This window comes from Haloarcula sp. JP-Z28, from assembly GCF_011440255.1.
GTDB classification, from domain to species: Archaea; Halobacteriota; Halobacteria; order Halobacteriales; family Haloarculaceae; genus Haloarcula; species Haloarcula marismortui.
The window spans coordinates 1-46,413 of record NZ_JAAOHT010000025.1; the positions used below are offsets into that span (position 1 = coordinate 1).

A 46,413-nucleotide genomic window follows, 5' to 3' on the forward strand; every position below is an offset into this window, starting at 1 on the left:
CCCAGTATCGCGTGGGCGTTTCGCGTCGTGTTCTCGATAGTCGTGTTCCCGCAGACAGTCGAGAGACCGACAACATCGATTGCATCGTGACCGAGCGCCATCGCCAGCATGACCGCGTCGTCGCAGCCAGGGTCCGTATCAAAGAAGACTTTGCGTGACATACCTCCGAAATTCCGCCCATCGGGTCTTAAAGGCTGGTACGTACCGGATGTAACACGGAAGCACCGCTGTAGACAGACCTGTGGACGATCTGTCGGGCCATCGTCGCTACCACAATCGGTGTGTCGGAATGTGTGGCCGACAGATCAGGTGTGTCCGTCAACGCCGTCTTATACTGGCCAGGCGGTGTAATAGCAGGGGACAGCAAAGAGTAGGTCCATCCCCAGAGTCGAAATCCGAGCCACGGTTCGAAGGGACGAGGCGAAGTTGGTCGTTCATTACAGACAACAGTCAGTATCCGGAAATAGTACGTCTATCACAAATTTTAACTATATAGTCATAATACTGTACGGGAAGTGATGAACAGAAATCACATACGACCAGTACTACTCAGCGTACTACTCGTTCTGTCGGTTGTCAGCACCGGCTTCCTTGGAAGTGCCGCTGCTGTACCGAGCGAGCAAAACGAGTTGGTAACGGCGAATAGCCAGACAGCGACACAGACAGCCGCAGCTGGTGGGGCGACCTGTCAGCTTGACAGTAGCTGTCCAGTGCCTGATAATTCGGTCGATCTCAACAACAGTGGGGCCGGGGTCGACGTGTTGATCGACGGGAGTCATCAGGGCTCGACGTTCACGAAGTTCGCAAACCGACTCAGCGAACGCGGGTACGACGTCGACACGAAACGGTCGACGACCGGCGGGCTGACCTCGTGGAACAGTTCGGCCGCGAACGGGCTGTCGGACTACGACGTGGTCGTTATTCCCGTCCCTCAGACGGCCTATAGCGAGGCCGAACAGGATGCGATCGACGAATACGTCAGAAACGGCGGCAGCCTGTTCGTCGTCGGGGATTGGACCTCACCGCTACAGGGTCACGCCGGCAAGCTCAACGACATCACCAACCCGTACGGACTCCACTTCAACGGCGAGAGCGACAAGTGGCTCCGGAACATTCAGGACCCGACCAACAAGACAGTCGAAGACTACGAGTGGCGAGTTGTGCTCCACAACACGGGCCAGCATCCGATAATGAACAACGTGGACACCGTGGAGTACGACGGCGTCAGTCTCAACGTGACCGACACGGACAACGGGACGCAGGCCCCGTTGCTGTACGGTGACAGCGATACCTACGAGTACACTTACTCCACGACAGAGAAGGAGTACCCCCGTGGCGAGCGCATCGTTGGTGCGGCCGCGACGTGGGATATCGGTGACAACGGCCGCGTCGTCGCCTTCGGCAGTCAGAAGTCGCTCACGACGTATCTCACCGACGAGTGGCAGGCCGAACACCAGCAAACCGATACGCGGCCGTTCCTCTTCCGGACGGTGAAGTGGCTGGCCTCGTCGGGCCACGTCGAGCGACCGGACAAGCCGGTCGCCGTCACCGGCGAGCGAGTCAAGGGCGGCGAGACGCCAGCAAACGAGACGATTGTGCTGAAAAACAGCGAAGTTGCCGCCGCCATCGGTACCGAGACGAACGGACCCTTCGGCACGCTGCCGGGCGGTATCTACGACGCCAACGCGTACGGGCTGACGACCGACCAGATCGGTGTCGCCGAGTTCGCGTTCAACAACTTCGGGACGTGGCCCGTCTACGAGTCCTTCGAGCGCCAGAACGCAACCGGGCCAAACGGCGCGGCAGTCGTCACCGCGACTGGCCACGTCAGCACGAATCCGAACGTCTCGATTACGACGACGTACACGCTGCCAGCCAACTCCAGCCACATCTGGATCAACACCACGATGGAAAACGGCGGCGACCAGCGCCTCCCGATCAACGATTCCGAGCGCCTCCAGAGCGGGGCCGCACTGAGTTCCGAGGGGCAGTCGACCTGGCTCCCTGGCTCGGGAACGATCGAAGAGACGCGCTCGCCACCAGTGAGTGCCGACACGCTCGACCAGCCCTGGGCCGCGCTCACCGGTGACCGCGTGAGCTACGGTGTCTGGGGCGGGAACGGCTCATTTACCTCGTACACGGGGTCCACAACCTGGGTTGACCCGTGGCTCGAACACCGCCTCGACCCCGGCGAAACGCGGTCAGCGGAGTTCGCTTTCTTCGTCGGCGAAGATGGGTCAAGTAGCGCGACCAGCGAGTACTACAACAAGCAGCAGGGAACCGAGACAGGGACGGTGACCGGCAGCATCGAGAGTACGGACAACGAGTCCGTCTCACAGGCTACAGTCACCGCCTCGAAGGACGACCGTGCGTTCACCTACACCGTCGGCTCGGAGACCGGAACGTACGAACTCGAACTCCCCGCCGGCGAGTACACGCTGACGGCCGATGCCAGCGGGTTCGCAGCATCAGAGCCCAAGTCCGTCACCGTCAGCGGCGGCGAAACGACAACCGCCGACTTCGACTCGCTAGAAGGACCGGCTCCCGTCAACGTCACCGCAACGATAGACGACGAGGGCGAGGTCAGCCCCGCCGATGCCCGGATTACGGTGCTCGACGGCGGCACCGCGGTCCAGACCGTCTACACCCGGACGACGCCGGCCGGCACGGCCTCGTTCCAGCTCCCGCCCGGTAACTACACCTTGGTGTTCAACCACGGGACGGGCTACATCGCCGAGCCGGTCGAGAAGAACATCTCGGTGACGCCCGGCGAATCGGTCAGCGTCAACGCGACGTTCACCGAGGAACTCGACCCAAGCGAACGCAACTGGGTCGGCATCGACCCCCACGCCCACAGCAGCGTCAGCTTCGACGGCAAGACGCCCATCGACAACTTCGTCGCCATTCAGAAATCGGCGGGCGTTGACGCAGTGTTCATCTCCGACCACAACGCCATCGGCGGCTGGGGGTCGATGCAGTCACAGGCACAGGAGCGCGACATCATGTTCGTCCGGAGTGAGGAGATCACCACGGGCGACCTCGGGCACTTCAACCCCTATCCGCTGCACGGCGAGGAGATGATTGATTCCGACAGGACCCTCGTGGAGTTCATCGAGGAGTCCCGCAGCCGACACAACGCGACGGTGTTCCAGATCAACCATCCGGGTGACCGCTTCGTCAGCCTCGACAGCGCGCCCGGACAGCACGAGGAGTACCTCCCGATGGTCGACGCCATCGAGGCGTACAACGGCCCGTACGGCGAGTCCGACGCCGCGAGCGTGCAGGGGCTGTTCACCCTCTGGAACAACGGCTACGACATCACCGCGACCGGGGTCAGCGACGACCACTGTTCGCAGTGCTTCCCGGCGAAATACGGGAGCGCCCGCACCCGGGCATACGTCGAGGGGACCGTCACGCCTGACAAGTGGGCCCAGTCAGTGAAAGACGGGCACACGTACGCGACGTACGGTCCGGCCGTCGAGTTCACCGTCGAGGACAGGATGCCTGGCGAGACCGTGAACACGACCGCCGGGTCGTCCGTAGAGGCGTCCGCAACGGTCCGGAACCTCGACGAACTGGCCTACGCCGAGGTCATTCGGAACGGCACGACCGTTTCGAACGTCACGCTCGACGGCACGAACGACACCATGAGCACCGACGTTGATATCGACGGGAACGCGTGGGTCGCCTTCCGTGTCGTCGACGAAGACGGCGACCGAGCGCTGACTAGCCCAGTCTGGATTTCGGCCGGTCAGCAAGCCGAATCCGGGACTGACGGCAACGGCGAGTCCGGCGGAGCCACGGCGACTGCCGCGCCAGACACCGAGGGCGAGTCAGCAGCAACGGCGGTGGATGACACTGCAACCGCGGAGTCAGAGACGACCGCCGCGTCCGGACCCGGGTTCACCGCCGTCGTCACGCTGCTTGCACTCATCGGTGCAGCGCTGCTCGCAACGCGGCGGAGGACCTGAGCCATGCGGGACACCAGCCAGCGACGGAGTCGGCGTGGGTTCCTCGGAACCCTCGCGCTGGCTGCGGTGACCAGCGCCGGCTGTAGCAGCCTCGGCGGTACACAGAACGGCCAGCCGGGCGAGACCGGAGCTGGCGGCTCGGCGGCAACGTCCGAGACAAGTGAAACGCCCGCACAGGCAGGCGATGGGGCACACCACGACGAGGCGCACGGCCACACGCACACAGACGGCGGTCACGACCACGGCGATGGACACAGCCACGACGGTAGTGACGACGAAGCCGATATCGCTGCCGACACCGAACTCGCCGCGTTCGAATCCCACCTGCGCGAGTGGTTCGTCGATATTGACTCCCTCGCCGTCGAAGACAGTCGCATCAGGCTGACCTACGTCACGAAGAGCACGCGCAGCCACGAACTCGCGGCCGGCATCGAGACGGTCGTCGTCTCGTTCATCCAGGCGTACACGGACGACTGGGGGGTCGAAGGCCTCGACGCGGAGGTAATCGAGCCGTCCGGCGACGTGATGGGCTACTGGCGAACCGAATCGCGGTGGGTCGAACCGGTCGCCGAGGGCCACGAGACGCGGACCGCGCTGCTCGAACGGACGCTCGACACGTACCACGGCCGCCGCACGCGCGACCACGACCACGCTGAAACCGACCACAGCGGGACCGAAAGCACTCACCAGCACAACGGAACCGAGCACGCAGACCACTGACGGCAGCGGTGTAGTCACTGCCGTCACCGTCGTTCTGAGAACGGGAGAGAGTACGATTCGGTTCGAAAAACGCCGTGTCGTTGCTCAGACTTTCAGCAACGACAGCAGGCTGACGCCGACATCGAAGTACTCGATGAGGCGATAGCCGACGAGGATTCCGAGGATTCCCATGACACCGGCGAGGTTCGGCGGGGCCGGAATGGGAACATCCAGCAGTCCGAACACGACGCCGGTAGCGACGCCGGTCATCGTCGCGACGATGACGAGTGAGAGATTCATCGGTCGGTCACCACTGCTCTACAGCGAGGACCCACGCAATCGGGTGTCGAAGCGCCCCAAAAGCGGCCGACGGGTGTGTTTGAAATGTGTGCCATTGGTGGCATATAGAACGGATTCGAGCGGTAAGTATGCTCCTCATCAGGCCAGCAATGGTTGGGAGTAGCACACACCAACCGCAGATAGGTCTGTAATACCAAGAAGTATATCCAGCTATCCGAATAAGGTATTTTCGAGAGATACATACTCATTTTCTAGGTTTGTCTCTAGTATATCTAGCCACGTAGAGAGTGAAAAGCGGTAAGAGCGGTTTCACTGTAGACACTTATCCCATTATGTATGCAAATAATCTTGAAGTAGAAGGCTATAGGGATATATACGCACAGGCTGAATACCGCCAGAGGAGCAACCACGCTCAGTATCGTCCGGGAGGCTGGCGTTTATAACCAAGCCACGGGAAGTGATGACGATGCAAGCCGTTCAGTTCGACAGTCACGGCGACCGTGATGTGCTTGAGTATGGCGAGTTTCCCGACCCCGAACCGGGCCGCGATGAGGTGGTCATCGACGTGAAGGCGGCCGCGCTGAACCACCTCGACATCTGGACGCGGCGCGGGCTCCCCGGCATCGACCTCGAGATGCCACACATTCCGGGCAGTGACGCCGCGGGTGTTGTCGACGAGGTCGGCGACGGTGTCTCGCGGTTCGAACCGGGCGACCGGGTGGCCGTCCTCGCCGGCAAGAGCGGCGGCGGCGACGAGTTCAGTCGCAAGGGTGACCAGACACTCGCGCCGGACTTCCACATCATCGGCGAGCACGTCCGGGGTGTCCACAGCGAGTACGCCGCCGTGCCGGCGGAGAATCTCACCCCAGTCCCCGAGGGCGTCGACTGGGAGACAGCCGCCGCATCGCCGCTGGTGTTCCAGACCGCCTGGCGGATGCTGCGCGACCGCGGCGACCTGAAGGCCGGCGAGTCGGTACTGGTGCTCGGTGCGTCCGGCGGTGTGGGCCACGCCGCCGTCCAGATTGCCGACCACGCCGGCGCTGAGGTGTTCGCGACCGCCAGCAGCCAGGAGAAACTCGATTACGCCAAAGAACTGGGTGCGGACCATACAATCAACTACGAGGAGACGGACTTCGCGGGCGAGATTCGGGACCTGACCGACGGCCGCGGCGTCGACATGGTCGTCGACCACATCGGCGCACAGACCTGGCAGGACTCGCTCAAGAGCCTCGTCAAGGGCGGCCGGGTCGTCACCTGCGGGGCGACGACTGGCGGCAACCCGGAAACGGACATCAACCGCATCTTCTGGAATCAGTTGCAGGTCATCGGCTCGACGATGGCCACCCCAGGGCAGGCTGATGAAGTGCTGGATCTGGTCTGGCAGGGTGAGATGGAGCCGCGAGTCCGCGAGACGCTGCCGATGAGCGAAATCGCCCGGGCACACGAGATAATCGAGGACCGCGAAGGCTTCGGGAAGGTCGTGGTCGTTCCCGACAGCGAACTGTAGGTCCGCCCTTCGTTTTTGTCGTTACTCCGCTCCGAACCGAGCCGTCGCGAACGCCTCGAAGGGAGCCGAGTACTGCATCAGCATTGTGCCGAGAATACTCATGAGAAGGACGTATGCGACGGTAAACGAGTAGACGGCGTTTGCCAACTCGGTCGACAGTGACGTGCCTGCCCCGGTCAGGGCAACGGCGGCGATAATCAGGGAGAACTCACCACGAGTGACCATCCCGAGGCCGACACGCATTGACCGGCGCGGGGTGAGGGCGTACGCACGGCCACTCAGATAGCCCGACAGGATTTTTGTCGGTGTCGTGACGACGATAGCGGCGACGACGAGCCCTGCGACGCCGGCGAACAGTCGCGGGTCGGTCTCGACGCCGATCCAGAAGAAAAACACCGCCGCAAACGTGTCGCGGAGGGGCTCCAGCAGTCGTTCTAGCTTGTGCGTGTGAGTGGTCGGGGCGAAGGCCATCCCGATGAAGAACGCGGCGACGGCCTCGCTAACGCCGATGGCGAGGGCAAGTCCGGAGATGAAAACCGTGATACCGACGGCTCGCACCACAGTAAACTCGTTCGAGGTCGTCTGTAAGGCCCGCTCAAACCATGGCGTCCCGTAACGGGCCAGCAGCAGGAGCGCGACGATGAATGAGAGCGCGACGCCGACAGAGGTCGCGGCGGCCCCGAGGTCGGACCCACCGGTGACGAGCGCGGCGGCGATTGTGAGATACACCGCGATGAACAGGTCCTCGAACACGAGCGTCCCGAGCATTGGGTTGGCCTCGTCGTTGGCGATCCAGCCGAGGTCGATAAGCGACTTCGTGATGATAGCTGACGAGGAGATGTAAACGATGCCGGCGACCAGAAAGGCCGCAAGCGGGTCCCGAAACAGCGCGAACCCGAGCACGAGCCCGACACCGAAGTTGATGCCGAGGTCGATAGTCCCCGCTCTGGTGATGCGCTCCCAGCTGTCCAGCAGCCGGTCCAGATTGAACTCCAAGCCAAGGAAAAACAGCAGAAAGACGATACCGAGCTCCGCGCCGAGTTCGATAAACTCCGAGGATTCGACGACCGGAAGACCGTAGCCAGCGACGGCAACCTGCCCCGCGACAGACGGCGACAGTACCATCCCGATGACAATGTACAACGGGATCACCGACTTGTTCAGCCACACCGCGACGAGCGTAGCGGCTGCAACGGCGGCGAACAACACACCGATGCCGAGCAGGTCAGCCACGACAGCAGCCCCCCAGCGACTCGGTTCTGACCATCTACAGGTCCCCGGCCAAGAGCTTCTCAAATGACTCGCAGTTGTCGCGTTCGCCGATAACCACAACAGTGTCGCCGTCCTCGATTTCGACGGTCGACGTGGGGCCGGGAATGACATCGTCGCCGCGCTGTATCGCGACAACGGTGACGCCGGTTCGCTGGCCGACGTTAGCACCGGCCAGTGTCTCGCCGACCAGTGGCGAGTCCGCCTCGACCGCGTACCACTCGAGCAGCGTCCCTTCCGACAGCATCGTCTCGACGTGGCTGGATTCGACCGGCTGGAAGTACGCGCCTTCGAGTATCGTGCCGACCAGTCGGGCCATCCGGTCCGAGAGTTCGAGGAGTTTCTCGGAGTCGGCGTCCGCGCTCTCTTTCAGGTACAGTTCGCGAGTGCCCGTGTTGTGGGTCACGACGACCAGTTGCTGTCCACCGCCGATGTTTACCTCGTGTTTCTTTCCGACGCCGGGCAGGTCACTCTCGGTCACGTCCATACGCCGGGATTGCGTTCGACTGCGTATAAGCCTCTGTGCCCGGACCTCAGTTAGCGGGTCGCCGGCACCCGATAGGCGGGACCCAAAGGTATTAGTGGGTTCCTGCCAACGTTCAGGCAAGCCAACTTTCGCTAAAACAACTCAGCTTGTTTTAGCGTTGGGAGCTACCAATGCCACACGACACACTCCTGCTCATCGGTCGGGACACGTCACGCGCTACGCCCTTCGAGACACACGCTCGCCGCCTGCGCGAGCGCGGCGTAGCAACCGACGTGACGGTGCTGACCTACGACCACGAACCCCGTCGGGAGTTACGCGACGAACTGGTAGCCATCGATGCCGACCGCGTGTTCGCGCTGCCGATGACCGTCGCGCACGACCACTCAACAGTCACAGACGTGCCGGCGGCACTCGACGAAATCGACGCTGAAACGCACTACTGTGAACCAGTCGGTCGCAGCCCGCTACTGACCGAAGCGATCCGTGACCGTGCCGCCGCTGCGGTCCCGGAAGCCGCTGACTCCTCCGTCGCGCTCGTCGCCTTCGGCTCCAGCGGCAAACCGTATCAGCGGCAGGTGACGGAGTACCACGCCGAGCGCCTGCGCGAGCGCTCGGCCTTCGGCGAGGTCGAACCGTGCTATCTGCTCCAGAACCCGGCTGTCGAATGTGTCAGGTACAACCTCGCCCACGACCACGCTGTCGCCGTGCCGCTCTTTCTCGCGCCAACCGACGCGACCGAGTCACAGATCCCCGCCAAACTCGACCTCGATAGAGGCGGGCTCGCCTACACCGACACACTGGGTGACCACCCGCTCGTCACCGAGGCCGTCGCGACCGCCGTCGAGACGGCGCGGACGATGGCCGACACACGCACACCGCAGACCTTCGAGGCGACGCTGGCCGCAACAAACCGGCCGATGGCGACCGACGGCGAGGGTGATTAGGGCTGTCGCAGCGGCAGAACCGCGGACTCAGAACGAGAGGAAGCGATTTGTACCCACGGTACGTTCTGGCACATAGATGGTTCGCCGACGAGTAGCGCAGACGCGGGATCAGGTCAAAGAGAAGCTGGTGGCTGCGCTGATAGAAGACCACTCGCCGCGAGAAGTCGCGATGAGCTTCAGCGTCGGCGTGTTCCTCACCGCACTACCGACGCTTGGCACCGGCTTTATCGCCTTCCTCGTCCTCGCGTACCTGTTCAAACAGCTCAGCAAGGTCGCGCTGTTCGCGTCCGTCCTGATACTCAATCCGCCGGTCAAGTGGGGCGTGTACGCGTCGAGCTTCTGGCTCGGTAACCAGATTCTAGGGCCAGTGCCCGGCCTGTCGTTTGACGGTGTCTCTGTCTCGATGGGTAGCGACGTGCTGGTCCGACTATGGACAGGAAACGTCATTCTGGCCGTGATGTTCGCGGCTGTCGGGTACGTACTCGCGTTCCGGTTGATCAACGAGTACAGACGGCGACAGGCTGGGTCGGCTGCGGTCAGCTAATAGCGACTGTCGCAGTACGACCTCACTCCCGCCGCACGACAAACACCGAAAGATCCGAGAACCGTGTGTCGTCCTTGCTGTTGCCGCCAGCATCTTGCGCAAGGTCGCCGAGCGTCGTTGCGGTCCGAGCCTCGTCATCGTGGGTGAGCCGCTCGTAGACCAGCGCCGGTAGCTCGGGGTCGCTGCCGGCATCCAACAGTTCGGCTGCGATGTCTTCGGGCATCAGGTCGAAGGGGCGTGGCAGCACGAGCAGGTGTCGGTCGCCCGCATCGTTCCGAAGCCGGTCGAGATCGGATGAGAGGTCGCCGCTCTTGTGCAGCGTGACAAATGTCGTGTCCTCCATCGGCGTCCGAGCACGGCTGGCAGCGATCTGGAGCGAGGAGATGCCCGGCACGATACGAACCGGACGGTCGACGGCACGCTGGACCTTCCCCACGAACTGGTAGCCAGAGTGGTTCGGGTCGCCCATCGCGACCGCAGTCCCGCGCTCGCCGCCGGCCACGCGCTCGGCAAAGGCGTCCAGCGTGTCGAGTTCGTCCCGGTAACCACAGGTCAGGAGGTCCGCATCGGTCCGGTCGGCGACGAACTCGACGACTGTCTCGAAGCCGACGACAACGTCAGCCTCGCGGATCGCCTCCTCGCCGCGCGGCGTCAGGAAATCGAGGTTGCCCGGGCCGATGCCGACGGCGTGGACCGGCCGGTCGGCGTCGGGGTCCTCGGGCGCGCTCGCCGCAATATCGGCTGGGTCCGGTCCCGAATCGAGGTCGTAGTCGTCGTTCTCAGTCATCTATGGAGACCACTCCATCGCGGCTCACGGGTCGTTTCTCCCCGCTCACTCGTCCCGAGGGGGGAGGTCATAGATCGACCACCCCCTCTCGCACGTCCGACGCAACGTGCACCAGTTCGTTCGTCAGCCCGGCGGCCAGCCCGCTCCCGCCGCGGCGGCCGACGTTCGTGATGGTCGGGACGCCATGTTCGGCGGCGACCTCGCGGAGCCGTTCCCGGCTCTCAGCAGCCTTGACGAAGCCGACAGGCGTGGCGACGACGACGGCCGGCCGAGTGCCGTCCTCAATACAATCTGCCAGCGCGAGCGCCGCTGTCGGGGCATTTCCCACGACGGCGATAGCGCCGTCGTAGACACCCTGTTTGTCGAGTTCGAGCACTGACGCGGCCGTGCGTGTCATCCCGGTTTCGGCGGCCAGCTCCGCGCCGTTGCCGATGGCCTTCTGAACTGGGCAGTCGTGGCCGCGGCCGGTGATGCCGGCCTTGACCATCGTGATGTCAGTGACGATGGGCTGTACGTCCAGCACGGCCCGCGCCCCCGCGCGGACCGGTTCGTCGTCGTCCGTCCCGGTGAACCGCATCAGGTGCTGGAACTCTGGGTCGCCGGTCGCGTGGACAGACTTCTGGCGAATGCGGTCGGCCAGCGTCTCGTCCGGGACGAGTTCGCGCACGCGGTCCATCGACGTCTCCGCGATGTCCATTGCGTTCGAGGTGGTCGCGCCAAGGTCGGCGTACTCCTCGAAGCCGTCGTCGCTGTTCGCGTCACCGTCTGTCGCATCGTCCGTGTTAGTCGTCATCTGAAGTCACCTCCTCGTCCTGCTCGCGGGTCGCACTGCTCCCCGCTCGCTCGTTCGGAGAGCCTCGCTCCGGACCCCCCGTCGCTCGGCTCTCCAGGTCACCGTCAACTTCCAGATTCAGGTCCCGCAGGCGGTCCCGGGTCTCGTCGTCGGCGTCCCAGAGCCCGCGGTCGATGGCTTCGAGTAGCGTGTCGGTGATCGAATCCAGCGCCCAGGGGTTCACGTCCCGGAGCCAGTCCTGTCGCTCCTCGTCAAAGGCGTAGCGCTCGGCCACGTCCTCCCAGAGGGTGTCGCTGACCACGTCGGTCGTGGCGTCCCAGCCCAGCACCACGTCGACCGTCGTCGAGAGGTCCCCAGCGCCCTTGTAGCCGTGTTCCTCCATCGAGTCGAGCCACGAGGGATTGAGCACGCGGGCGCGCATCGCCTTCCGGACTTTCTCCTCGTTGGTGTACACGTCGACGTTGTCCGGGTCCGAGGAGTCCCCGACATAGGAGTTCGGCTCCTCGCCGGCAATCTCCGTGACCGCGGAGATGAAGCCGCCGTGGAAGGCGTACCAGTCCGAGGAGTCGAACTCGTCTTGCTCGGCGGTGTCCTCGATTTTGACCGTCGCGTCGACAGAGGACAGACGGCGCTCGAATGCGTCGTGAGCGTCGCTCACTCGGCCGCGTGACCCCATCGCGTAGCCGCCCCACTGGACGTACACGTCGGCGAGGTCCGAGCGGTCGTCCCAGTTACCCTCGTCAACGGCCTTGTTCGTCCCGGCCCCGTAGCCGCCCGGCCGGGTCGTAAAGACGCGGTGTTTCGCCGCGCTCTCGGCGTCGCCCTCGTCCATGCCGTCGGCGACAAGGTCGTCGGTCTCCTCCTCGACGTGTTTCTTCACGTAGTTCATCTCGTGGGGTTCGTCGAGGTCGACAACGGCGTCGACGGCGTCGTGGACGACCCCCGCTGCCGCCGGGAACGCATCGCGGAACAGGCCGGAGACACGCGTCGTCACGTCGATACGCGGCCGGCCGAGTTCCTCGAGCGGAATCGGTTCCACGTCCTCGACGCGGCCGGCGTCGGACCAGATCGGTTCGACGCCCATCAGCGCGAGCACCTGTGCGATTGTCTCGCCGCGGGTCCGAACCGTCGGCGTGCCCCAGACGACGACGCCGATTTCCTCGGGGTACTCGCCTTCGTCCGTTTCATGGCGCTCCAGTACACCGTCGGCGACCTCGCTGCCCACGTCCCACGCCGTCTTGGCCGGGACCTTCCGCGGGTCCAGCGTGTAGAAGTTCCGGGCCGTCGGGAGCAGGTCGACGCCGCCGCGGGTCGGCGCGCCGGAGCCCCCCGGCGGGACGTACTCGCCCGCCAGCGCGTCGGCGGTGCGGGGAATCTCGTCGGCTGCGCCGGCCACCCGGGGGGCCGCCTCCTCGCAGATGTAGGCCAGCGCCTCGCGGAGGTCCTCGTGTGCGCCAGACCGCACGCGGGCATCCCCGAGCGGTTCGATGTCGACCACGAGAAGGTTCATATTCACCTCCGAGGTGTTGTCTTCGAGTTCGCTCTCGGGCACGTCGAAGTCGTGCTCGGCCAGCGTCCGGACGAGGTCTTTGCTGGTCTCGTGGACGTGGTCGGCGGCCTCAGCGTAGGTCATCCCCAGCGCCTCGTCGTACTCGCCGGGGGCGTTCCGGAGCTTGTCGTAGTCGACGCCCAGCACGCCAGCGACGCTCTCGCGCAGGGACGGCGCGCCGGGGTTCTCGAGGCGTGTGAGCGCGACCAGGTAGTCGACCAGTCGGTCGTCGGCCGGCGGCTCGCCCATCGTGTGCAGCCCCTTCCGGATCTGCGTCGTCTTCACGTCGGTGAGGTACTCGTGGACCCGTTCGACGAGGGCGTCAATGTCGAGGTCGTCGCCAGCCACGTCACCCTCAGCGAGCGTCGACCCGGCTTCGTCAGGGCCACGTACGTCGGCCTTCTCGTCGATTTCGCCGGCGATGCCGAGTTCGACGGCGAGGTCCAGTTCGTCGACGGTCTGGCGGAGCTGCTCGGCGAGGTGCTCGCCGTCGTCGGTCCGGGCGTCTTCCATGCCGGCCTCGCGGTAGCGGTCGGCCAGTTCTTCCAGGTCGGCCAAGTCGTCGTAGGTCCCGGCATTGGCCATCACCGGGGTCAGGTAGTCAACAATGGCGGCGTAGGAGCGCCGCTTCGCCTGCGTTCCCTCGCCGGGGTTGTTGACGATGTACGGGTAGACGTTCGGGATGTCGTCGATGAGCTGGTCCGGTGCGCTCTCGCCGTCCAGCCCGACAGTCTTGCCCGGCAGCCACTCCAGACTGCCGTGGGTCCCGAGGTGAACGACAGCGTCCGTCTCGTAGCTGTTGCGGAGCCAGCGGTAGAACGCGACGTAGTCGTGGGGCGGCTGGAGGTCCGAGTCGTGGTACACTTTCGAGGGGTCCATGCCGAACCCGCGTGGGGGCTGGACTGTCACGAGCACGTTGCCGAACTCCACGCCGGGAATTGCGAACGGGCGCTCGGGCGGGTCGCCCCACTCCTCAACGACGTTCTCACGGAAGTCGTCGTCAAGCATCTCGAACCACTCGCCGTACTGGGTCGGCGAGACGGTGTCGACGCTCAGCTCGCGCACGTCTTCGGGCGCAACCCAGCGGTCGTCGAGGGTCAGTTGGGCGGTCAAGCGCTCGACAAGCGACTGGCCGCTCTCGGGCATCGTATCACCGAGGTCATACCCGCGAGCATCCAGTTCCTCCAGCAGATTCACTGTACTCTCGGGCGAATCCAGCCCGAAGGCGGTCCCGATACCGTCGTCGCTGGGTGGGTAGTTGTGCAGAACGACGGCGACCTGCTTCTCGTCGTTCGGGGTGTGGCGCAGTTCGGCCCAGTTGACCGCCAGCCGCGCGACGTGGTCGATGCGGTCGTCGATGGGGAAGTGCTGTTTCGGCGCGCTCCCGATATCGGCGTCGTCGTCGGTCCGCTCCTTGCCCGAGATGGGGTGGGTGATGACGTTGCCGTCGAACTCCGGCAGCGCGACCGAAAGCGCGAGTTCGAAGCCCATCACGCCCGTATCGCTGCTGTCGTACCGGGACCGGGAGCGCATCGTCGTCACGGTCTGGATGACCGGAACGCCGAGTTTGTCGAGGAACACGTCCTCGGCGCTCTGGCCTTCGTCGTCGGCGCTGCGGCCGCGTTCGTCCATCGACAGCGAGAACATGAACGACGAGCAGACTGCATCGACCAGCGGGTTGCCGTCAGCATCGAGGAGCCACTCTTCAGTGACCTGTTCGGCGTTCCACTGGCCCTCGGCGTCGGTCGCCGGTTCACAGAATATCGGGAGCGCGTTCGCCCCGTGGGCCTCAATGGCCCGGACCTGCGCGTCGACGTAGCGGGTGTTCTCGTGTGTCCAGTGCGATTCGTAGAACCACACGGCGACCGTCGGTTTCGACGGGTCGAACGTCGCCCGCAGTTCGTCGATGCTTGCGCCCGGATGGTCAGGGTGATACACTCCTTCCGTTGGCAGTGTCACCGGCTCGTCGTAGGATGGGTCGGCGTCGCCGTACTGCGCCACGAGGTAGCGGAGGCAGTTGGCGACGTTGCTCGCCCCGCCCTTGTCGAGGTAGTCGTAGACGGTGTCGCGGTGCTCGTCCGGAACCGACGTGTCCTCGAAGGCGAAGGCGTCGCCCGTCGCTTTCACCACGAGCGGGACGCCGGCCTCGCGCAACCGCTCGACAGCGAGGTCGTAGCCGGGCATGCTGTCCTCGGCCCCGTGGAGCCAGAGGACGACGGCGTCGGCGTCGGTCAGTTCGTCGACGAACGCCTCGACCGCTGGCTCGTCGTCGAGGTCGCTCTCCGAGCGCACGACGAGGTCGGCGTCGACCTCGCCCGCGGCCCGCTGGACGGCCCCGAGTTCGTTCTCCGTCGCGGTGTAGAGTCCTAGCTGTGGCATAACGTTATTAAATCTCCGTTTGCACTAATACAAGTATGGTTGTATTCGGCGCGGGCAAAAAAGCTTCGCAGGGACCGACGTTCGCGGCCGTCGTCGGCCAGCGCGACCTCAAGGACGGCCTGCTCGCGGTCGCGACGGACGACGACCTCGACGGCCTGCTGGTCCGCGGCGAGAAGGGGACAGCGAAGTCGACGGCGGTGCGCGCGCTTGCCGACCTGCTGCCCGAGCAGCGCGCGGTCGCGGACTGCCCCTACGGCTGTCCGCCAGACCGGCCCGACGAGCAATGCGAGGACTGCCGGACACGCTCAGACCCGCCGGTCGAAACTCGTTCGGTTCCACTCGTGACGCTCCCCCTCGGTGCGACCCGGGACCGCGTCGTCGGCACGTTGTCGGTGGCCGACGCGCTCGACGGCGACCACGAGTTCGACCCCGGCCTGCTCGCCCGCGCGAACCGCGGCATCCTCTACGTGGACGAGGTGAATCTGCTCGACGACCATCTCGTGGACGTACTCCTCGACGCCGCCGCGAGCGGCCAAAACCGGGTCGAGCGCGATGGCGTCACCGTCACCCACCCCGCCGAGTTCACGCTCGTCGGGACGATGAACCCCGAAGAAGGCGACCTGCGCCCGCAGTTGCGGGACCGCTTCGCCCTGCAGACCGAGGTGTCTGCCTGCGAGGACCTAGAGGAGCGCGTCGCTATCATCGACCAGGCGCTCGGGGAAAGCGATGACGAGGAGAGGCAGACCGAACCGGACCGCGGTCCGGGCGAGCGCCTGCGGACCGCCCGCGACCTGCTCCCGGAGGTCGACCTCGCCCGCGAGTTCCGCGAACAGATCGCCGAACTCTGCCGGGACGCCGGCCTCGACGGCCACCGCGGCGATATCGCTACAGCGCGGGCGGCCAGAACCTTCGCCGCGCTGGACGGGCGGACGACAGTGCTCGAATCAGATATCGAACGCGCCGCCGAGTTCGCGCTCCCCAACCGGCTCACCTCCCGGCCCTTCGAGGACGCGCCGGACGTGGACGACGTGCTCGACGACCATTTCGAGGACGAGGAGGGCGAGGCTGAGGAGGAGTCCGCCGATGACGAAGAAAGCGGTGAGGAGGGGGGTGACGCGGACAGCGACGAGGAAGCGGGGGCCGGCGACGAGTCAGTAAACGACGGAGCCGATTCCGAAGGCGGTGAGGACGGAAGCGAACAGCAGGAGCAGCGCCCGGACGACAGCGGAGAATCCGGCGAGGACGGCGACGACGAGTCAGGCGAGCGCGGCGAGCAGCCGATGCCCGCTTCGGCCGACAGCGACGGCGAGCGGCAGGAAGCAGAGGCCGGCGACGGCGAAGGAGCGGCCGGAGACGACGGTGGGGAGGGGGAGTCCAACCAGTCCGACGACCCGGAAAACGCCACCCCGCTGCTGCCGGGCCAGTCCCGCGCCACAGTCGGCGACAGCGGCGCACCCGACGTGGATGCCCCGTCGGTCGACACAGACGGTGGGAACGCAAGCGGCCGTGCGAGCGCGACAGGGACGAAACGCGGTGCAACGGTCCGAACCGAGCGCGCCGGCCGGGACGATGAGGTCGACGCCGCAGCGTCGGTCCGGGCGGCGGCCAGTCGCGGGAGCGGCCGTGTCGAGTCACGTGACCTTCGGAAGTCCGTTCGTGCAGGCGACGCCGAGACGCTGGTGGTGTTCGCCGTCGACGCGAGCGCGTCGATGCGCCCGGCGATGAAAGCCGCAAAAGGCACAGTACTGGAACTGCTGAAAGACGCCTATCAGGCCCGCGACGAAGTCGCGTTCGTCACCTTCGCCGGCGAGGGCGCGGACGTGGTACTCCCGCCCACTGACAGCGTTTCGCTGGCGGCACGCCACCTGAAAGACCTCCCCACAGGCGACCGGACACCACTGCCGGACGGGCTGACGGCCGCCTGCGAAGTGCTCGACCGGGCGGACCCGGATGCCGGCGTCGTCATCGTCGTAACCGACGGGCGGGCGAACACCGCCGACGGGAGTCCGGTTGCAGCGACGAGAACCGCGGCGCGAACGCTCGGTGAAGCAGCCACCCGGACCATCGTCGTGAATGCCGGCGAAGCGGGCCGTGCTGGATTACTTGACCTCGTTGCAGAGGAAACGGACGCGTCAGTGGTCTCACTGGACGCGCTGACCGCGGAGCGCGTCGATGCCGTCGCCAGCGACCAGTAGCTCTTGGTCGGCGCTGTATCAGGCGGAAGTTTTACAATCTTACTTGTTCTTAAGACAAACGAGATTTCAATGCAGGATGACACTGATACCAAACACGCGACGGATAGCGTGTACGACCGTATCGAACGCGCCAGAGCATCCCTGACTGGCCCACAGATCGCCATCGCCGTCGCGCTGGTGGCGGCGCTCGGCTTCACGCTGCTGTTCGTGCAGGACCCAATGCTGCATGACTCACTGCACAACTTCCGCCACAGCGCCGGCATCACCTGCCACTGATGGCGACTGACTACCTCGAACGCGGCGCGATGGCCGGCGTGGCCGGCGGGCTGGTCTACGGCCTGTTCATCGCGACGGTCGGGAACGCCTTCACCGCTGGACTGGAGACATTCGAGCACAGCCACGGCGGGGGCGGCCCCGTCGTCTCCGAACTCACGACGACCGTCGTAAGCATCGGCGGCGGCGTCCTCTGGGGCCTGCTGTTCGGCGTTGCAGCGTTCGGGATGGTGTACTTCTTCCTCGAACCTGCAATCCCCGGCTCGGGCGCGACGAAGCGACTGGCGCTTGCGGGAGCCGGCTTTCTCACCGTCTCCGGCGCGCCGTGGCTCGTCTTGCCGCCACAGCCACCGGGCGTCGAGCAGGCGCTTGGGACAGAGACGCGCCTCGCCTGGTACGCCGGCCTGATGGCACTGGGGGCGCTGGTCGCAGTGCTCGCCGGGCTCGCGTATCAGCGGACAGCGCGCCACCACACCGCCATTCGACTCGGAGCCATGGCGCTGCCGCTCGCACTGCTCGCAGTTCCGGTCGCGCTCGCACCGGCAAACCCGGTCCACGGTGACGTGCCTGCCGCGCTCGTCGCGGCCTACCGCTGGACGGTCGTGTTCGGCCAGCTAGTGCTGTGGGCCACCATCGCTGGTGTACACACGTGGCTCGGCGAGAACGACACCGCGGCTGCGGACGAGCTGGACTATCCAGCGCCAGCAGACTGACGGAACGACACGATTCAGATTTTTCCGGCAACCGTCCCGAGATTCAGCGCCAGCCCGACGATAGCGACGACCGCGGCGATAACGAGGTTCGCCGTCGTCCCGCCGGCGCTGAACGGGGCCGTACCAGCCGACGCCAGTGCGCCGAACCCGATTCCGGCGACGACGAGCGCCACGCCGGCCAGCCCGACGAGCATCGTACCGGTCGGGCCGAACCGACCAGCCGACCGGTTCTCGTACCGCTCCAATGCGTCGTACATCGTCCCGGTGACCGTCTCCTCTAGGTCCGACATCTGTTCTGAGAGGTAGGTGTTCAGCGTCTCCTCGTGCTCGTCGAGTTCCGCGGCGCGCTCGGAAAGCTGCGCGTCGTACTCTGTCAGTTCGGCCTCGCGCTTGTCGAGGTCGGTCTCGCGGTCGTCAAGCGCGGCTTCGCGTTCATCGAGCCGGTACTCCCGTTCGTCCAGTTCCGCCTCTTGCCGGTCGAGTTCCTCCTCGCGGGCGTCACTCTTCTCTTCGCGCCGGTCGAGCTCTGCGCTCCGCTGATCGAGGCCCATCTCCCGTTCATTGAGCCGGCGCTGCATCTGCGCGAACTCCCGTTCGCGCTCGGTTGGGCGGTCGCCGACGGTGCTGTCGTCGGCGCTGTCGTCGACGGTGCTGTCGTCGTCGGCTTCGTAGTCCGCCGCCGGCTGTGCCTCCTCGTGGTCCGGGTCTGTGTTATCAGCCATACTGGGCTCCTATACCGAGACGCTAAGGCTATCGAACGGTTAGTTTGACACCACATAACACAGTAATCGGAGCCAAACCGGGGACAGCAAAAAGTCGTCTGGAGTGCCGTTACAGCCGAGATCGCTACGTCGACGCGTCAGCGACGGGTGTCTCGATTCGATACAATCGGTACGCGCCACGTTCGTGGCCCTCGTCGTGGTAAACGACCGGTTCCTCGACAGCAACAGCGGTCCCATCGGAGACTGCGGCTGCCGTCACGACGCCGTCGGTGTCCAACGTGTCGAGGGGGCCGTCGACAACATCGAACAGTCGAAGCGCGTGGTCGTCGGCGTCGCGGTCCCGGAAGTTCTGCGCGCCGGGAACGGCCAGCAGCGAGCCATCAGTTCCCAGTCCGCTAGCGAAGCCGCCCACGGGCGCGTCCCAGCGGCGGTCACCATCGAGCGAGACACCAGCGGCGGTGTGCTCGTTCGGGTGGCGGGCGTCCGTTTCACGGCCGTCCTCTGGATATGTGTTGCCGGTGACGAACACCGCGCCCTCGTCCGTCGCGTGGACGTGGTTCGGGTACGCGTAGACGGTGTCACCGGCCACGTCGGTCGGCGTCGCCAGTGGGACGCGCCAGCGCTCCCGGCCGCCGCTGTCGAGCCGGTAGCCGCGGTAATCGCCGTGGCTGGAGACAACAGCGCCGTCAGCCAGCAGCGCAACGTCGCCGACACGGCGCTGGCCGTCGGTCCCGGGGTCCCACATCCAGCGCGGGTCACCGTCGTCGGCGTCGAGGACGACGAGGCCGTGCTGGTGGTCGCCAGGACACCGGTTGTACGCGACGGCGACGCGGTTCTTGTCAGCATCGAGCGAGATGGGTGAGCCGTCGGTCCGGTATGTCCAGTCAATGGAGCCATCAGCTCCGAAGGCGTAGACGACGCTCTCGAAGTGGCGAAGGTCGTTCCCGTCGTCGTCGGTCCGGCGCTCGTACCGCCGGGCTGCGGCGTAGCAGCGGTCACCGTCGGTGGCGAGGCTGGCGACGAAAGGTAATAAGAAGCGCGTCTCCTGCTGGGCCCCGCCGAGGTCCCCGCGGGTTTCGTACCGCCATCGCAGGTCGCCGCCGGCATCGTGACAGCGGATCTCGCCGCGGACGCTGCGTTCGCCAGTGATGACACCGCCGTCGAAAGGCACCGCCGCGACGACACTCGGTTCGCCATCCGTGCCGTACTGCCAGCGCCGGTGTAGCGGCCCGGCGTCCGCCGATACGTCGAACGCCTGCAGGTCCCCATCAGCGGTGCCGACGACCGCGAGACCGCTGGTCAGCGTGACCGCCGAGCGGCGGCCCTGATGGCGCGAGCGGGCCGGCGCTACGTCCCCGAGGTCGGCGGTCGGGGCGCGCTGGCTACTCATCGACCGGGAAGGCCTCGTGAAGCACGTCGTGGGCCTCACCGAGCCCGGCGAGGACATCCTCGCCCTGCATGGTGATGCGCGACACCGCCCGCTCGGCGTCGCGGACGGCGACCAGTCGCCCCCGGAGGTAGTCGTACTCGGGGTCGTCTTCGGGGGTTGCGGCGATTTCCTCTTCGAGGTCCACGAGCGCGGCGTCGAGGTGGCGCTCGATGGCGGCGAGCGTCTTCGCGCCGGCGAGGGCCTCTATCGGGCCGGTCATGTGGCCCTCCAGCTCCTGTTCCGCGTGCTGGCGCGCGTGGTCGTCTTCGGTACCGAGAACGTTCATGAGACCCAGTCGGAGGGCCTCGATTTCGTAGCAGCTCATGTGTGTAGTGAATTGGGTGTGTGCTCAAAGGGTCTGGTCGACGAGTTCGCTTACGATGCGGTCGCGGTCCAGATGTGAGGAGACAATCTCGGCGGCGTCCTCGTCCTCAACGCCGCCGTACCAGACGCCGTCCGGGTAGACGGCGACCATGGGCCCCTCGCCACAGCGGCCAAGACACGACGACCGCGTGATGCGGGCGTCGCACTGGTCGCTGTCGCGGGCGGCCTGCCGCAGGCGTTCGAGGACCGCTGGCGCGCCGTCCTGAGCGCAGGTCTGGTTCGTGCAGACGGCGACGTGTTTTTCCGGGGCGTCGTGGACGTGGGGGTCGTCGTCGACGTTCTCGCGGTCGGCGTGTTCGGCCTGATGTGTCAGCGCCCGGAGCATCGCGCGAGCGCCGCCCTGGTCCTCCTCGTAGCCGTCGAGTTCGACCTTGTACTTGCAGGTGTCACAGGACATCTCGACGCTCCCGGTCCGGGCTTCCTGCCAGCGGTCGCCCAGCACGTCCAGCAGGCGCGTGTCGGTCCCGAGCGGTTCGCCCGGCGCGGCGTCGACGTAGGGGTATTCCTCGTCGAACTCGCGTGCACCGTCCTTGATGCGGCCGGTCAGCACGCCGTCCCCGAGCATGTACGGGATGACGACGACGGCATCGGGCCGCGTCTTGGCGATGTCGTGTAGCGTGTCATCGAGCAACGGCTCGGTGACGCCGATGAACGACGCCTCGACTCGCGAGAATTCGCGGCCCTCGTACAGCAGGCGGGAAAGCTTGTGCACGTCGGCGTTGGCGTCCGGGTCGCTGGAGCCACGGGCGCAGACGACGGCGGCCACATCGTCTTCCTCGCGGTCGACGCCCAGTTCGGCCTCGACGGCCGCCGCGCGGTCGTCCAGCAAGTCCAGCAGGGCCGGGTGGACACCGAGATGCGCGCCGTTGTTGATGGTCAGTTCAGGGTGGGCCTCACGGGCCTGCTCGACGGCCAGCGGCACGTCGTTTTTGACGTGACTGGCGGCAAACAGGGAGAGGTGGACCACCGATACCTGCGAGACGGCTCTGGCCAGCCCCGCGATGGCCTCGTCGATAGCCGGCTCGGCCAGTTCGAGAAAGGCCGCGTCGACCGGGATGCCGAGTCGGCCCTCCAGTTCGACCGCAAGGTCGCGGACCTGTTCGTTCGACTTCTCGCGCCGGGAGCCGTGGCCGACCAGCAGCACCGCTTCGTCGTCCAGCGTCTCCGGCGCGGTGATAGCTTCACTCATCGGACTCGTTCAATGCTTTTCTGGAGCTTGCGCCGGCGGCTCGGCGCGAACAGCCCCGTCTCTTCGCTGCCCTCGTACAGCCAGTCACCGAGGACAGGTGCCGCGTCGTCGGCCACACCGAACCAGTAGCCCGACGAGGTCTCCGAGAGCTCGTCGTAGGGCGCGTCGACCGGACAGCGGTCAAGCAGCGTCTGTATCGTCCGGAGGAGTCGTTCGTCTTCGTGGACGAAGGAGATACCGACCGCCTCGTCGTCGGACTTGAAACACACCGTGCCACAGCCTTCGAGCAGGCCGCGGAGGAGCTGGCGGTCGTAGTCGGCCAGCGCGTCGAAGCGGTAGCCGCCCGACTCGCCGTCGAACGGGAGGCCAAGCGCGGCGCTGGCACGGTCAGCGAGGCTGCCGACGACCTGCACCGTGAACTCCTCCTCCTGACGGGTAATCGAGGTGTCGTGGGCATACGCCCGCTCGACGATGCGGCGGTCGGCCCGCTCCGCACCGGCGATGGAGGCGAGCCGCCGAGCGGCCGTTTCGTCGTTCGTCCGGACAGTGATACAGCCGTCCTCGCACTCGCCGTCGCCGGTGACCCGACCCCAGAAGTACGCCGTCTCGGGGTGGGCTGCGAGCATATCGTTTGGCGCACCCGTTTCGACGCTCATGGCTGGACCTCCTCGTGGTCGGTGGCGGCAGGTGTATCGGCGGCCCCGGCGTCCTCCTCGACGGATTCCACGTGAATCGCATCCAGCGGACAGGCCGCAGCGGCCTGCTCGGCATTGTCCCGCCGGTCGTCGTCGAAGGTGGCCTCGATTGCTGTCTGGTCGTCCGTCTCGATAGCCGCCAGTCCCTCGCTATCCTCGACGAAGCGGTCGTCGCGGACGAGACAGGCGAAGACCCCGTCGCAGGCGTCGCGGTCGATAGTGATTCGGTACATTAGTAGTCGTACTTGGTTTCGTAGCCCCGCGGGGTCACCATCCGGTCGTCCCAGACGTAGGTGTCCTCGTTGCCCACGAGGAGGGTGGTGGTCATGTCCACGAGGTCAGTTTCGCCCAGTTCGGGCAGTTCGCCGAGTTCGACGATTTCGACCTGCTCGTCCTCGCGGCCGGCGGCGTGGACGACGCCGACAGGGGTCTCGGGGTCGCGGTGTTCCAGCAGGATTTCACAGCACTTCTCGTAGTTGTCCCGCCGTTTCCGGCTCCAGGGGTTGTAGACGGTGATGGTAAAGCCCTCCTTGGCGGCGGCGTGGAGTCGCGACTCGATGGTCGGCATGTCGGTGAGGTGGTCCGACAGGGAGATGGAGACGGTGTCGTTGACCAGCGGCGCGCCGACGCGGGCGGCACAGGACTGGGCCGCCGGAACGCCCGGAACCACGTCGAAGTCGAGCATCGTCGCCGTCGCGCCCTTGGACTCGATTATCTCCAGCGCGAGGCCGGCCAGCGCGTACACGTTCGGGTCGCCGCTGCCGATGATGGCCACGTCGTTGCCCGCCAGCGCACGGTCGATTGCCTCTTCGGTTCGAGACACTTCACCGCACATCGGCGTGTTGTAGATGTCGTCGGCTCCCTCAGTAATCTCGTCGGGGAGCAGTTCGACGTAGGTCGTGTAGCCGACGATGTGCTCGGCGTCCAGCAGGGCGGAGCGGGCGCGGGCAGTCATCCCCTCCGGCTGCCCGGGACCGAGGCCGACGGCGATGAGCTGGCCCGGCTCGGCGTCGAAGTCGTCAACGGTTGCACCGACCTCCTCCTCTTCGTCCGACTCACTGGACGAGGACGCGCCGCAGGAACTGCTGCCGGAGGAAGACGACGAAGCGGACGACGAGGAAGCCCCGCACTTCGAGGCGGTGTCGTCGCCCGTGTCCGGTGTCGTCTCCGTCGACGAACTCGCCGAACTCGCGCCGCACTTGGAGGCGGTGTCGGTCTCTGCTTCCGCTTCGCTCGCGGCCGTGCCGTCTTCTCGCGGGCCTTGCCCGCTCGAACGGTCCGCGGAACTCCGTTCCGCGCTACTCGCGCTTTCCGAGGCGCTGCGCGCCTCGCCAGCCTCGCTTGCGCCACACTTCGATTCTGTCTCGGTACTTGCGTCGGTAGTGTTGTCAGTGCTCATTGTCAGAAATCGTCGACGTCACGCCCGCCGCGCGGGGTGACGAGGAACTCCTGGTAGTCGTTGCGCCAGATTTCGGTCTCGTGGGTGCCGACGACGATGGACGAACCCATGCCGCCGACCTTGTCGTCGTGCTCGGGCAGTTCGCCGAGCGTGGTGATGGTCTCCGTCTCGTCGTCGAGGTTCCGGCCGGCCTCGCCGCGGCCAGAGTCGTTGACGATAGCAGCGGGCACATCGTCCGCTCGCTCCTCGCGGAGAACGTCGACGGCCCGCTCGTAATCGCGCCAGCAGTTGTAGAGGACGACGACGAAGCCGCTGATCGCGGCCGCCCGGAGCTTCTCTTCGATTTCGTCCCAGCCGCGCCACTTGTCGGACAGCGAAATCGTACAGAAGTCGTTCGACAGCGGCGCTCCGAGGTTCGCCGCGCCGGACAGCGCCGCGGTCACGCCGGGGACGATTTCGATTGGCACGTCGTCGGCGTCGTCGGCATCGGCCATCGTAAACAGCAGGTCGGACTTCCCGTAGACGTTCGGGTCGCCGCCGGAGACGTGGGCGATGTCCTCACCGGCGCGGACCCGCTCGAAGGCCTCGCGAGCGAGTTCGACCTGTTTGCCCATCGACGACCGGATGAGCGTCTGCCGACTGCCGTCGGGCCGCTCCAGTACGGCCCCTTCTTCGCCAGCGATTTCGCCGTCATCGGTTTCGCCGTCGAGTTCAGCCGATTGGGGCGGGAGCGTGCCGTCCTTCCGGAGGAACTCTTGATAGAGGTTCGAGGCGATGATACAGTCAGCGGTCTGGATGACGTCTTTCGCCCGCTGGGTCATGTCGTGGGGGAGCCCCGGCCCGATACCGACCACGTACAGCGTCCCGTAGTCGGCTGGACGCGTCGCCTCAGCCGCGGCCGCTGTCGACTGGCGTCCGTCGCTACTCATCCTCGGTCTCCGAGGGCCGCCGGTCGAATCTCGATACTGTGGCGCATGGTGAGTACAACGCCGCTTTCGCATAAAACAATTGTGCTTGTACTAGTCCAAGCGCAAGTGTTGGGAAGAGGTAGTTTGGTTGTATACGAGCTCGGGGAAGAGTCGAGAGCAGTGGCTGTGCAACCGTACTCACGTCGACGAATCGCAGCGCAAACAGTTCGATATCCCCCGGTCAGGTGTTCGTCAGTCCTCCGTCGACTACAACGCTCTCGCCGTTGACGTAGGAGGCCATATCGCTGGCGAGGAACGTCGCCACGTCGGCTATCTCCCCGGGTTCGCCGAAGCGGCCCGAGGGGATGAGTTCCTTCAGCATCATCTTCGTCGTGTCGTCGATGCGCTCGTCCTCGAACATCTGGGTCTTGCTGTAGCCCGGATGAATGGCGTTGACCCGGATGTCGTAGTTGCTCAGGCGGTCCGCGAGCGCATAGGTGAACAGCCGAACTGCGCCTTTCGAAGTGCAGTAGTTGACCAGCAGGCCGGTGCCGCGGATGCCGCCGGAGCTGGACATATTGATCACGGTGCCGCCGCCGTTCTCCCGCATCGCCTCGGTTGCGACCTGCGCGCCGAAGAATACACCCTTCGTGTTCACATCCATCAGCCGGTCGTAGTCCGCCTCCGTGGTCTCGTAGAAATCCGCTATCTCGGAGATGCCGGCATTGTTGACCATGATGTCGATACCGCCCAGTTCCTCTGCCGCGGCGACGGCCACCTCCAGGTCGTCGGGGTCGGTCACGTCACACTCGACGAAGTGGGCCGTCCGGTCGGTCTCAGCTTCGACCAGTTCGTGGGTCGGTTTGCCGCCCTCGCGGGGGTCCTGCTGTCGGTCCGCAACGATAACGTCTGCGCCGTGCTCCGCGTACCGTCGGCAGATGGCCCGGCCGAACCCGCTTGCGCCGCCCGTAACGACCGCCACCTTGTCTTCGAGTAGTGTTGTCATGCGCCATTTGTCATCACAGGCGCACATAATAAATAAGTTTAGAGTTGTACGATGACAGGAACTCGGGACAGCTGTGGACTCGCTGCTAAGGATAGTTCAGTGGCTGCTCGGTTGCGAAAAGCTGGAACCAAAACCCAATGGCTGACAAAAAGCGAGGTTAGCGCCCGATAGCGACGGTCACAGCCTCGTCGTAGCGGGTCTTCTCGGCCAGCAGGTCGTGTTCGCTGCCGGCGGCGATGGCCGACGCCTCGGCGATGCCCGGCCACCCGATGAGTTCCTTCGACCGCGAGGGGGTCGGCCCCTCGAACCCCTCCAAGGTCTCCTTCTCGAAGGCGATGACACCCAGTCCCCACTCCTCAGCAGCGGCGAGCATGCCTTCCTCGTCGGCTTTCCGGGTGCCCGTTGCGACGAACTCCACATCGTCGCGGTCGAGGTCGGCCTCGTCCAGCGCCTGCTCCCAGGCCGCGTGGAACTGCTCGACATCCGCGCCGGCGACGCTGCCACAACCGAGCACGACGCCGTCGTCCTTGTTGCGCTTCAGGACGGTCACGTCGTCGTCGACCAGCACGGCCTTCGGCCCGTCAAGGCGCTCGATAGGGCCGAGTTCATCGTCCAGCACGGCGAGGTTCGTCGCCACGGTCGAGTCGCCGTTGACGACGTGGGCGTCCAGCGCCTTGGCCTGCTTCTCGACGCCCTGCTTGTCGGCAGCCTCGCTTGCGGTCGTCATCGCCGGCACCGCGCCCATGCTTGCGAGGTCGTCAGCGACCTGATTTGCGCCGTGGTGGCCGCCAGTTATCGGGATGGCCCACGTGAGTTCCTCGTCGACGACACAGATAGCGGGGTCGTCCCACTTGTCGTCGAGCAGGTGGGCGGTCTTGCGCATCGCGATGCCGCTGGCCATCAGGCCGATGAAGCAGTCGTATTCGCCCCAGTACTCCTCGAACACGTCGCCGTGGTATTCGAGGATATCGATGGACTCGTAGCGGTCGCCGATACCGTCGACGATGTCCTCGGCCGTGTCCATCTTCCGCTCGAAGGCCACGATGGCAATATTCTCTGCTACTTCGCCGTCTGAGTCGGGTGCTTTGCAACCATGCGAACCGGAGTCGTCGTCTGTGTCGGTGCTCATCAGTCATCAGCCTCCTGTGAATCCGCGTCGCTCCCGCGATTCGCCCAGTCGCCATAGAGGAACGACCGCTCGTAGTCCTCGCCGCCGACAGCATCACCGATGACGACCATTGCGGAAGCGCGATAGCCCGCGTCCTCCAGCTTCTCGCCGATGGTGGCTATCGTTCCCTCGATGACGTCCTCGTCGGGCCAGGACGCGTGGTAGATGGCCGCCACTGGTGTTTCGGGGTCGTGGCCGTCTTCGAGCAGCCGGTCCATCGTCTCGCTGACGGCGTGGGTCCCCAGATAGATGCAGGTCGTGACATCGCCCATACCGACGAACTCGGAGATGTGGTCCTCGTCCTCGTCCAGCGTCTTGCCCTGCGGGCGGGTAAAGGCGACGTGGTTGGCGACCTCGTTCAGTGTCAACTGGGTTCGCATCGTCGCGCTGGCGGCGAAGGCAGAGGTGACGCCGGGGACGATGTAGGTCGGGACGCCCTCGTGTTCGAGCGCGTCCATCTGCTCCAGGGCCGCGCCGTAGATGGCAGGGTCGCCGCTGTGAAGGCGGACAACGGTGTCGCCGGCCTCGTAGGCGTCCCGCATCAGCGGAATCAGCTCTTCGAGGTCCTTGCCGATAGAGGACACCGTTTCGGCGTCCTCGCAGTACTCCTCCAGCAGTTCGCTGTTGACGAGCGAGCCGGCGTGGACCACGAGGTCGGCGTCAGCCAGCAATTCCCGGCCAGCGACGGTCAGCAGCCGGGGGTTGCCCGGCCCGGCTCCGACGAAGGGAATGCCCTCCTGCTCGTCGCCGGCACTGTACTCGTAGACGCGGTCGTCTCGGTTCCCAGCGACAGAGTCGATTGCCGTCTGTGGGTCCGTCTCGTCAGTCTCGTCAGTCATGCTGCACCTCGTCGCCGCAAAGGGCGGCTGCAGAGCGCTCCTGTCGCACTACTTCCCCGGACCCGTTCTCGCCGCCGTCGGTCACGACACCGCTCTCGTCGGCCGCTTCGAGGAAGGCGTCGGTCGCCTGCTCGACGCGCGTCTCGGGCTTCTCGGCGTAGGCTAGCGTGTAGTAGTCTCGCTCATCGATATCGGTCGGGTCGTCGGTCACGACCGTCTCGCCCTGTTCCATGAACAGCCGGCGGCCGTACACCACGTCGTAGCCGGCCTCAACCAGCCCTTCGTGAGTGGCCGGCGCGTCGGTCACCTTGAACAGAATCATCCGGTCGGGGCCGGTCGGCGACGCGCCGCGGTCGGCCTCACGCAGCGCCAAGCTCGACCCGGCGGTGATTTCGACGCCAAGCGCGGTCGCAAACGCCGACATGGCGCTGACGCCGGGCACCACTTCGAGGTCGACTTCGGGGTGAAACGCCGCGAGCGTCCGCCGGAGATGGCCAAAGGTCGAGTAGACGTTCGGGTCTCCAAGCGTGACGAAGGCGGCATCGCCGTCGCGGGCGGTCGGCGCGATTTCGGCGGCGGCTTCCTTCCAGGCCGCCCGGAGTTTCTCCTCGTCGCGTGTCATCGGGAAGTCGAGGTCGCCGATGCGCTCCTCGGGGACGTGCTTGGTCGCAACCGACCGCGAGAGCCGCCCCGGCGAGTACACCACGTCGGCGGATTCCAGCGCGCGCTTCCCGCGGACGGTCACCAGGTCGGGCTGACCAGGACCGAGGCCGATGCCGTAGAGTGTCATCGCTGGCCTCCGTCGGTCGCCTCAGTCTCAGTCGGTGACCCGCCGTCGGCGGCAACGTCCTCGCTGGCGCTGCCGACGAGCATATACACCGGGTTCTCCGAGTTGAAGCTCGTCGCGCCGGCGAGTTCGTAGCCGTGGCTCACCTGAAACTGGACAACCTCTTCCAGAATGTCGCGCTCGCGGAAGGCCTCTGTCGCCGCGCCGGCGACTTCGAGCCGCGAGACGTTCATCACGATTCGGTCGACGCCGGTTTCGACCGCGTGGTCGAGAATGGCTTCATAGTTGCGTGACCCGCCGAGGAAGAGGACGTCGGCGTCGTCCGGCAAGCCCTCCGGGGCCTCGGCCTCGCGCAATTCGACATCAGCGTCAACGTCGTTGGCGGCGAGGTTCTTGCGAGTCACGTCGAGTCGATTCCCCTTGCGTTCGAGCGCAGTGACACGCCCGGCCCGGCGCGCCGCCGTGATGGTGACGGCACCGGTACAGGAACCGACCTCCGCAAAGTGGTCGGACCCGGTGAGAGCGAGTTTGCTGGCGAGGACGGCCCGGACCTCCGGCTTGGTGGGACCGGCCTTCGCATCGTGTGGGAGCGAGACGCGGGACATCACGCTATACAACTACAGTAGCGCGTAAAACAATTTTGGTTGTATTAGTCCAAGTGCGGATGATAGCAGGGTTCGGCGACCGACGTTGGTCACATACGCGGGTCAGGGAGGCCGACACGGCAGCCGTAGTGGTAGAGCGCGGCGAGAGAGCCACCCCAGAGGAGATGGGACAGCAGCGCCGCTGCGCTGAGGTTCGGGAGGCTCGCCTCGATACCAACAAGCGAGAGCCACACCGGCATGACGAGCCCGGCTGCCACAAACCAGAGTGCGAGCGACCAGCCGAGGGCGATTCCGTAGTATCGGAGCCGGTCGGAGAGATGGGCTGGCGCGGTTCGGACCAAGGCAGCGTACACCAGTCCGAAGACGACGCTGTGGAACCCGTGTGTGAGCCAGCCGACCAGCGCGTTCTCGACGCCGTACAGCGCCCCGACGACCGGGACGCCCCCGGAGAGGACCTGCATCGGGACGCCCATGACGACGGCGGCGACGAGCGACGCCCCGACAGCCACGCTCAGGCGGCGTGGCGAGAGTCCCAGCACATCGTCGGGCGTAGCCTTCACGACGCCGTCTTCGGCCGAGACACGCAGCAGTGTCAGCGTGACTGTCGTTCCGTCATCCGTGACGGTGGCCGCCGTCCGCCCACCGTAGCTCCGGACGAGCAAGCGAACGAGGTCCAGCCCGAAGCCGGTCGAGCGGTCCTCGTAGGAACCGATTTCACCGCGGGCAAGCAAGTCGAGTTGTCGCTCGGGCAGTCCCGGGCCGTTGTCGCTGACGCTGATGGCGACAGTGTCCTCGGTGGCGGTGACCCCAACCTCGACGCGAGGGCTGTCGCTGTCATTGTAGACGACCGCGTTCTCGACCAGATGCGCGACGAGGTTGTCAAGCATCGTGTTGGCCCGCACCTGCAGGTCCGGGGGCACGTCGGCCCGCAGGTCGTAGTCGGCCGACGGGTGTGTCTCGCGGACGGCGTCGACGCCCGACTCCACGCATGGGACCACGGGGACAGCGTCTAGCGACAGGTCGGCCCCGCCGTGGGTGATGTGTTTCATGTTCTCGACGACCTGCTGGACGCCGGCCGAACGGTCGTCGATGACTGACAGGATGTCGGCCGTGCTGACACCATCCCGTGATTCCGCAATCTCTACCCGACCCCGGATGACCGTCAGCGCGTTCAGGACCCTATCTCGAAGGATGCGGTTGACCAGGTCCAGCCTGGCAGCCTGCTGTTCGAGTTCGTGTTGCTGTCGGTTCGACCGCCCGGCGTAGACGCCAGTGAGTGCGCCGCCGACACCGCCCCCAATGAGGAAGTTCGACAGGTACGACCGGCTCCCCGCGGTTGACAGCGGCCCCATGCTGCCGTTACCAATCAGTGTCACCAGAACGAGGACGAACATCGCGCCAGTGCCTGCGAGACACCACAGCGTGACCGTCCGAACGAAGGCGTGTTCGAACTCACCAACGGCAAGAGCGACACCGAACGCGGACAGCCCCAGACCGAGCACCAGTGGCAACACGCCACTGAAGACGAACGCCATCGGGCCGTCGCTAACCGCCAGCGTGACCGTGAACCGGGTCAGGAAGAAGCCGAGGCCGGCGACAACGAGTCCAGTCGACGAGAAGCCACGACCCACGGAACGGATGTACTCGAACATAGTCTAACCCCGACAGCGCTACCATCGAGATACGTACCATTTCGCATCTGGGTACAAATCGGTTACCCAGTATCGGGGGCGCCGTGAACCGAGAAATCAGAACTCGGGACCGGGTGCCGGCACGCCGTCGCTGTCGTCGCCGCCGTCGAGGTCGAACTCCTCGCGCAGTTCCCGGATACGGTCTCTGATGTCCGCCGCCAGTTCGAACTCCAGATTGTCCGCGGCCTCCTGCATCCGTTCTTCCAGCTGTTCGATCTGGCGGGTGGCCTCGTCGGCGTCACTCGCGCCGTCACTCGAAATGCCGCCGGTCTCGGTCTTGCTCCCGGGCAGGTTCGTCTCGCCGACTTCCTTCTCGATGGTGGTCGGCTCGAAGCCGTGGTCCTCGTTGTACTGCTGCTGGATGCGCCGGCGGCGCTGGGTCTCTTGAATGGCCGACTGCATGGCGTTGCTGCGCTCGTCTGCGTACAGCACCACCTCGCCGTTGACGTTCCGGGCGGCCCGGCCCATCGTCTGGACGAGCGTCGTCTCCGAACGCAGGAACCCCTCTTGATCGGCATCGAGAATCGCCACGAGTGAGACCTCCGGAATGTCCAGTCCTTCCCGGAGCAGGTTGATGCCGACCAGCACGTCGATGTCGCCCAGCCTGAGCGAGCGGATGAGTTCGTGCCGTTCCAGCGTGTCCGTCTCGTCATGCATGTAGGCGACGTTCACGCCGGACTCTTCGAGATACTCCGTGAGGTCCTCAGCCATGCGTTTCGTGAGTGTGGTCACCAGCACCCGTTCGTCGCGGTCGACGCGGTCATCGATGCGTTCTAACAGGTCCTCGACTTGCCCCGTCGCCGAGGCGATTTCGACAGCCGGGTCGACGAGGTGTGTCGGGCGGACAATCTGCTCGACGACCTGGTCGCTGTGGTCGCGCTCGTAGTCGCCCGGCGTGGCGCTCACGTACAGCGTCTGGTCAGTCTTCTCCTCGAACTCCTCGAAGGTGAGCGGGCGGTTGTCGAAGGCCGTCGGCAGTCGGAAGCCGTTCTCGACGAGGCTCTCCTTGCGGCTCTTGTCACCCTCGAACTGGCCGCGGATCTGGGGGAGCGTCTGGTGGGACTCGTCGACAACGGTGAGAAAGTCGTCGGGGAAGTAATCCAGCAGGGTGTAGGGGGCCTCGCCTGTCTCGCGGTCCGAGAGGTGGACCGAGTAGTTCTCGATGCCCGAGCAGTAACCCGTCTCCTGCATCATCTCGATGTCGAACGTGGTCCGCTCCTCGATGCGCTGTGCGGCGACGTGGTTGCCCTGGCGCTCGAAGTAACTGATACGCTGGTCCAGCAGTTTCTCAATTTCGTCGATGGCCCGCTGGAGCCGCTGTTCCGGAATCGAGTAGTGCTCCGCCGGGTGCAACAGCGCGGCTGGCTCCTCGCTTTTGACCTCGCCCTCCAGCGGGTCGACTTTCAGCATCCGGTCGATCTCGTCGCCCCAGAACTCCACTCGGAGGGCGTAGCGGGCGTACATCGGGTAGATTTCGAGCGTGTCCCCGCGCACGCGGAAGGTCCCCTGCGTGAAGTCCACGTCGTTGCGCTCGTAGTTCAGGTCGACCAGCCGACCGAGCAGGTCGTCGCGCTCGATCTCCTGACCCACCTCGAGCGAGAGGGACATGTCGACGTAGTTGCGCGGGTCACCGAGCCCGTAGATGGCCGACACCGACGCGACGACGATGACGTCGTCTCGGGTGAGCAGCGAGCGCGTCGCGGAGTGGCGCAGGCGGTCGATTTCGTCGTTGATGGAGGCGTCCTTGTCGATGAAGGTGTCCGTCTGCTCGACGTAGGCCTCGGGCTGGTAGTAGTCGTAGTAGGAGACGAAGTACTCGACGGCGTTGTCCGGGAACAGCTCGCGGAACTCCTCGTACAGTTGTGCTGCAAGGGTCTTGTTGTGAGCGATAACGAGGGTCGGCTGCTGGATCTCCTCGACGACCCACGAGACGGTGTTGGTCTTCCCAGAGCCGGTCACACCGAGCAGTGTCTGCCGGTCCATCCCCTGACGATAGCCCGACGCCAGCTGTTCGATGGCCTCGGGCTGGTCGCCCGCGGGGTCGAACGGGGCGTCGACACGGAACTCGCGGTCGACATCTGGTCGGTCGATAGAGAGGGGGCCGCCGGTGTCGCTCATTACCTACACATCGGGCTGGATGGACTTGAGCCGCGTGGTTCATGTAAGATCGGACCAGTCGGCCTGTGTTGTAAAGGTGATACGACAACCCGGAGACGGAGAGAAGATACAACAGTGGTCGTCTCGAAAGTAAGCATCCGATACGGTTCAGGCGGATACAAACAGTCTTGTAGTTTTATTCTGTTTCACACTCGAATATCTGACATGGGTGAGACAGAAACATCGACCGAGAGCGAGGAGATTCTCGACAGCGGGCGCTGGTCGGTCGGAAACTGGGCCGTTATCGGGCTGTTCTTCGTTCTGACTATTGTCGGCATCGCAATGGCTGCGGGAGCAGGCGGCCGTGAGCTACTCACTGCAACAGTCGGCCCTGGCGGGCCGGGAGTCATCATACCGGTGGCTGTCTTCCTGTATTCGGGACTGGGTGCGCTGGGCTATGTCTTCACGAAACTGATGACCTCACTCGACGACTACGACAAGTGGAGCGACTTCGAAAACCTCGCCGAGATGTTGATGCGGATTCCCGCCGCCTGGCTTCTGGCTGTCGGCGTCTACCAGTTCGGCAGTCTGGCACTCGGCTCAACGGAACTCGCGTCGTCGCAGCTGGCCACCGGTATCCCGTTTCTCGTCGGCCTCTACGTCAATGTCGCGTTCAAGTGGCTGGGCGGTCTGGCGGATCGACTACTCGGACAGCAGGTAGAGCGGACAGGGTGGGTAGATAGCAACAGCGGGCCAAGCGGTGGGCAGACCACGGCTGATCGTGGGCCCGGCGAGCGGAGTCCGGACTCCCAGGGGCCAAGCGGAGACGACTGAGGCGTCGTCATCTGGCGCTCCCAGCGAGGTGCGGACACGAAGAACGGTCAGCAGACCGGTTTCGGGTTCACGCCGAGGTCTTCGAGCGTCTCGAAGTACTCGTCGTAGGCCGTCGAGATTACGTCGATAGCAGCCGCCTCCGCGGCGTCCCAGTCATCGTCATCCTCGCAGACAGCATCAAGTAGTTCAGCGGCCTCGTCGCGGAGGGCCACCACGTCGCTGCCGGCGCTGCGGAACGTACTCGCGGTCTGTGGGTCCGCCTGGCCGGTGAAGAAGCCGGTGTACTGCTCCTTTACTTTCTTGTCGACGAGCGTCCAGCCGACGAAGCCGCCAAGGCGCTCGACGGTCCCGTCGAAGTCGTCGAGTACGTCGTGCATCGCCGGCGTTCGGTCGGCCGGCTCGGCGTCGAGGCTGTCACGGCGCTCGGCCGTCTCGGCCGCCGCATCGGCAAACAGCGCGGCCGCGTCGTCGTTCGCGTCGTCGCTCCAGGCATCGAACGTCTCGTGGGCCGCCTGCTCGCGGGCGGCCGCCGCCGCCAGTACCACGTCCGGTTCCATCTCGCCGCGGGTGTCGGCGTACAGCGTCTTCGAGGAGCCCAGTCGGGAGAGTTCCGTCTGCTGGTCGTCACGAACGGCGTCGATAAGGTCGGCTGCGGTCATACTCTGGCCTGTGGCCGGCGCGGGCTTGTAACCATCGGACCCGGCGCTCGAAGGCTCGTATGGCTGCGGGGAGTAAGCCCCCTTCTGTTCGGGCCAGCATTCGGCTGAGCGGCCACGTCCAGCGCTTGCGCGCGGCGTCGGACTACCTGTCGACGCGGCCTTGCACCGGTGAGGTTTCGCCGTTCCATCGGTCCGTCGCCGGAAGCGTGGGGCATCGAAGATGGCCCACGGAATGCGTGGGGCGTCTCAGACGGCCCACGTGTGGAGCACAACTGTGGTCCACGAACGCGCGCCCCGGAGTCACCGGGTCGCGACTGCCCTCGGTGGGTTAGCTCTCCCTCGCTTTGGCCGCGTGCCGCACCGTCTGGTGGGGCACGACCAGCCTCGCTCGGGATTCGCACACCTCATCGGTCCGGCGACGACGTGTCGTTGCTGTTCCAGAGCCGACGGTCTCCCGCCCCGGGCTTGCGCCCGGTCACCTGTCCGACAGGTGGGGGGACTTTCCTCATGGCTTGCGCCACGGGAGCCGGCCTCCCGCTGCCACCAACAGGTACGCCAGTGCCGTGAATAAGGCTTACCAACGACCTTTTTCGGCGTCGGGTTCGCGCTTCGCGCGAACCACTCCTTGAAAAACGTCGATGAAAAAAGCGCGAATCGCAACGCGATTCGCGTGAAACCGCTCGCTTCGCTCGCGGTATGCGCAACAGCAGCAGCAGCTACTGATTTTGTGTATTCGAGCGAGCCTGCCCTTCCCCGGGTCGCGCGACAGAGCGCGCTCCCGGCCAACACTATGTTTGAAAGGTAGTAGAGAAAGCGAGCAACCGCACGATTCGCAAAAACCGAACCGGGAATGCTCAGGAGTGCGCCTTAGTCGTCGGAGGGCAGGGGCTCACCAGAGCCGTCAGTCGGCGCGGGCGAGGCCTGCATGTCGTCGTCTTCTGCGTAGGGGTACCACGTCATCTTCGTGTTGTGCATATACGGGTCGTGGTAGTCCGTCTCTTCGGGCTCGACCATCTCGGCCAGCGTCTCCTCGTCGCGGTCCGCAACGAAGTCACGGAAGGTCTCGCCGCCCTCGCGGGCGTCCTCGAAGTTGTTGACGAGGTTCTTGATCGCGCCGGGGACTTCGTCGGCCGGGACGCGCATCTCCACCCAGTCAGCGAAGCGCGGGTCGTCGCCGAGGCCGCCGCCGAGACCGATGTCGAGCGCCTCGACCGGTTCGCCGTCCTTGCGGGTCTTCATCCCGCGCAGGGAGACGTCGGCGATCTGGGGCTGGGCGCAGGAGGCCGTACAGCCCGAGAGGTGGATGTGGAAGTCCTTGTGGTCCTCGGGCAGTTCGACGTTGTCCTTGAGCCAGCGGGCGTACCGCACTTGGCGGTTCTTCGTCTCGACGATAGAGAGCGAGCAGTACTCCGTGCCCGTGCAGGCGATGGAACCGCGCATGAACGGTGACGGGTCCGGGGAGTAGTTCTCCAGCAGGGGTTCGCTGGTGAACGCGTCGAGGTTCTCCTCGGGCACGTCGGTGACGATGATGTTCTGACGCTGGGTCAGTCGAACCTCGCCGGAGCCGTACTCGTCGGCGAGTTCGGCGAGTTCAAGCACGTCGTCGGCACCCATGCGGCCGACCAGCACGTTCAGGCCGATGTAGTAGTTGCCGTCGTTCTGCTCGTGAATCCCGACGTGGTCGTTGTGTCCGTCTTGGGACCCAGTGTTGTAGCTGTACTGGTCGCGCATATCCTCGCCAGCAGTCGGGAGTTCGAAGTCGACGTACTCCTCCTGCAGGACCGAACGCATCTTCTCGGGCCCCCACTCGTCCATGAGGAACTTGATGCGAGCGTTGAAGCGGTCCTCGCGGTCACCGTAGTCACGGAAGAGCGAAGACATGCCGTGGGCCACGTCAGCGGCCTGCTCCGGCGGGACCCACACGTCGATGTCGCGGGCGAGACGCGGTTCCTTGCGGGAGAGGCCGCCGCCGATACGGACGTTGAAGCCGAGTTCGCCGTCCTTCTCAGCGGGCTCGAAAGCGAGGTCGTTGATGTCGCCCTGGCCACAGCCCTCGTCACAGCCGGCGATGGCGACCTTCCACTTGCGCGGGAGGTTCGAGTAGTCGTCGTTGCCCTTGAACGTCTCGTGGAGGTCCTCGGCAACGGGCCAGGCGTCGACGTGCTCGTGCTTGTCCTTGCCGGCAACCGGGCAGCCGACGATGTTCCGCCAGGAGTCACCACAGGCCTGCTGGGTGCCCAGACCGACGGCTTCGAGCTTCTCGAAGATTTCCGGGATGTCCTCCAGTTTGATCCAGTGGAGCTGGATGCTCTGACGGGTCGTCCAGTCACAGTAGGCCTCGCCGAACTCCGGATTATCGACGGGACCAGTTGCGTACTCCTTTGCGACTTCGCCGATAACTTCAAGCTGGCCGGGCTTGATGACGCCGTTTGGTGTCCCGATACGCATCATGAAATACGACTCCTGGCCGGAGCGCTGGTGGTACAGGCCCCACCACTTGAAGCGCTCGAACCAGGCGTCGTGTTCGTCTTCCGGGATGGCATCCCAGCCCTGCTCTGCGAACTCCATCAAGTGCTCCCGGATCTCGTTACCGTAAACCTCGTCCTTCCAATTCTCGACTTTCGTGGGCATAGCTAATGTGTTTTTCCACAAGTCTCACTGACTTATACAACACACTTTGCCGTCAACCGTCTCCCCCACTCCCCGAAACAAGCAACTGTTGCCTATTCTTTGGGACTGGCGAGCCGGGTTCGCTTCGCCGGGAAATGGACGCTCTCGTGGACGACACCGTGGAACTCGCCGGAGTCTGGGTCCACGACGCGCCCGACCGTCAGCCAGTCGGTCACGCCGCTTTCACCACAGGAGATACACTGGCCGGCTATTCGCGCCTGGATATCGAGATAATCAACGCCCACTTCCACGAACCCCTCAGCGAGCAAATCCGTCGTCTCACACCCACAGAAGTCACTTCGAGCCAACAACCACAGGTCCGAGACGTTCACTTCCCGCGAGTCGTTGACGGAAATCCAGGCTCCGTCGTCGAGCTGGTGAACGTCAGTCGTCATTACATCTCATTAGATTCTCGAAACACCTGAGGGCATCGGCGGGTGCAAGTATCACCGGGTCGAGTCGAATCCGCCGCAGTCATGCGGTGAGTGTCTCACGATACTGACCCGCTATTTGTTGGGCTCTGTCCGAGATACACACATATGTTGCCTGTAAGTCGCAGTGCGGGCCAAGCTTACAGCAGAGTCCGTCCTTAAGATAGTGGGGATATTACAGAGGAGTACGACATCCCGTGGCGGCCACGCTGGTCGTCGCTGTGAGAGAAACGATGACGAACGCACAACAGACCCACGACGACGATGCCGAGCGCGAAGAGCCAACGACAGACCACCTCGACAATGTCGAGGACGGCTGTGGCTGCACAGAAATCTGGGAGCACATGAGCGAAGAACGCGAAAGCGAGAGCGCATCCGACGACTGACACCCCTGTACGGGGTACTTTTGTGCGGCGCTTCCTAAACACAGATCGATGCCAGAGGGGCCCGATAACTACGTTCCATCGACCGACCGCGAATCACCGGTCGGGAAGCCGGTCATCCGCGGAGACCCAGCACTCACGGGACAGCGACCCGAGGAGGCCATCGAGTTCGATCCCGACGACCCCGAGAGCCTCGAACTCGCCGCCAAGACAGTCAAGAAATTCTCCGAGAACACCGCCGGCGGCGACGACAACGTCTTTATTCTGCGCGGCGCGGCCGCGTGTGCAGCCCTAGTTCGCGGCGAAGGGTCCTACAAGGCCGCTGCCGAACGGGCCGGTGGCGAAGCCTCGGTCTCGTTCATCCGGAAGTGGTCCCGCGTCCACGACCTCCCTCGATCCGTCCGTATTCACGTCGCTATGGGGCATATCGCGCCAACGGCGGCCAAACACATCGCCAGAGTCTCAGGCGAGTCTCGCCTCCTGCTTGCGTGGGCCGCCCTCGACCACGACCTCACTGTCCGCCAGATCCGATCCGTTGCCAGCAGTGTCAACGACGGCGCGTCCGTAGACGCGGCGCTCGCCAGAAACGGGTACGCACTGGGTGAGATACGAACGCAACTCGACCGCGACGCCTACTGTCGACTCCGCCGGCAGGCCGCACTCGATGGGGCGTCCCCCGGGGAAGTCATCAGTGAGGCTATCGAGTCGTACTTCGACGACGGACCGTAAGGCCTTAATCGCCGCTCCCCCGAGCGAATAGCGAGGGCCGGTAGCTCAGTTAGGCAGAGCGTCTGGCTTTTAACCAGATGGTCGGGGGTTCAACTCCCTCCCGGCCCGTTACCCTATGACCGACAGTGAATAGTGGTAACACTGTGGAGGGGTTGAACCCTGCCGGTCGCGCGCAACGGAGTTAGCACGTCTTCCTCCGGTTGAATTCCCTCCCGGCTCGTTGCCCTGCGAACGACAGTGAGCAGTGGCAACAACAGGAAGCCGTTGAACTACGCCACGAGCGAAGGCAGTGAGCGAAGTAGAGGTGGTTCAATGCCCTCCCAGCCTGGTGTGTTATGAATAAAGGCAGCGCGACAGTGCATAGTCCGAGACCAGTTCATTTACCACCGAGACAGTAAATGTTATTAATATGAATGGAAGTGCCAGTACACTTCAGCGCGTCCTCACACAGCCGTTGCGCCCGCTAGGTGTCACTGTCGGTGTATTGCTCGTCGTCGCTACGCTCGCGGCGGTTGCCGGCACACCGTGGCAGACGCACGCGTCAATGACAGCGGCGATTGTACAGATGCTTGCGGCGGTTCTGATGGGTGTGGTCGGTGTCGGACTGGCGTACATCAGCTGGGCAGCCGACGCGTAAGCCGGTCGTCGAAAAAGCCGAAAATAGATGTCGTTGTTATCCGCGGACAGGCATATACGCCATCCCTAGCATCAGCACAGCAGCGATGCCGGAGAGAATCGAGACGCCCCAGAAGCCGTTCTTGCGCTCGTGGAAGTAGTCCTGCTGGTCGAGCGTCGCCTGGTACTGGCCGTACTGCTGAATCGGGACGATCTGGACGGTGCTATGATCGGGGAAGTGCGTGAAGAACTGCTGCTCGTTCAGCGTGACGTTCCCACCCTCCGAGAGTTCGACCGTGTTCTCGCGCGGGGCGAACCATTCGAGCGTCGCGCCGTCAGCGGTCACTTCGGAGATTGTGGTCTCCTGTGTGCCGCTGTCGGTCGCGTACGGGTAGGTATCACCGGTCGTAAACGTCACTGTCTCAGGCTCGGGGAGCCACTCACTCAGCGGGACTTGCGTGTTGTTCGACTGGTAGACCACATACTCGGTCCCGTTCTGGGTCGCAAGTGTGTTCTTGACCGAGGAGTCCTCGGCGAGGAGCGCACTGACGTTGAGTTCTTCTTCGAGGGTCACCGTACTCTCGTTGCTGTCAGTGTGTACGCGGTAGGTGTCGTTCTGGTAGGTCGTCGTGGAGTTGTGCTCTACTGTTGCAGTATACTGTGACGATTCATTCGTCCACGAGAGGTCAGCTGCCATACTGCCGCCACCACCGCCGTGGCCGCCACCGCCACCGCCGGACATGTGGATGTTTGTGGCTGTGTATTCCGTTCCGTCGACAGTGAACGTACTCTCGTTGGTCAGTTCGGCGTCAGCGTCGAGCGACACCGCCGGCCGCTGACTCTCCGCGACGCCGATGTAGGCGTACGCAGCAACACTGATAACGAGGAAGAACGCGAAGTACGCCGCCGCGGCTCGTCGTTGCATATCAGGAGGGTCAGTCGCCGCGCCGTTTAATGATTACTTTTCGAGCGTATCGGTACGCGGGTGGCACGGGCCGTTTCGCCCCAGCAACGACGGTGTCGATGAACCGCACTGGTCAGGCTGTCTCAGACTCGCCAGCGAGAACATCGTAGCTGTCGAGCGTCCCTGCCATCGACGGGGCGTCCGAATCGTCTTTCCGCTGGGTGCCGTAATCCATCCACACGCCGCTCGTGTAACTGTACATCTCGAAGGCGGCGTCGGTTTCAACGACGATGTCGATGACCGCGTCCTCGGGAGCGTCATCGAGAACGACAGCCGACCGAACGTCGTTGTCGTGGTGCATCACCCAGACCGCGACAGCGCCGTCAATGTCATCCAGTAGGGCACTGGCTTCCGCTGGCGAAAACGGGCGGTGAGGCCAGTCGTCGACGGGTTCTGGCTCGTCCATACTGGGAGCACGGGCCGGAAGGGTATCGGTGTTCCCCCGTTACGCGGAGTCGCCCGACCGTCAGTCGGCGAAGTAGCTGGTGAAAAATCCGGAGAGGAACGACGAAATGGCAACGGCCAGAGCCATATCAGTCAGGCTCCACGGCGCATCTTCGTCGTCGGCCAGCCAGACAGTGATAGCGACACTGATTCCCAGTGAGACAATCCCGTTGAGGAGGTGCTTGTTCTTGAGCAGACTCATACGCCTGTTCGTTGGTGCGGGGTTCGTATAGAGATTACCCACGGGCGGTGTGTCCGTTGATTGAAACGGAGCCACTGGATTCGCTTGACGGGTGGCTCCGGCGCTGAGACAGTTATCCGTCACAGCAAACCGTGTACCGGACGTCTGAGTGGACGAGCGATTCAACTGTCTCAACGACATCATCGATTGTCTCGAACTGCCCGAACTTGCTCACGACCGACCCGTCCGCGCGTAACACGACCGTCCACCGGTGTCCGTTCGGGCTATCGGCCCGTTCAAACGCGAACTCGCGGTCAGGTAGTCGAGCGATGACTGGGCCGTCAGCGGTGACCGTCCACGAGACGCTATCGGCAAGCGCGCCCTCCAGTGCCATTTCGAGTCGTCGGCCGAGTCTGGCTGTCGGTTCGTCCCGTGCGTCCATACAGAAGCATCGAGGTGTAGAAGCATAAGCCGTTGTGACACTACACAACGTTCAAACGGCCCAAACCCATACTGAGAATGTGACTCAGTCGCTTCTCGTCTACGACGGCAGTACCGACCTGTTCCGGCGCGCTGCCGAGACGGTAACCCGCTGTGCCGCGGATATCACGCCTGTTCCTTGGGAATCCGATGCGATTCAGGCGTTCCTCCAGGCACAGTTTGACGACCTCCCGTTCGCGTTCATCCTGATCGAAGGGGAATCCGTCCACGTCGGCGAAGCGGCTGTGAAGGAAGCGCTGGAAGGCCTCGATGTCGCGGCCCCCGTCGCTCGGTTGGCCGAACAGGTGTATCCCACCGCCGCCGCGCCGTTCGGGCGTGTCGTCCACGGCCAAGTTCCAGCCGACATCCACGGGACCTTTCCACTGGACGAGACAGCGAAACGCCACATCGAACCGCTCCGACAGGTCCACACGATCCCTGTCGAAACGGAGTAATCGAAACGGTCAGTGTCTGGCTGGTGAGAACTGGCCTGTCGTGCGGTCGATTCTCCCGCAGGAACTACGGCGACCACGACTGCCGTTTCGACGTGTTCGGACGGTGCGTCGCCAAGCACGCTGCGGTACGTTGAACAATCCATTCAGTCACAGCAGTCTGCGCTTTACTCGCAGATACAGCGGGACATCCCGGTCAGTGTCACGGACACGTCGTTTGCTTGTCCCGAGCAACCCGATAACGAATGCCAGCACAGCCACGGTGAGCGCCGCATTGATCACACCCAGTGCCACCAGTGGGTGAATGTCATGCATTGCGATAATGACGGAGGGAGGCAGCAAAACGATGTACCGGTGCTCAGAGACGGTCACAACCTTCTGTTCGCCTCGGGGTGGTGCGGGTGCATACAACGCTGTTGAGTCCGTTTCACCGCCAGGGACGTCGAGCCACCGGTTCTCGATTGTCGTCTGACCGGACGCGTTAAACACGACGAGCATCGTCACCAGTGCGTCTTCGTTGTTGGCCACAAGCGTGGCTTCAACCGGTTCACCGGGGGCGACGTTGTTCCCGGTTGCGATCTCACCGGCCGGGATCTGATGGGTCGAACTCGGGGCAACCATTGCGATGTTGGCTGGCACGATGATAATTGCAGTCAGAAAGAGCGCGGCGTATCGCGGATCGAAGGTATCCTGTCCACGCGAACGGGCTCGTTCGCGCGAGGAACCATTCACGATCCCACTGCCGATGCTTATTGCAAACAGTATCACGCCGGAGGCCAGCATCACCGATCCTGCCTGCCAAGATTTGGCTGCCTGCTCAACTCCAAGGACCGTCGTAACCGCAGTCAGAATGTTCGTGACAACGACGCGGCTGGCGAGGATGGCCGTGCCGAAATTCGGGATTGTCACCACCTGTCCACCGGGTTGCCAGGCGACCGCAACGATCTGGCTTTCAGTCACTGGGGGTTCGGCCCCATCCTGATCCGTGAACGGGTTCGCATCCCCCCTGGTAATGTATCCTTGCTCAGTTTCACCGACAACTCGGTGTGTCGTCAACTCCCCACCACGAATGTCCTGTGACTGGAACACGATGACATCGCCCTGTTCAATGTCGCCCGCAACCTGCTCCGGAATCGCAACGAAGCCGTCGCCTTCCTGAATCGTTGGCGACATACTTCCGGACACGACAAAGCTCAAAAGTACCGGCTGCCCAACCAGTGCACCTACGATGAGTGCCAGAACCAACACAAACCCGGCGATTGTCAGCCCTCTCGCCACATACGTTCGGAACATACCAGTCTGTTGCTACGCGATGTAGACTAGCAGAATATAAATCGGTGTTGCTGAGTCGATGGGAGTGACGCAACCACCCTGTCGTCACGGGATACTGCGTTCCGAACCATCGTTTGTGGCAGCCAGGAGCAGTGTCTCCCGCTATCAGGATCTATCCCCTCCGTGGCCACAGAGTGGCATAAGCAGCACAAGCTATACCGGAGCAATCAACAATTGCAGAAAGTGACCGATCAACGGCGTCATCCGTCGTTTGAATCGGACGGCTCGTTTTCATCAGGATGTGTCACATCAGCATTATCAGTCGAGTCGGTGAAAAGCAGGCTTGAAAGCGACGCCGTCGCTCCTTCTCTGTCTTCCACGGTGGGCTCAGTATCGCGTGTCGATGGTGACGCGAGCGGGTCGACAGTCGGTGGCGCCGTGTACGTGTAGATTTCACTATCAACGAGGACTGCATACTGATCGCCGTCTTCGAGGACGCGCCTGTCACTATCGATAGCAATGTCAACAAGATCTACCAGCGAGTCCGTCGGGACAGGTGTCCGGTCGTCGGCATCCGGGATTCGTGCCGTCGAGATCCACTCGTCGAAATCGTTACGTGCACGCTCGAACTCGTTGCGCGCTCGCTCGCGGTCGGTGACTACAAGCCAGCCACGCCAGCGTGCTGTCCCGAGGAAGGCTATACAAAACAGTCCGAACACACAGAGCACAGGCCCGCCGTACAGTTCCAGCCGTGTCGGTTCGATGGTCCGAGTCACCTGCTCGGTCGCGTCGTAGGGGGTCTCTCCGGCTGTGGTAGTGCTAACGCGGTAGACACTCTGTCCGGGCACAATTTCGATGCGGTCGGTGCGGGTATCCGTGAACGTCTCTCCGTTGACCGACGACTCGACGGTCGTATCGGCGACAAGGAGGACCTCTGTCTGTCCGGGGGCAGCCCCCAGATCGTTCTGTATTGCTTCGGTACGGTTGAGGATTGTCGGGATATCCACGCTAACTGTGGTTGTTGCCGCCTCGCCGTCTGCTATCTCGACGGCATCGAGTGTGTCGAGCGAGTCGCGTGTCTGCCAGTGGACCACCTGATTCCCGTTTCGCTCCTCAACAGCGCGGATGACCAGTGACAGGTTCGTCGAGGTCACTGCCGCGTTCCCCTCAGTGTTGTCGTGTGAAACCGTGTACGTGCCATCGAGTTCGGGCGATGCCGTCGTGAAATACAGCGACCGGTTGCTAAGTCGCTCACCCGCACTGAAAACCTCGGTATCACGCGAGACTGTGGCGCCGTGTTCGAACTCGCTTTCCACCGTCCACGTGCCGACGGTCTGTTGTTCAGTAACCGTTTCTGCTCCGTCAACATGGCTGTCGTACGTGACGTAGCCGCCAGCAAGCGTTAGCGTAAGTGTAACGAGTAGTAATAGCACAAACCAGCGATTAAGAGCGGAGCGAATAGACACTGAAAACAACTTATCCATTTTCACCATTTACACCCGGTAACCTGCGATGCGACGTGACTACTGGCCTCCTTGGGTCCAGCACACTAGCGTTTTCTGCTTCATTTGATTCGCCGTTGGCCAGATATTGTTTCGTTGCACGCACTACGGACAGTATGGTTTGGATAGATACGCTCATGGAACTCAGCCGCCTATGCTGCCGCTATCGCCGTCTTTGCTTGTCTCGTAGAGATTTTGAACCTGCTCGCTGGTGAGCGCGGTGTCGTAGGCTTTTGGCTCGTCCATGTAACCATCAAACGGAAAACTGAGATCGTCATTACCGTCAATCCCGTTGCCTATCCGGAGTGGTTCATCGGACCCAAACGGGTCTTTTAGATCGCCGCTGTATCCATTATTTTCATAATCTCCATTTATATAGACTTTGTCTTCAGGTGGCTTAGACGACCGGTGGGTCCAGACAACATGGTTCCAATTACCTTCACCCACTGTTGCACCTGTCTTTATTACATTCGTCTTTCCATCTTTCTGCCCAGTTTCTATGCCGATTTCAAATTTATTGTCAAATCTATAGTCAGTTTCACCGAGGAAAAACTGGTATCCCTTCTCAGCATCAGAATCCCGGTTATTGCTGGGAGAATCCCACTTACTGAACAGTCGCGAATACAAATTCGGTATTGAATACGGCCGTATCCAGACGGAAAAAAATCGTCTCCTTTCGTGAAATCTAATTTGGAGCTGTCAGAAAGTTCAATAACGTCATCTCCAAAACCGTCGTCATCTCTGGAACCGTCGTAATAGAGCACATTATCAGCTTCAGCCGGTTCATACCCAATATCCTCATATCTTGGACGAGTAGCACCGTTACTACCCCATTCGTCTGGAACCGTTTCACCGTCAACTTCCTCGAAATTCCACCATGAAACCCGAGGATCATCATAGATGAGTTCAACCGTTCGACTCAAGATTACCTCCTGATTGCCAGCGGTGGCAGCAATATCAAGCGTGATATCGTATGACTCGTCGTTAGGACTCTCAGGGAATTTAAGAATGGCTTCGATGCTCTCAGTATCGCCTTTATTAATCGTATCCGGCAGGTTTATAAAGCCACTATTATCTTTGAACACGTTTTCTTTCTGAACAAGATTACCACTACTATCCGTGATTTCGATTATGTCCGCATCTATATCGCCACTACTGATCTGAGCGCCCAAGTCGTTGTTCTTTAATTCGATCAGCGATACTGTCTCGCCAGGCCCTCCAATAGAACTTTTTCCGCTGACTCCGAGCAACGGACCGTCAGAACTGTCTCCAGTCGTATTAATATTCACCTGACGGTCAGCAGTCACGTCTGTGAACCCACCAGTTCCCCACGTAAGGAGTCCGGCACCGCTACCGATCAGTGCGAGTGCACTCCGGCGAGTCCACTTCTTGCTCATATTTCAACATCCGGGGGCGTCTCGCCCGATCCAAGGCGGAGTTGCTGGCTCTGCCAGACGTGATACAGCCC

The 46,413-nt window shown here is 63.7% G+C and carries 45 protein-coding genes, 1 tRNA gene, 1 other RNA gene and 1 pseudogene; 14 read left to right on the forward strand and 34 right to left on the reverse strand.

The genetic code is table 11. The annotated features are described in order from the left end of the window. The coding region (locus G9463_RS11085; protein WP_193569598.1) for a nucleoside hydrolase at positions 1-161 on the reverse strand (161 nt) is incomplete at its 3' end. 357 nt (positions 162-518) lie between these two features. Here G9463_RS11085 and G9463_RS11090 point away from each other — a divergent pair. Together G9463_RS11090 and G9463_RS11095 are read left to right on the forward strand one after the other, a co-directional pair. Then, entirely contained in the window at positions 519-3,971 is a 3,453-nt protein-coding gene (locus tag G9463_RS11090; RefSeq protein ID WP_165896735.1) for a CehA/McbA family metallohydrolase, read from the forward strand. 3 nt (positions 3,972-3,974) lie between these two features. Then, positions 3,975-4,691 (forward strand): hypothetical protein, encoded by a 717-nt coding sequence (locus G9463_RS11095; RefSeq protein WP_127013782.1) that lies wholly within the window; start codon positions 3,975-3,977, stop codon positions 4,689-4,691. 84 nt (positions 4,692-4,775) lie between these two features. Here the strand turns inward: G9463_RS11095 and G9463_RS11100 are convergent, their stop codons facing one another. Beyond that, the gene (locus G9463_RS11100; protein ID WP_004518274.1) at positions 4,776-4,970 is read right to left on the reverse strand and encodes a XapX domain-containing protein; all 195 of its coding nucleotides are present in this window, start codon (positions 4,968-4,970) and stop codon (positions 4,776-4,778) included. 466 nt (positions 4,971-5,436) lie between these two features. Here G9463_RS11100 and G9463_RS11105 point away from each other — a divergent pair, with 466 nt between their 5' ends. Further along, a complete protein-coding gene (locus tag G9463_RS11105) occupies positions 5,437-6,477 on the forward strand; it encodes a zinc-binding dehydrogenase (RefSeq protein WP_004964888.1) in 1,041 nt (346 codons plus the stop codon). A 21-nt stretch (positions 6,478-6,498) separates the two neighbouring features. Here the strand turns inward: G9463_RS11105 and G9463_RS11110 are convergent, their stop codons facing one another. Together G9463_RS11110 and G9463_RS11115 are read right to left on the reverse strand one after the other, a co-directional pair. Continuing rightward, positions 6,499-7,710 (reverse strand): cation:proton antiporter, encoded by a 1,212-nt coding sequence (locus G9463_RS11110; RefSeq protein ID WP_165896736.1) that lies wholly within the window; start codon positions 7,708-7,710, stop codon positions 6,499-6,501. A 34-nt stretch (positions 7,711-7,744) separates the two neighbouring features. Next, positions 7,745-8,233 (reverse strand): cation:proton antiporter regulatory subunit, encoded by a 489-nt coding sequence (locus G9463_RS11115; protein ID WP_004964894.1) that lies wholly within the window; start codon positions 8,231-8,233, stop codon positions 7,745-7,747. A gap of 170 nt (positions 8,234-8,403) precedes the next feature. On the opposite strand from G9463_RS11115, the gene G9463_RS11120 reads away from it, so the two are divergent. Next, the gene (locus G9463_RS11120) at positions 8,404-9,177 is read left to right on the forward strand and encodes a CbiX/SirB N-terminal domain-containing protein (protein ID WP_007189681.1); all 774 of its coding nucleotides are present in this window, start codon (positions 8,404-8,406) and stop codon (positions 9,175-9,177) included. 76 nt (positions 9,178-9,253) lie between these two features. Then, complete coding sequence (locus G9463_RS11125) at positions 9,254-9,721, forward strand: DUF2062 domain-containing protein (RefSeq protein ID WP_165896737.1); 468 nt, start codon at positions 9,254-9,256, stop codon at positions 9,719-9,721. A gap of 22 nt (positions 9,722-9,743) precedes the next feature. Here G9463_RS11125 and G9463_RS11130 read toward each other — a convergent pair whose 3' ends face one another. From G9463_RS11130 to cobN, 3 genes are all read right to left on the reverse strand, one after another. Beyond that, positions 9,744-10,508 (reverse strand): cobalt-precorrin-7 (C(5))-methyltransferase, encoded by a 765-nt coding sequence (locus G9463_RS11130; RefSeq protein WP_165896738.1) that lies wholly within the window; start codon positions 10,506-10,508, stop codon positions 9,744-9,746. Between the two features lie 67 nt (positions 10,509-10,575). Next, on the reverse strand, positions 10,576-11,301 hold the full coding sequence (locus G9463_RS11135) for a precorrin-8X methylmutase (protein WP_165896739.1): 726 nt from the start codon (positions 11,299-11,301) through the stop codon (positions 10,576-10,578). Beyond that, entirely contained in the window at positions 11,291-15,229 is a 3,939-nt protein-coding gene (gene cobN, locus G9463_RS11140) for a cobaltochelatase subunit CobN (protein WP_165896740.1), read from the reverse strand. Before cobN ends, G9463_RS11135 begins: the two co-directional genes overlap by 11 nt. 35 nt (positions 15,230-15,264) lie before the next feature. Here cobN and G9463_RS11145 point away from each other — a divergent pair, with 35 nt between their 5' ends. The 3 genes from G9463_RS11145 (at position 15,265) to G9463_RS11155 (ending at position 18,410) form a co-directional block, all read left to right on the forward strand. Continuing rightward, positions 15,265-17,424, forward strand: coding sequence for a VWA domain-containing protein (locus G9463_RS11145; RefSeq protein WP_165896741.1), 2,160 nt, complete (start codon positions 15,265-15,267; stop codon positions 17,422-17,424). Positions 17,425-17,493: 69 nt separating this feature from the next. Beyond that, on the forward strand, positions 17,494-17,700 hold the full coding sequence (locus G9463_RS11150) for a CbtB domain-containing protein (protein ID WP_007189686.1): 207 nt from the start codon (positions 17,494-17,496) through the stop codon (positions 17,698-17,700). Next, positions 17,700-18,410: a CbtA family protein gene (locus tag G9463_RS11155; RefSeq protein WP_165896742.1), complete on the forward strand. Its 711-nt coding sequence runs from the start codon at positions 17,700-17,702 to the stop codon at positions 18,408-18,410. The genes G9463_RS11150 and G9463_RS11155 overlap by 1 nt, the downstream gene beginning before the upstream one ends. Positions 18,411-18,424: 14 nt before the next feature. Here the strand turns inward: G9463_RS11155 and G9463_RS11160 are convergent, their stop codons facing one another. The 15 genes from G9463_RS11160 to uvrB all read right to left on the reverse strand — a co-directional run bounded on the left by G9463_RS11160 (position 18,425) and on the right by uvrB (position 33,350). Beyond that, the gene (locus G9463_RS11160; RefSeq protein ID WP_165896743.1) at positions 18,425-19,132 is read right to left on the reverse strand and encodes an Rnase Y domain-containing protein; all 708 of its coding nucleotides are present in this window, start codon (positions 19,130-19,132) and stop codon (positions 18,425-18,427) included. Positions 19,133-19,256: 124 nt separating this feature from the next. Beyond that, positions 19,257-20,522: a PQQ-binding-like beta-propeller repeat protein gene (locus tag G9463_RS11165; RefSeq protein ID WP_165896744.1), complete on the reverse strand. Its 1,266-nt coding sequence runs from the start codon at positions 20,520-20,522 to the stop codon at positions 19,257-19,259. Then, entirely contained in the window at positions 20,515-20,886 is a 372-nt protein-coding gene (locus G9463_RS11170) for a DUF3209 family protein (RefSeq protein ID WP_004964927.1), read from the reverse strand. Before G9463_RS11170 ends, G9463_RS11165 begins: the two co-directional genes overlap by 8 nt. A 24-nt stretch (positions 20,887-20,910) precedes the next feature. Then, positions 20,911-22,134, reverse strand: coding sequence for a CbiX/SirB N-terminal domain-containing protein (locus G9463_RS11175; protein ID WP_165896745.1), 1,224 nt, complete (start codon positions 22,132-22,134; stop codon positions 20,911-20,913). Further along, positions 22,131-22,790, reverse strand: coding sequence for a hypothetical protein (locus tag G9463_RS11180; RefSeq protein ID WP_011224564.1), 660 nt, complete (start codon positions 22,788-22,790; stop codon positions 22,131-22,133). The genes G9463_RS11175 and G9463_RS11180 overlap by 4 nt, the downstream gene beginning before the upstream one ends. Further along, positions 22,787-23,062: a ferredoxin gene (locus tag G9463_RS11185; RefSeq protein WP_165896746.1), complete on the reverse strand. Its 276-nt coding sequence runs from the start codon at positions 23,060-23,062 to the stop codon at positions 22,787-22,789. Before G9463_RS11185 ends, G9463_RS11180 begins: the two co-directional genes overlap by 4 nt. Further along, on the reverse strand, positions 23,062-24,228 hold the full coding sequence (gene cobJ, locus G9463_RS11190) for a precorrin-3B C(17)-methyltransferase (protein ID WP_165896747.1): 1,167 nt from the start codon (positions 24,226-24,228) through the stop codon (positions 23,062-23,064). The genes G9463_RS11185 and cobJ overlap by 1 nt, the downstream gene beginning before the upstream one ends. Before the next feature lie 2 nt (positions 24,229-24,230). Continuing rightward, positions 24,231-25,157 carry a precorrin-3B C(17)-methyltransferase gene (locus G9463_RS11195; protein WP_165896748.1) on the reverse strand — a complete coding sequence of 309 codons (927 nt, stop codon included), beginning with the start codon at positions 25,155-25,157 and terminating at the stop codon, positions 24,231-24,233. Positions 25,158-25,377: 220 nt separating this feature from the next. After that, positions 25,378-26,142, reverse strand: coding sequence for an SDR family oxidoreductase (locus G9463_RS11200; protein WP_165896749.1), 765 nt, complete (start codon positions 26,140-26,142; stop codon positions 25,378-25,380). 157 nt (positions 26,143-26,299) lie between these two features. Further along, on the reverse strand, positions 26,300-27,271 hold the full coding sequence (gene cbiG / locus G9463_RS11205) for a cobalt-precorrin 5A hydrolase (protein ID WP_007189693.1): 972 nt from the start codon (positions 27,269-27,271) through the stop codon (positions 26,300-26,302). Further along, entirely contained in the window at positions 27,271-28,149 is an 879-nt protein-coding gene (locus tag G9463_RS11210) for a cobalt-precorrin-4/precorrin-4 C(11)-methyltransferase (RefSeq protein WP_007189694.1), read from the reverse strand. The genes cbiG and G9463_RS11210 overlap by 1 nt, the downstream gene beginning before the upstream one ends. Then, positions 28,142-28,939 carry a cobalt-factor II C(20)-methyltransferase gene (locus G9463_RS11215; protein WP_007189695.1) on the reverse strand — a complete coding sequence of 266 codons (798 nt, stop codon included), beginning with the start codon at positions 28,937-28,939 and terminating at the stop codon, positions 28,142-28,144. The genes G9463_RS11210 and G9463_RS11215 overlap by 8 nt, the downstream gene beginning before the upstream one ends. Beyond that, positions 28,936-29,541, reverse strand: coding sequence for a precorrin-6Y C5,15-methyltransferase (decarboxylating) subunit CbiT (gene cbiT, locus G9463_RS11220; protein WP_004964957.1), 606 nt, complete (start codon positions 29,539-29,541; stop codon positions 28,936-28,938). Before cbiT ends, G9463_RS11215 begins: the two co-directional genes overlap by 4 nt. An 89-nt stretch (positions 29,542-29,630) precedes the next feature. Next, positions 29,631-31,193: a sensor histidine kinase KdpD gene (locus G9463_RS11225; protein ID WP_165896750.1), complete on the reverse strand. Its 1,563-nt coding sequence runs from the start codon at positions 31,191-31,193 to the stop codon at positions 29,631-29,633. Between the two features lie 96 nt (positions 31,194-31,289). Continuing rightward, positions 31,290-33,350: an excinuclease ABC subunit UvrB gene (uvrB, locus tag G9463_RS11230; RefSeq protein ID WP_165896751.1), complete on the reverse strand. Its 2,061-nt coding sequence runs from the start codon at positions 33,348-33,350 to the stop codon at positions 31,290-31,292. A gap of 204 nt (positions 33,351-33,554) precedes the next feature. On the opposite strand from uvrB, the gene G9463_RS11235 reads away from it, so the two are divergent. Then, positions 33,555-34,163, forward strand: coding sequence for a hypothetical protein (locus tag G9463_RS11235; RefSeq protein WP_240150019.1), 609 nt, complete (start codon positions 33,555-33,557; stop codon positions 34,161-34,163). A 47-nt stretch (positions 34,164-34,210) separates the two neighbouring features. On the opposite strand, the gene G9463_RS11240 is transcribed toward G9463_RS11235, so the two are convergent. From G9463_RS11240 to G9463_RS11255, 4 genes are all read right to left on the reverse strand, one after another. Next, entirely contained in the window at positions 34,211-34,822 is a 612-nt protein-coding gene (locus tag G9463_RS11240; protein WP_165896752.1) for a rubrerythrin family protein, read from the reverse strand. A 61-nt stretch (positions 34,823-34,883) separates the two neighbouring features. Next, positions 34,884-35,364, reverse strand: an RNA gene (gene rnpB, locus G9463_RS11245) — RNase P RNA component. A 325-nt stretch (positions 35,365-35,689) separates the two neighbouring features. Further along, positions 35,690-37,453, reverse strand: a complete 1,764-nt coding sequence (locus G9463_RS11250) for a nitrite/sulfite reductase (protein WP_165896753.1) — start codon at positions 37,451-37,453, stop codon at positions 35,690-35,692. A 92-nt stretch (positions 37,454-37,545) separates the two neighbouring features. Next, on the reverse strand, positions 37,546-37,887 hold the full coding sequence (locus G9463_RS11255; protein WP_004964975.1) for a hypothetical protein: 342 nt from the start codon (positions 37,885-37,887) through the stop codon (positions 37,546-37,548). A 233-nt stretch (positions 37,888-38,120) separates the two neighbouring features. On the opposite strand from G9463_RS11255, the gene G9463_RS11260 reads away from it, so the two are divergent. The 4 genes from G9463_RS11260 (at position 38,121) to G9463_RS11275 (ending at position 39,672) form a co-directional block, all read left to right on the forward strand. Continuing rightward, the gene (locus G9463_RS11260; RefSeq protein ID WP_004964979.1) at positions 38,121-38,309 is read left to right on the forward strand and encodes a hypothetical protein; all 189 of its coding nucleotides are present in this window, start codon (positions 38,121-38,123) and stop codon (positions 38,307-38,309) included. A 48-nt stretch (positions 38,310-38,357) separates the two neighbouring features. Next, positions 38,358-39,035 carry a hypothetical protein gene (locus tag G9463_RS11265; RefSeq protein ID WP_004964981.1) on the forward strand — a complete coding sequence of 226 codons (678 nt, stop codon included), beginning with the start codon at positions 38,358-38,360 and terminating at the stop codon, positions 39,033-39,035. A 34-nt stretch (positions 39,036-39,069) separates the two neighbouring features. Then, positions 39,070-39,143 (forward strand) — tRNA-Lys (locus G9463_RS11270). Positions 39,144-39,444: 301 nt separating this feature from the next. After that, a complete protein-coding gene (locus G9463_RS11275; protein ID WP_004964985.1) occupies positions 39,445-39,672 on the forward strand; it encodes a hypothetical protein in 228 nt (75 codons plus the stop codon). 36 nt (positions 39,673-39,708) lie between these two features. Here the strand turns inward: G9463_RS11275 and G9463_RS11280 are convergent, their stop codons facing one another. From G9463_RS11280 to G9463_RS11295, 4 genes are all read right to left on the reverse strand, one after another. Then, positions 39,709-40,575 (reverse strand): hypothetical protein, encoded by an 867-nt coding sequence (locus G9463_RS11280; RefSeq protein WP_004964988.1) that lies wholly within the window; start codon positions 40,573-40,575, stop codon positions 39,709-39,711. Between the two features lie 112 nt (positions 40,576-40,687). Beyond that, positions 40,688-41,020 (reverse strand): hypothetical protein, encoded by a 333-nt coding sequence (locus G9463_RS11285; RefSeq protein ID WP_007189702.1) that lies wholly within the window; start codon positions 41,018-41,020, stop codon positions 40,688-40,690. A gap of 60 nt (positions 41,021-41,080) precedes the next feature. Continuing rightward, positions 41,081-41,260, reverse strand: coding sequence for a hypothetical protein (locus tag G9463_RS11290; RefSeq protein ID WP_007189703.1), 180 nt, complete (start codon positions 41,258-41,260; stop codon positions 41,081-41,083). Between the two features lie 112 nt (positions 41,261-41,372). Then, a complete protein-coding gene (locus G9463_RS11295) occupies positions 41,373-41,681 on the reverse strand; it encodes a hypothetical protein (protein ID WP_165896754.1) in 309 nt (102 codons plus the stop codon). A 79-nt stretch (positions 41,682-41,760) separates the two neighbouring features. Between G9463_RS11295 and G9463_RS11300 the strand changes: the two genes are divergently transcribed. Next, positions 41,761-42,174, forward strand: a complete 414-nt coding sequence (locus tag G9463_RS11300) for a hypothetical protein (RefSeq protein ID WP_165896755.1) — start codon at positions 41,761-41,763, stop codon at positions 42,172-42,174. Positions 42,175-42,321: 147 nt separating this feature from the next. Here the strand turns inward: G9463_RS11300 and G9463_RS11305 are convergent, their stop codons facing one another. From G9463_RS11305 to G9463_RS11315, 4 genes and pseudogenes are all read right to left on the reverse strand, one after another. After that, the gene (locus tag G9463_RS11305; RefSeq protein ID WP_165896756.1) at positions 42,322-43,464 is read right to left on the reverse strand and encodes a signal peptidase I; all 1,143 of its coding nucleotides are present in this window, start codon (positions 43,462-43,464) and stop codon (positions 42,322-42,324) included. A gap of 239 nt (positions 43,465-43,703) precedes the next feature. Continuing rightward, positions 43,704-44,876: a DUF5305 domain-containing protein gene (locus tag G9463_RS11310; protein WP_370457910.1), complete on the reverse strand. Its 1,173-nt coding sequence runs from the start codon at positions 44,874-44,876 to the stop codon at positions 43,704-43,706. Between the two features lie 324 nt (positions 44,877-45,200). After that, a pseudogene (locus G9463_RS24025) lies at positions 45,201-45,560 on the reverse strand (LamG-like jellyroll fold domain-containing protein); the annotation flags it as partial. Next, on the reverse strand, positions 45,443-46,342 hold the full coding sequence (locus tag G9463_RS11315) for a hypothetical protein (protein WP_240150020.1): 900 nt from the start codon (positions 46,340-46,342) through the stop codon (positions 45,443-45,445). The gene G9463_RS11315 and the pseudogene G9463_RS24025, both read right to left, overlap by 118 nt. Positions 46,343-46,413: the final 71 nt, after the last annotated feature.

What these genes read in the sequence shown, in the direction of transcription:
- G9463_RS11120 (WP_007189681.1), top strand. Translation starts at nt 8,404, where the DNA reads ATGCCACACGACACACTCCTGCTCATCGGTCGGGACACGTCACGCGCT.
- G9463_RS11240 (WP_165896752.1), bottom strand. Translation starts at nt 34,822, where the DNA reads ATGACCGCAGCCGACCTTATCGACGCCGTTCGTGACGACCAGCAGACG.
- G9463_RS11255 (WP_004964975.1), bottom strand. Translation starts at nt 37,887, where the DNA reads ATGACGACTGACGTTCACCAGCTCGACGACGGAGCCTGGATTTCCGTC.
- G9463_RS11285 (WP_007189702.1), bottom strand. Translation starts at nt 41,020, where the DNA reads ATGGACGAGCCAGAACCCGTCGACGACTGGCCTCACCGCCCGTTTTCG.
- G9463_RS11160 (WP_165896743.1), bottom strand. Translation starts at nt 19,132, where the DNA reads ATGGCTGATAACACAGACCCGGACCACGAGGAGGCACAGCCGGCGGCG.
- G9463_RS11115 (WP_004964894.1), bottom strand. Translation starts at nt 8,233, where the DNA reads ATGGACGTGACCGAGAGTGACCTGCCCGGCGTCGGAAAGAAACACGAG.
- G9463_RS11175 (WP_165896745.1), bottom strand. Translation starts at nt 22,134, where the DNA reads ATGAGTGAAGCTATCACCGCGCCGGAGACGCTGGACGACGAAGCGGTG.
- G9463_RS11305 (WP_165896756.1), bottom strand. Translation starts at nt 43,464, where the DNA reads ATGTTCCGAACGTATGTGGCGAGAGGGCTGACAATCGCCGGGTTTGTG.
- G9463_RS11225 (WP_165896750.1), bottom strand. Translation starts at nt 31,193, where the DNA reads ATGTTCGAGTACATCCGTTCCGTGGGTCGTGGCTTCTCGTCGACTGGA.
- cobJ (WP_165896747.1), bottom strand. Translation starts at nt 24,228, where the DNA reads ATGAGCACTGACAACACTACCGACGCAAGTACCGAGACAGAATCGAAG.
- G9463_RS11210 (WP_007189694.1), bottom strand. Translation starts at nt 28,149, where the DNA reads ATGACTGACGAGACTGACGAGACGGACCCACAGACGGCAATCGACTCT.
- G9463_RS11180 (WP_011224564.1), bottom strand. Translation starts at nt 22,790, where the DNA reads ATGAGCGTCGAAACGGGTGCGCCAAACGATATGCTCGCAGCCCACCCC.
- G9463_RS11145 (WP_165896741.1), top strand. Translation starts at nt 15,265, where the DNA reads ATGGTTGTATTCGGCGCGGGCAAAAAAGCTTCGCAGGGACCGACGTTC.
- G9463_RS11215 (WP_007189695.1), bottom strand. Translation starts at nt 28,939, where the DNA reads ATGACACTCTACGGCATCGGCCTCGGTCCTGGTCAGCCCGACCTGGTG.
- G9463_RS11125 (WP_165896737.1), top strand. Translation starts at nt 9,254, where the DNA reads ATGGTTCGCCGACGAGTAGCGCAGACGCGGGATCAGGTCAAAGAGAAG.
- G9463_RS11195 (WP_165896748.1), bottom strand. Translation starts at nt 25,157, where the DNA reads ATGAGTAGCGACGGACGCCAGTCGACAGCGGCCGCGGCTGAGGCGACG.
- G9463_RS11130 (WP_165896738.1), bottom strand. Translation starts at nt 10,508, where the DNA reads ATGACTGAGAACGACGACTACGACCTCGATTCGGGACCGGACCCAGCC.
- G9463_RS11295 (WP_165896754.1), bottom strand. Translation starts at nt 41,681, where the DNA reads ATGGACGCACGGGACGAACCGACAGCCAGACTCGGCCGACGACTCGAA.
- cobN (WP_165896740.1), bottom strand. Translation starts at nt 15,229, where the DNA reads ATGCCACAGCTAGGACTCTACACCGCGACGGAGAACGAACTCGGGGCC.
- G9463_RS11290 (WP_007189703.1), bottom strand. Translation starts at nt 41,260, where the DNA reads ATGAGTCTGCTCAAGAACAAGCACCTCCTCAACGGGATTGTCTCACTG.
- G9463_RS11090 (WP_165896735.1), top strand. Translation starts at nt 519, where the DNA reads ATGAACAGAAATCACATACGACCAGTACTACTCAGCGTACTACTCGTT.
- G9463_RS11275 (WP_004964985.1), top strand. Translation starts at nt 39,445, where the DNA reads ATGAATGGAAGTGCCAGTACACTTCAGCGCGTCCTCACACAGCCGTTG.
- G9463_RS11150 (WP_007189686.1), top strand. Translation starts at nt 17,494, where the DNA reads ATGCAGGATGACACTGATACCAAACACGCGACGGATAGCGTGTACGAC.
- cbiG (WP_007189693.1), bottom strand. Translation starts at nt 27,271, where the DNA reads ATGAGCACCGACACAGACGACGACTCCGGTTCGCATGGTTGCAAAGCA.
- G9463_RS11165 (WP_165896744.1), bottom strand. Translation starts at nt 20,522, where the DNA reads ATGAGTAGCCAGCGCGCCCCGACCGCCGACCTCGGGGACGTAGCGCCG.
- G9463_RS11280 (WP_004964988.1), bottom strand. Translation starts at nt 40,575, where the DNA reads ATGCAACGACGAGCCGCGGCGGCGTACTTCGCGTTCTTCCTCGTTATC.
- G9463_RS11095 (WP_127013782.1), top strand. Translation starts at nt 3,975, where the DNA reads ATGCGGGACACCAGCCAGCGACGGAGTCGGCGTGGGTTCCTCGGAACC.
- G9463_RS11315 (WP_240150020.1), bottom strand. Translation starts at nt 46,342, where the DNA reads ATGAGCAAGAAGTGGACTCGCCGGAGTGCACTCGCACTGATCGGTAGC.
- G9463_RS11265 (WP_004964981.1), top strand. Translation starts at nt 38,358, where the DNA reads ATGCCAGAGGGGCCCGATAACTACGTTCCATCGACCGACCGCGAATCA.
- G9463_RS11100 (WP_004518274.1), bottom strand. Translation starts at nt 4,970, where the DNA reads ATGAATCTCTCACTCGTCATCGTCGCGACGATGACCGGCGTCGCTACC.
- G9463_RS11155 (WP_165896742.1), top strand. Translation starts at nt 17,700, where the DNA reads ATGGCGACTGACTACCTCGAACGCGGCGCGATGGCCGGCGTGGCCGGC.
- cbiT (WP_004964957.1), bottom strand. Translation starts at nt 29,541, where the DNA reads ATGTCCCGCGTCTCGCTCCCACACGATGCGAAGGCCGGTCCCACCAAG.
- G9463_RS11200 (WP_165896749.1), bottom strand. Translation starts at nt 26,142, where the DNA reads ATGACAACACTACTCGAAGACAAGGTGGCGGTCGTTACGGGCGGCGCA.
- G9463_RS11105 (WP_004964888.1), top strand. Translation starts at nt 5,437, where the DNA reads ATGCAAGCCGTTCAGTTCGACAGTCACGGCGACCGTGATGTGCTTGAG.
- G9463_RS11185 (WP_165896746.1), bottom strand. Translation starts at nt 23,062, where the DNA reads ATGTACCGAATCACTATCGACCGCGACGCCTGCGACGGGGTCTTCGCC.
- G9463_RS11135 (WP_165896739.1), bottom strand. Translation starts at nt 11,301, where the DNA reads ATGACGACTAACACGGACGATGCGACAGACGGTGACGCGAACAGCGAC.
- G9463_RS11170 (WP_004964927.1), bottom strand. Translation starts at nt 20,886, where the DNA reads ATGAGCTGCTACGAAATCGAGGCCCTCCGACTGGGTCTCATGAACGTT.
- G9463_RS11235 (WP_240150019.1), top strand. Translation starts at nt 33,555, where the DNA reads ATGGGTGAGACAGAAACATCGACCGAGAGCGAGGAGATTCTCGACAGC.
- G9463_RS11250 (WP_165896753.1), bottom strand. Translation starts at nt 37,453, where the DNA reads ATGCCCACGAAAGTCGAGAATTGGAAGGACGAGGTTTACGGTAACGAG.
- uvrB (WP_165896751.1), bottom strand. Translation starts at nt 33,350, where the DNA reads ATGAGCGACACCGGCGGCCCCCTCTCTATCGACCGACCAGATGTCGAC.